This window comes from Stenotrophomonas sp. SBJS02, from assembly GCF_020428325.2.
GTDB classification, from domain to species: domain Bacteria; phylum Pseudomonadota; class Gammaproteobacteria; order Xanthomonadales; family Xanthomonadaceae; genus Stenotrophomonas; species Stenotrophomonas africana.
The window spans coordinates 2,709,770-2,765,398 of record NZ_CP109812.1 but is presented as its reverse complement, the minus strand read 5'-3'; the positions used below and the strand labels follow the sequence as shown (position 1 = coordinate 2,765,398).

56 protein-coding genes (1 of these 56 running past the window's edge) are annotated in these 55,629 nt (G+C 67.2%); 35 read left to right on the top strand and 21 right to left on the bottom strand.

Annotated features, from left to right (window positions below; genetic code table 11):
- The 5 genes from FQS62_RS12895 to FQS62_RS12875 all read left to right on the top strand — a co-directional run.
- On the top strand, positions 1-1,553 hold the 3' portion of the coding sequence (locus FQS62_RS12895; protein WP_208043787.1) for a DUF2341 domain-containing protein. Its footprint begins 232 nt before the window's first position; 1,553 of the gene's 1,785 nt are visible here — the last part of the coding sequence; its start codon lies beyond the left edge, outside the window; the stop codon is at positions 1,551-1,553.
- 10 nt (positions 1,554-1,563) lie between these two features.
- Positions 1,564-1,977 (top strand): ExbD/TolR family protein, encoded by a 414-nt coding sequence (locus FQS62_RS12890; RefSeq protein ID WP_049448026.1) that lies wholly within the window; start codon positions 1,564-1,566, stop codon positions 1,975-1,977.
- 39 nt (positions 1,978-2,016) lie between these two features.
- On the top strand, positions 2,017-2,673 hold the full coding sequence (locus FQS62_RS12885; RefSeq protein ID WP_208043788.1) for a cell envelope integrity protein TolA: 657 nt from the start codon (positions 2,017-2,019) through the stop codon (positions 2,671-2,673).
- Between the two features lie 42 nt (positions 2,674-2,715).
- On the top strand, positions 2,716-4,461 hold the full coding sequence (locus FQS62_RS12880) for a putative porin (protein WP_208043789.1): 1,746 nt from the start codon (positions 2,716-2,718) through the stop codon (positions 4,459-4,461).
- A 97-nt stretch (positions 4,462-4,558) separates the two neighbouring features.
- The gene (locus tag FQS62_RS12875; RefSeq protein WP_208043790.1) at positions 4,559-4,888 is read left to right on the top strand and encodes a hypothetical protein; all 330 of its coding nucleotides are present in this window, start codon (positions 4,559-4,561) and stop codon (positions 4,886-4,888) included.
- 28 nt (positions 4,889-4,916) lie between these two features.
- Here FQS62_RS12875 and FQS62_RS12870 read toward each other — a convergent pair whose 3' ends face one another.
- From FQS62_RS12870 to FQS62_RS12855, 4 genes are all read right to left on the bottom strand, one after another.
- Positions 4,917-5,315 carry an OsmC family protein gene (locus FQS62_RS12870; RefSeq protein ID WP_088480762.1) on the bottom strand — a complete coding sequence of 133 codons (399 nt, stop codon included), beginning with the start codon at positions 5,313-5,315 and terminating at the stop codon, positions 4,917-4,919.
- Positions 5,316-5,432: 117 nt separating this feature from the next.
- The gene (locus FQS62_RS12865) at positions 5,433-6,074 is read right to left on the bottom strand and encodes a hydrolase (protein ID WP_208043791.1); all 642 of its coding nucleotides are present in this window, start codon (positions 6,072-6,074) and stop codon (positions 5,433-5,435) included.
- Between the two features lie 53 nt (positions 6,075-6,127).
- On the bottom strand, positions 6,128-6,808 hold the full coding sequence (locus FQS62_RS12860; protein ID WP_005409868.1) for a hydrolase: 681 nt from the start codon (positions 6,806-6,808) through the stop codon (positions 6,128-6,130).
- A gap of 72 nt (positions 6,809-6,880) precedes the next feature.
- Entirely contained in the window at positions 6,881-7,747 is an 867-nt protein-coding gene (locus FQS62_RS12855; RefSeq protein ID WP_208043792.1) for a pirin family protein, read from the bottom strand.
- Between the two features lie 150 nt (positions 7,748-7,897).
- Here FQS62_RS12855 and FQS62_RS12850 point away from each other — a divergent pair, with 150 nt between their 5' ends.
- From FQS62_RS12850 to FQS62_RS12805, 10 genes are all read left to right on the top strand, one after another.
- On the top strand, positions 7,898-8,824 hold the full coding sequence (locus FQS62_RS12850; protein ID WP_208043793.1) for a LysR family transcriptional regulator: 927 nt from the start codon (positions 7,898-7,900) through the stop codon (positions 8,822-8,824).
- A gap of 128 nt (positions 8,825-8,952) precedes the next feature.
- Entirely contained in the window at positions 8,953-9,453 is a 501-nt protein-coding gene (locus tag FQS62_RS12845) for an RNA polymerase sigma factor (protein WP_099589139.1), read from the top strand.
- A gap of 85 nt (positions 9,454-9,538) precedes the next feature.
- The gene (locus FQS62_RS12840) at positions 9,539-10,495 is read left to right on the top strand and encodes a FecR family protein (protein ID WP_099589138.1); all 957 of its coding nucleotides are present in this window, start codon (positions 9,539-9,541) and stop codon (positions 10,493-10,495) included.
- A 184-nt stretch (positions 10,496-10,679) separates the two neighbouring features.
- Complete coding sequence (locus tag FQS62_RS12835; protein ID WP_208043794.1) at positions 10,680-13,802, top strand: TonB-dependent receptor; 3,123 nt, start codon at positions 10,680-10,682, stop codon at positions 13,800-13,802.
- A gap of 54 nt (positions 13,803-13,856) precedes the next feature.
- Positions 13,857-14,621 carry a Slam-dependent surface lipoprotein gene (locus tag FQS62_RS12830; protein ID WP_208043795.1) on the top strand — a complete coding sequence of 255 codons (765 nt, stop codon included), beginning with the start codon at positions 13,857-13,859 and terminating at the stop codon, positions 14,619-14,621.
- A gap of 90 nt (positions 14,622-14,711) precedes the next feature.
- Entirely contained in the window at positions 14,712-16,166 is a 1,455-nt protein-coding gene (locus FQS62_RS12825; RefSeq protein WP_107379704.1) for a porin family protein, read from the top strand.
- Positions 16,167-16,315: 149 nt separating this feature from the next.
- Positions 16,316-16,720 (top strand): response regulator, encoded by a 405-nt coding sequence (locus FQS62_RS12820; RefSeq protein ID WP_057501565.1) that lies wholly within the window; start codon positions 16,316-16,318, stop codon positions 16,718-16,720.
- A gap of 9 nt (positions 16,721-16,729) precedes the next feature.
- A complete protein-coding gene (locus tag FQS62_RS12815; protein ID WP_021202297.1) occupies positions 16,730-18,316 on the top strand; it encodes a sensor histidine kinase in 1,587 nt (528 codons plus the stop codon).
- Positions 18,317-18,387: 71 nt separating this feature from the next.
- Positions 18,388-18,729: a type II toxin-antitoxin system prevent-host-death family antitoxin gene (locus FQS62_RS12810; RefSeq protein ID WP_049448040.1), complete on the top strand. Its 342-nt coding sequence runs from the start codon at positions 18,388-18,390 to the stop codon at positions 18,727-18,729.
- 3 nt (positions 18,730-18,732) lie between these two features.
- Positions 18,733-19,362 carry an ATPase gene (locus FQS62_RS12805; protein ID WP_049448041.1) on the top strand — a complete coding sequence of 210 codons (630 nt, stop codon included), beginning with the start codon at positions 18,733-18,735 and terminating at the stop codon, positions 19,360-19,362.
- A 93-nt stretch (positions 19,363-19,455) separates the two neighbouring features.
- Here the strand turns inward: FQS62_RS12805 and proP are convergent, their stop codons facing one another.
- The 3 genes from proP to FQS62_RS12790 form a co-directional block, all read right to left on the bottom strand.
- The gene (gene proP / locus FQS62_RS12800) at positions 19,456-20,943 is read right to left on the bottom strand and encodes a glycine betaine/L-proline transporter ProP (RefSeq protein WP_049448042.1); all 1,488 of its coding nucleotides are present in this window, start codon (positions 20,941-20,943) and stop codon (positions 19,456-19,458) included.
- 259 nt (positions 20,944-21,202) lie between these two features.
- Positions 21,203-21,331, bottom strand: coding sequence for a hypothetical protein (locus FQS62_RS12795; protein WP_262222168.1), 129 nt, complete (start codon positions 21,329-21,331; stop codon positions 21,203-21,205).
- Between the two features lie 85 nt (positions 21,332-21,416).
- A complete protein-coding gene (locus tag FQS62_RS12790; RefSeq protein WP_049448043.1) occupies positions 21,417-21,644 on the bottom strand; it encodes a hypothetical protein in 228 nt (75 codons plus the stop codon).
- A 162-nt stretch (positions 21,645-21,806) separates the two neighbouring features.
- Here FQS62_RS12790 and FQS62_RS12785 point away from each other — a divergent pair, with 162 nt between their 5' ends.
- The 3 genes from FQS62_RS12785 to FQS62_RS12775 all read left to right on the top strand — a co-directional run bounded on the left by FQS62_RS12785 (position 21,807) and on the right by FQS62_RS12775 (position 25,000).
- Positions 21,807-22,223 (top strand): baeRF12 domain-containing protein, encoded by a 417-nt coding sequence (locus FQS62_RS12785; RefSeq protein WP_049448044.1) that lies wholly within the window; start codon positions 21,807-21,809, stop codon positions 22,221-22,223.
- 5 nt (positions 22,224-22,228) lie between these two features.
- A complete protein-coding gene (locus tag FQS62_RS12780) occupies positions 22,229-22,552 on the top strand; it encodes a thioredoxin family protein (protein ID WP_049448045.1) in 324 nt (107 codons plus the stop codon).
- Between the two features lie 96 nt (positions 22,553-22,648).
- Positions 22,649-25,000, top strand: a complete 2,352-nt coding sequence (locus tag FQS62_RS12775; RefSeq protein ID WP_208043796.1) for a GH92 family glycosyl hydrolase — start codon at positions 22,649-22,651, stop codon at positions 24,998-25,000.
- Between the two features lie 75 nt (positions 25,001-25,075).
- Here the strand turns inward: FQS62_RS12775 and FQS62_RS12770 are convergent, their stop codons facing one another.
- A complete protein-coding gene (locus FQS62_RS12770) occupies positions 25,076-26,455 on the bottom strand; it encodes a sensor histidine kinase (RefSeq protein WP_208043797.1) in 1,380 nt (459 codons plus the stop codon).
- Positions 26,448-27,122: a response regulator gene (locus FQS62_RS12765; protein ID WP_049448048.1), complete on the bottom strand. Its 675-nt coding sequence runs from the start codon at positions 27,120-27,122 to the stop codon at positions 26,448-26,450. The genes FQS62_RS12770 and FQS62_RS12765 overlap by 8 nt, the downstream gene beginning before the upstream one ends.
- A 62-nt stretch (positions 27,123-27,184) precedes the next feature.
- Between FQS62_RS12765 and FQS62_RS12760 the strand changes: the two genes are divergently transcribed.
- The 3 genes from FQS62_RS12760 to FQS62_RS12750 are packed head-to-tail and all read left to right on the top strand — an operon-like array spanning position 27,185 to position 32,675.
- Positions 27,185-28,432, top strand: coding sequence for a TolC family protein (locus tag FQS62_RS12760; RefSeq protein WP_049448049.1), 1,248 nt, complete (start codon positions 27,185-27,187; stop codon positions 28,430-28,432).
- Positions 28,429-29,601: an efflux RND transporter periplasmic adaptor subunit gene (locus FQS62_RS12755; protein ID WP_049448050.1), complete on the top strand. Its 1,173-nt coding sequence runs from the start codon at positions 28,429-28,431 to the stop codon at positions 29,599-29,601. Before FQS62_RS12760 ends, FQS62_RS12755 begins: the two co-directional genes overlap by 4 nt.
- Positions 29,598-32,675 carry an efflux RND transporter permease subunit gene (locus FQS62_RS12750; RefSeq protein ID WP_208043798.1) on the top strand — a complete coding sequence of 1,026 codons (3,078 nt, stop codon included), beginning with the start codon at positions 29,598-29,600 and terminating at the stop codon, positions 32,673-32,675. The genes FQS62_RS12755 and FQS62_RS12750 overlap by 4 nt, the downstream gene beginning before the upstream one ends.
- Positions 32,676-32,808: 133 nt before the next feature.
- On the opposite strand, the gene FQS62_RS12745 is transcribed toward FQS62_RS12750, so the two are convergent.
- Positions 32,809-33,552, bottom strand: coding sequence for an SDR family oxidoreductase (locus FQS62_RS12745; protein ID WP_049448052.1), 744 nt, complete (start codon positions 33,550-33,552; stop codon positions 32,809-32,811).
- A 106-nt stretch (positions 33,553-33,658) separates the two neighbouring features.
- Between FQS62_RS12745 and FQS62_RS12740 the strand changes: the two genes are divergently transcribed.
- Positions 33,659-34,591: a LysR family transcriptional regulator gene (locus FQS62_RS12740; RefSeq protein ID WP_208043799.1), complete on the top strand. Its 933-nt coding sequence runs from the start codon at positions 33,659-33,661 to the stop codon at positions 34,589-34,591.
- A gap of 51 nt (positions 34,592-34,642) precedes the next feature.
- Here the strand turns inward: FQS62_RS12740 and FQS62_RS12735 are convergent, their stop codons facing one another.
- The 8 genes from FQS62_RS12735 to dkgB form a co-directional block, all read right to left on the bottom strand.
- Positions 34,643-36,010 carry a heavy metal sensor histidine kinase gene (locus tag FQS62_RS12735; protein WP_208043467.1) on the bottom strand — a complete coding sequence of 456 codons (1,368 nt, stop codon included), beginning with the start codon at positions 36,008-36,010 and terminating at the stop codon, positions 34,643-34,645.
- Positions 36,007-36,705, bottom strand: coding sequence for a heavy metal response regulator transcription factor (locus FQS62_RS12730; RefSeq protein ID WP_099589131.1), 699 nt, complete (start codon positions 36,703-36,705; stop codon positions 36,007-36,009). Before FQS62_RS12730 ends, FQS62_RS12735 begins: the two co-directional genes overlap by 4 nt.
- 45 nt (positions 36,706-36,750) lie before the next feature.
- Entirely contained in the window at positions 36,751-37,635 is an 885-nt protein-coding gene (copD, locus tag FQS62_RS12725; RefSeq protein ID WP_154349176.1) for a copper homeostasis membrane protein CopD, read from the bottom strand.
- A 10-nt stretch (positions 37,636-37,645) separates the two neighbouring features.
- Positions 37,646-38,023 carry a copper homeostasis periplasmic binding protein CopC gene (gene copC, locus FQS62_RS12720; protein ID WP_154349175.1) on the bottom strand — a complete coding sequence of 126 codons (378 nt, stop codon included), beginning with the start codon at positions 38,021-38,023 and terminating at the stop codon, positions 37,646-37,648.
- Between the two features lie 127 nt (positions 38,024-38,150).
- Positions 38,151-38,474, bottom strand: a complete 324-nt coding sequence (locus tag FQS62_RS12715; protein WP_164157485.1) for a MoaF-related domain-containing protein — start codon at positions 38,472-38,474, stop codon at positions 38,151-38,153.
- A complete protein-coding gene (locus FQS62_RS12710) occupies positions 38,471-39,409 on the bottom strand; it encodes a cyclase family protein (RefSeq protein WP_099589127.1) in 939 nt (312 codons plus the stop codon). Before FQS62_RS12710 ends, FQS62_RS12715 begins: the two co-directional genes overlap by 4 nt.
- A gap of 19 nt (positions 39,410-39,428) precedes the next feature.
- A complete protein-coding gene (locus FQS62_RS12705) occupies positions 39,429-40,376 on the bottom strand; it encodes a TIGR03571 family LLM class oxidoreductase (protein WP_100442782.1) in 948 nt (315 codons plus the stop codon).
- A gap of 11 nt (positions 40,377-40,387) precedes the next feature.
- On the bottom strand, positions 40,388-41,191 hold the full coding sequence (dkgB, locus tag FQS62_RS12700) for a 2,5-didehydrogluconate reductase DkgB (RefSeq protein WP_057501516.1): 804 nt from the start codon (positions 41,189-41,191) through the stop codon (positions 40,388-40,390).
- Positions 41,192-41,309: 118 nt separating this feature from the next.
- Here dkgB and FQS62_RS12695 point away from each other — a divergent pair, with 118 nt between their 5' ends.
- Positions 41,310-42,212 (top strand): LysR substrate-binding domain-containing protein, encoded by a 903-nt coding sequence (locus tag FQS62_RS12695; RefSeq protein WP_099589124.1) that lies wholly within the window; start codon positions 41,310-41,312, stop codon positions 42,210-42,212.
- A gap of 64 nt (positions 42,213-42,276) precedes the next feature.
- Here FQS62_RS12695 and FQS62_RS12690 read toward each other — a convergent pair whose 3' ends face one another.
- Positions 42,277-42,750, bottom strand: a complete 474-nt coding sequence (locus tag FQS62_RS12690) for a MerC domain-containing protein (RefSeq protein ID WP_088479321.1) — start codon at positions 42,748-42,750, stop codon at positions 42,277-42,279.
- Between the two features lie 32 nt (positions 42,751-42,782).
- Here FQS62_RS12690 and FQS62_RS12685 point away from each other — a divergent pair, with 32 nt between their 5' ends.
- The 8 genes from FQS62_RS12685 to FQS62_RS12650 all read left to right on the top strand — a co-directional run bounded on the left by FQS62_RS12685 (position 42,783) and on the right by FQS62_RS12650 (position 49,445).
- Complete coding sequence (locus tag FQS62_RS12685; RefSeq protein ID WP_208043468.1) at positions 42,783-43,316, top strand: ZrgA family zinc uptake protein; 534 nt, start codon at positions 42,783-42,785, stop codon at positions 43,314-43,316.
- Complete coding sequence (locus FQS62_RS12680) at positions 43,313-44,008, top strand: ATP-binding cassette domain-containing protein (RefSeq protein WP_208043469.1); 696 nt, start codon at positions 43,313-43,315, stop codon at positions 44,006-44,008. The genes FQS62_RS12685 and FQS62_RS12680 overlap by 4 nt, the downstream gene beginning before the upstream one ends.
- On the top strand, positions 44,001-45,254 hold the full coding sequence (locus FQS62_RS12675; protein WP_208043470.1) for an ABC transporter permease: 1,254 nt from the start codon (positions 44,001-44,003) through the stop codon (positions 45,252-45,254). The genes FQS62_RS12680 and FQS62_RS12675 overlap by 8 nt, the downstream gene beginning before the upstream one ends.
- A gap of 2 nt (positions 45,255-45,256) precedes the next feature.
- Positions 45,257-45,808, top strand: coding sequence for a DUF3299 domain-containing protein (locus tag FQS62_RS12670; RefSeq protein ID WP_107379691.1), 552 nt, complete (start codon positions 45,257-45,259; stop codon positions 45,806-45,808).
- On the top strand, positions 45,798-46,418 hold the full coding sequence (locus tag FQS62_RS12665; RefSeq protein WP_208043471.1) for a DUF3299 domain-containing protein: 621 nt from the start codon (positions 45,798-45,800) through the stop codon (positions 46,416-46,418). The genes FQS62_RS12670 and FQS62_RS12665 overlap by 11 nt, the downstream gene beginning before the upstream one ends.
- Complete coding sequence (locus FQS62_RS12660; protein ID WP_057495624.1) at positions 46,418-47,164, top strand: hypothetical protein; 747 nt, start codon at positions 46,418-46,420, stop codon at positions 47,162-47,164. Before FQS62_RS12665 ends, FQS62_RS12660 begins: the two co-directional genes overlap by 1 nt.
- Before the next feature lie 183 nt (positions 47,165-47,347).
- Positions 47,348-48,880 carry an MFS transporter gene (locus tag FQS62_RS12655; protein ID WP_208043472.1) on the top strand — a complete coding sequence of 511 codons (1,533 nt, stop codon included), beginning with the start codon at positions 47,348-47,350 and terminating at the stop codon, positions 48,878-48,880.
- A gap of 4 nt (positions 48,881-48,884) precedes the next feature.
- Entirely contained in the window at positions 48,885-49,445 is a 561-nt protein-coding gene (locus tag FQS62_RS12650; RefSeq protein ID WP_057501526.1) for a TetR/AcrR family transcriptional regulator, read from the top strand.
- An 82-nt stretch (positions 49,446-49,527) separates the two neighbouring features.
- Here the strand turns inward: FQS62_RS12650 and FQS62_RS12645 are convergent, their stop codons facing one another.
- Entirely contained in the window at positions 49,528-50,409 is an 882-nt protein-coding gene (locus FQS62_RS12645) for an AraC family transcriptional regulator (RefSeq protein WP_208043473.1), read from the bottom strand.
- A 106-nt stretch (positions 50,410-50,515) separates the two neighbouring features.
- On the opposite strand from FQS62_RS12645, the gene FQS62_RS12640 reads away from it, so the two are divergent.
- Positions 50,516-51,052, top strand: coding sequence for a carboxymuconolactone decarboxylase family protein (locus FQS62_RS12640; RefSeq protein WP_208043474.1), 537 nt, complete (start codon positions 50,516-50,518; stop codon positions 51,050-51,052).
- Positions 51,053-51,198: 146 nt separating this feature from the next.
- On the opposite strand, the gene fdhD is transcribed toward FQS62_RS12640, so the two are convergent.
- Entirely contained in the window at positions 51,199-52,038 is an 840-nt protein-coding gene (gene fdhD / locus FQS62_RS12635; protein WP_208043475.1) for a formate dehydrogenase accessory sulfurtransferase FdhD, read from the bottom strand.
- A 242-nt stretch (positions 52,039-52,280) separates the two neighbouring features.
- Here fdhD and FQS62_RS12630 point away from each other — a divergent pair, with 242 nt between their 5' ends.
- From FQS62_RS12630 to FQS62_RS12620, 3 genes are all read left to right on the top strand, one after another.
- Positions 52,281-54,566: an FdhF/YdeP family oxidoreductase gene (locus FQS62_RS12630; protein ID WP_208043476.1), complete on the top strand. Its 2,286-nt coding sequence runs from the start codon at positions 52,281-52,283 to the stop codon at positions 54,564-54,566.
- Positions 54,567-54,591: 25 nt separating this feature from the next.
- The gene (locus FQS62_RS12625) at positions 54,592-54,933 is read left to right on the top strand and encodes a hypothetical protein (protein WP_049448075.1); all 342 of its coding nucleotides are present in this window, start codon (positions 54,592-54,594) and stop codon (positions 54,931-54,933) included.
- A 115-nt stretch (positions 54,934-55,048) separates the two neighbouring features.
- Entirely contained in the window at positions 55,049-55,579 is a 531-nt protein-coding gene (locus FQS62_RS12620; protein ID WP_099589115.1) for a DUF411 domain-containing protein, read from the top strand.
- The last annotated feature ends 50 nt before the right edge of the window (positions 55,580-55,629 follow it).

Genomic DNA, 55,629 nt, shown 5'->3' with positions numbered 1-55,629 from the left:
ACCTGCGCTTTGTCTCGGGTGATGGGCGTACCGTGCTGGCCCACCAGATCGAACAGTTCGATCCCAAGCTGGGGCTGGCCCTGGTCTGGGTGGACGTGCCGGCAGTCAGCTCCGCCGCACCGCAGACGATCTGGATGTACTACGGCAACGAGAAGGCCCCGGCCAGCGGCAATGGCCAGCAGGTGTTCGACCCGGACTACACGCTGGTCTACCACTTTGCCGAGGCCAACGCGCCGGCACGCGACACCACCGCCTATGGCAACAACGCCGGTGCCGTGGCGCCGCCGTCCGAAGGATCGGTGATCGGCCGCGGCGTTCAGTTGGGTGCAGGCCCGCTGCCGCTGCCGGCCAGCGCATCGCTTGCACAGGAGGCGGGTGCGCCGCTCACCGTTTCGGCCTGGATCAAGCCGGGCAGCAACAATGCGGCTCAGGCGATCTACGCGCGTCGCGACGGCGCGTCCGAGCTGGTGCTGGGCATCGAGAACCGTGTGCCGTTCGTGCAGCTCAATGGCCAGCGCAGCACGCCGGCGCAGCCGATTCCGGAAGGGCAGTGGGCCCACGTTGCGCTGACTGCGGAGAAGGGCGCTCTGCAGCTGTACCTCAATGGGCGCGTGGTCGCCCAGCTGAGCGGCGAGCTGCCGGCGCTGACCACCGCGCCGGTGGTGGGCGCCGATGCGCCGGGCGCGGTGCAGCCGCTGGCCAATTTCGAGGGCGCACTGGATGAGCTGCGTATCTCGCGCGTGGCACGGCCGGCGGTACTGCTGCTGGCCGATGCCACCGCACAGGGCGCCGATTCGCGCCTGATCAGCTACGGCGCCGACGAGCAGTCGGCCGGCCAGAGCCACTTCGCCTTCATCCTCAAGGCGATGCCGTTCGACGCCTGGGTGGTGGTCGCCATCCTCGGCCTGATGATGCTGCTGTCGTGGGCGATCATGATTGCCAAGGGGCGCCACTTCGGCCGTACCAGCAAGGCCAATGCGGTGTTCACCGAGAGCTTCGGCAAGCTGTCCGGCGTGCCGCTGCGCACCTTGTCCGACATGGATCGCCAGGGCAAGGCACCGACCGCGATGCATGACGGTTCGCTGTGGCGCATCTACCAGGTGGCCATCGATGAAATGCAGCAGCGCCACCAGCGCGACGGCAACAGTGGTTACCTCAGTGGCGCCACCATTGCGGCGATCCGCGCCTCGATGGACGCGGTGATGGTGCGCGAGCAGGAGGCGATGGCGCGGCGCATGAACTGGCTGTCGACCACCATCGAAGGCGCGCCGTACGTGGGCCTGTTCGGTACCGTGATCGGCATCATGCTGGTGTTCGTGGTGGCGGCGATGGCCGGCGCGGTGGACATCAATTCGGTGGCACCGGGCATGGCCGCGGCGCTGCTGTGTACCGCCGCCGGCCTTGGTGTCGCGATCCCGGCGCTGTTCGGCTACAACTACCTGGGCGCACGTGCCGAGGCGATCGGCGCGGACATGGCGGTGTTCATCGACGAGTTCGCCGCACGCCTGGCCGAAGAGCAGGACGGGCGCGGCCCGGCCGCGGTCCAGGGCTGAGGGGCGCGCCATGGGCCAGAAGGCGAAGTTCGGCATCAAGAAGCGCGAGAAGGGCATCAACGTGACGCCTTTCGTCGACGTGCTGCTGGTGGTGCTGGTGATCTTCATCCTGACCAGCAACGCCTCCATTCCCGGCATCGAGGTCAACCTGCCGAAGGCCAGCAACAGCGTCGCGCTGGAGAAGCCGAAGACCAAGGCGATCACCATCGACCCCAGCGGCCAGGTGTTCCTGGATGCCTACCCGGTGACGATGGCTGAACTGGAAGACCGCCTGCGCACCGAGCGCGCGACCACGCCGGATTTCCCGGTGATCGTGCGCGGTGATGCGCAGGTGCAGTACGCCCGCGTGGTCGAGGTGCTGGACCTGCTGCGGCGGCTGGAGCTGGCCCAGGTCGGCCTGGTCACCGGCAAGGTGCAGGGCTGAGGCATGACGGCCCATCAACCCCCTCGGCCGGAGCCCGGCATGCGCGGTCGCCCGTTGCTGGTGACCGTCGCGCTGGTGGTGGCCGCGTTGCTGGTGCTCGGCGTCGCCGTGTGCTGGATGCTGTTCAAGGACACCGCCAGCACCCGCCGGCCGGTGGTGCAGCCGCCGATGCTGGCGCTGCCACCGCCGCCCCCGCCGCCACCGGAAAAGCCACCGGAACCGGAAACGCCGCCGGAAGAGACCATTCCAGAGCCGGAGCCGCTGGATCAGCCGACGCCGGCAGAAGAGCCGACGCCGACCCCGGACAACGCCGACCCGGTAACGATGAACGCCGATGCGCAGGCCGGTGGTGACAACTTCGGCATCCAGTCCGGCAGTGGTGGCGGTTCGTCCGGCGTCGGCCGTGGCGGCGCCGGCAATGCCACCTATGGGCGCTACCTCGGCTATCTGATGCAGCAGGCGATCTCGCGCGACGACAAGGTCAAGCGCCTGGCGTTCCAGCTGCAGGTGAACGTGTGGCTGTCCAACGATGGCCGCCTGGAAAAGGTCGAGCTGGTGCGCGGCAGTGGCAACGAGGAGGCCGACGCGGCCGTGCTCGATGCGCTGCGACGCATCGGCAAGGTCGACCAGGCACCGCCGCCGTCGCTCGATTTCCCCGCCCGCGTGCTGATCCAGGGCCGCCGGCCCGGGGCCTGATTCCCGACCTCCGTGATTTCCCTTCTTTCGATGAGAACCGTGATGAACGACCACGTCCGCGCACGAACCGACTCCCGCCGCCCGCGGCCGGCCCGACGGGCGCTGCTGTGCTGCGCTGTGCTGCTCAGCCTGGCCGCCCCGGCCGGTGTGATGGCCGCAGAAACCACCATGGTCAAGCTGATCAAGGGCCTGATCGCCAGTGGCGCGCTGAAGCCCGAAGACGGCCAGGCATTGCTGGTGCAGGCCGAGGCTGAGGCAGCGGCCGCATCGCGCACCGCGACCACCGCACCTTCGGCCGCCAGTGGTGGCGTGGCCCTGGAAGCCGGCGACGTGCGCGTGCCCTACGTGCCGCAGAGCGTGCGTGATGGCATTCGTGACGAAGTGCGCCAGGATGTGATGGCGCAGGCCAAGTCCGAGGGCTGGGCGGCACCGAACGAAGTGGCTGAGTGGACCAAGCGCATCAAGGTCACCGGTGACATGCGCGTGCGCAGCGAGTCGCGCTTCTTCTCCGAGCGCAACAGCGACATCGTGAGCAACTGGTCGTCGATCAATTCCGGCAACGGCTTCGACACCAACACCAACACCAACCTGCAGCTGCCGCCGCTGCTGAACACCCGCCAGGACCGCCGCAACCTGTGGCGCATCCGCGCGCGCCTGGGTATCGAGGCCACCATCGGCCAGCACACCACGGCCGGCGTGCGCCTGGCCAGCGGCAGCAGCAATGGCCCGGTGTCGACCACCGAGCAGCTGGGTGGCGGCCTGAGCAAGAAGGACGTGTGGCTGGACCAGGCCTGGCTGGCCTACAGCCCGGCCGACTGGGTGACGGTGCGTGGCGGCCGCTTCGGCAATCCGTTCTGGACCAGCGATACGCTGTTCTCCAATGACCTAAACTTCGACGGCCTGGCCGCCAACCTGAAATACGACTTCAACGGGGGAGATCTCGACCTGTTCGGCAACCTTGCGGTGGTGCCGCTGGAGTACACCTCCGACAGCTCGCCGAGCCAGAGCAAGGTCAAGACTCCGAACGAGAACAAGTGGCTGTCCGGTGCCCAGGTGGGCGTGAACTGGCGCTTCAACGAAGACAATGCGCTGCGTGCCGCGTTGGGCTACTACGACTTCAAGAACATCAGCGGCCGCCTGTCCTCGCCGTGCGCGCTATATGCGGGCGCGGTGGGCTGCGACACCGACTGGTCGCGCCCGGCGTTCATGCAGAAGGGCAACACCCTGATGCTGATCCGCGACATCGCGCGCAACCCGCTGGATCCGGCCAATACGCCCACCCCGCAGTACGTCGGCCTGGCCTCGGCCTTCCGCCTGGCCACGCTGAACCTGCGCTGGGATACGCAGCTGGCACAGGGCATCGGCCTGCGCCTGGACGGCGACTACATCCGCAACCTGGCCTACGACAAGCAGGCCATGTTCATCCGCGCCAACAACGGCATCGTCAACAACTACGGCGCCGGCGGCACCGCCAGCATCGATACCTTCCGCAGCGGTGACACGGCGTGGATGGTGCAGGCCACCTTCGGTGCCACCGAGCTGAAGGAGAAGGGCCAGTGGCAGGCGTTGCTGGGCTACAAGCACATCGAGGCCGATGCGCTGCCCGACGCCTACAACGATCCAAACTTCCACCTAGGCGGCACCAACGCCCGCGGCTACTACGTGGGCGGTGCCTACGCGCTGGATGCACGCAGCTGGATCAGTGGCAAGTGGATGGCGGCCAAGGAAGTGTCCGGCGCGCCGCTGTCGATCGACGTGTTCCAGCTGGAGTTCAATACCGGCTTCTGAGTGGCGGCGTGATGCGGATCACGTAGTGCGTGGCGGGGGCGCAGCGATGCGCCCGTCTAAGGAAAGGAGACCACGCGTTGTTCAAAAGGAGGAGTGGATGAGCCGTCGCAAGCTGTTCGAGAGTTCCGAACCGTCCAGCGAGATGCTGGGTGTTGGACCGGCCTATGTTTCCGTCGAGGGCCTGCGCCAGCACCTGGCCGAATTCCTGCTGTATGCGGGCCGGCCGGTGGTGATCATGCGCGGGCGCAGCGAAGTGGGCTATTTCCTGCCGGCGCGCTGCTGGCGCCAGCGTGACGATGATCCGCTGGCAGCGGCTGCCGCAGACCAGCTGTTGGACGCGGCCGGGTTCCAGGCCGAAGACATCCAGCAGGTGGAGCAGGAATTCAACGCGATGCGCCAGCGTACCGTGCTGCATTCACGGCGCTGAAGCAGATCCACGCCACGCGTGGATGGGGTTACGCTGCGCTCCCACGCTCGCTGGTGATGCGTGCGCCTTCGCGCATCACCAGGGTCACCGGGGTCTTTTCCACCACCTCCAGCAACCGCTGCCACTGCGCATCGCTCAGCTCGGCGCTGGCATGCAGTACGCGGTGCACGTGGAAGCGGCCATCCGCGTCACGTTCCGAGCGCAGCTCGGCATGGAACTCGCCCAGGTCCCAGCCCTTGCGCTGCGCATACATGCGCAGGGTGATGGCGGTGCAGGCCGCCAGCGAGGCCAGGTACAGGTCGAACGGTGCGAAGCCCTTGCCCTGACCACCCAACGAGGCGGGCTCGTCCGCGTCCACATCGAAGCTGCCATTGCTGATGTGGTGCAGGTAGTTGTCCGCGCTTGAAACAATGCGTGCGTAAGCCATCACGTTCTCCATCTGTCGGTAGCGTCGAGCCATGCTCGACCAACCCCACTGTAGAGTCGAGCCATGCTCGACTGCTCCAAAAAGGCGGCGCCAGCCAGGACCGGCGCCACCACCCAATCACTCGGTACGATCGTACGAGAACTGGATACCTGCCGTACCACCGGTTTCAATGAAAAGGTTCATGAAATCCGGAACCGTTGCCGAGCGGGCCCAGTCGCGCTGCAGCTCACAGAACAGCTGCGGCACGCTGATCAGCTGGCCACCGGCCTGTTCGATGCGGCGCAGCGCCGCATCGTGCGCGGCCAGCGAGGTGCCGCCGACGGCGTCGACCACCACATACACCTCATGGCCTTCCTTCAACGCATCCAGGGCCGGGAAAGTCAGACACGCCTCGGTCCACAGCGCGGTCATGATCAGCTTGCGGCGGCCGGTGGCTTCCACCGCCCTGCGGAACTCGACGTCCTCCCAGGAGTTGATGGTGGTGCGGTCGTAGGTGGGGTAGTCACCCAGCACCTTGCGCAGCTGCGGGATCGGCGGCTTGTTCAGGCCGGTCTTGACGTTCACCGTCGAATGCACGATCGGCAGGCCGTAGGCGACGGCGGCTTTGGCCGTGCCGACGATGTTGTTGACCAGCAGCTGGCGGTCCATCGAGGCGATGGAGTTCACCTGTACCGGCTGGTAGTCGATGATGATGAAGGCGGAATTCTGCGGGGTCAGCAGATGATCGCTGGCCGGGTCGCGGATCGGTTCACTGGACATGGTGGATCTCCTGTTCGGGGGAGTGCCGAGGATCGGCTGTCAACCGGGGCAGCTCAGCTGCGCTGCGAATCCAGTTGTTCGTGGTTCTTCTGCACGTCCTGCGCCTTCAGGTAGCTTTCGATCAGCAGCTGGTAGTTCGGGAAGATCTTCGTATAGACCTCGGCCCACTGCTGGGCATCGTCGCGGTTCCAGGTGCGCTGGATCTCCGAGGCCACCGCGGCGGTGTCCATCGGCACCACACCGGCCTGCACCACGCGGGCCAGGGTGATCTCTTCGGCCATCTTCGAGTAGGTACCCGACGCGTCGATGACCGCGAACACCTGGTAGCCATCGGCAACGGCGGCGATCGACGGGAAGGCCATGCACACGCTGGTGATGGTGCCGGCAATGATCAGCTGCTTGCGGCCGGTGGCCTTCACCGCGGCAACGAATTCCGGGTTGTCCCAGGCGTTGATCTCACCCTTGCGCGCCACGTACTGGGCATGCGGGGCGGCGTCGTGGATCTCCGGGATCAGGGGGCCATTCGGACCCTGCGGAACAGAGGCGGTGGTGATCACCGGCATCTTTGCCAGCGTGGCCATCTTCGCCAGCGCGGTGGCGTGGGCGCGCACACTGGTGAACGGCATGTCACCGATGGTCTGGAACAGGCCGCTCTGATGGTCGATCAGCAGCATCGCGGCGTTGTCCGGATCGATCACCGGGCGGGCACCGTTGAAGTTGGCGGGGGTACTCATGGTCAGGCTCCTGGAGAAGGTGGGCGATGGCCCGGAAGGTGCGGCGGGCCGGTGCCCGCCGCATTGAAACGATCAGTGCGCGATCTGGCCGAAGCGGCCGCTGTTGAAGTCGTTGACCGCCTGCGCGATCTCGGCCTGGCTGTTCATCACGAACGGGCCATAGCCCACCACCGGCTCGTCGATCGGCTCACCGCTGAGCAGCAGCAGGGTGGCGTCACTGTCGGCGTCGACGAACACGTCCTCGCCGCTGCGATCGAAGGTGACCAGTTGTGCCTCGCCGACCGGCTGGCCACCGTTGATCCGCACCGTGCCCTTCAGCACCACCAGCGCCAGCGTGCGGCCATCGGCCACCGGCAGTTCGGCGTGGTGCCCCTGCCGCAGGCGGATGTCCCAGACATCCATCGGCGTATGGGTGCGGGCCGGACCGGTGTTGCCGTCGAAACGGCCGGCGATGACACGCACGCGCCCAGCGCCATCAGGCAGATCCACCGAGGGAATCTCCGCGTCGAGCAGGGTCTGGTAGCCCGTTGCGCCCATCTTGTCGCGTGCCGGCAGGTTGACCCACAGCTGGACCATGTCCAGGGTGCCGCCGCGCTTGCTGAACTCCGGCGTGTGGAATTCCTCGTGGAGGATGCCGGAGGCAGCGGTCATCCACTGCACGTCACCCGGGCCGATGGTGCCGCCGGCCCCGGTCGAATCGCGGTGGGCGACCTCGCCCTCATAGACGATGGTGACCGTCTCGAAACCGCGGTGCGGATGCTGGCCGACGCCACGCGGCGTATCGCTGGGCGCGAAGCTGTAGGGGCCGGCATAGTCCAGCAGCAGGAACGGGCTGAGGTGCTGGCCGTGGGTGTTGTAGGAAAACATCGAGCGGGCGGGGAATCCATCGCCCACCCAGTGCGGGCGGGGGGCGCTGTAGGTACCGGTGACACGCTTCATGGCGATCTCCTGGCCGGGGCTGCCGGCCGCTGTTCTTCGTTGCGAAGACGATATCGCCGCGACAATGGAGCCGGTAGGCGCCAATATTTGCCGTCATAGTCCTATCTGGTGAACAATGGTCGCAGGCCGTGGGCCGCAGGAGACCGCCCCGTGTTCATTGCAGATATCCGCCGTTGTGACCTCAACGACCTGTTCTACTTCGCCATGGTGGTCGAGCACGGCGGCTTCTCGCAGGCAGGTCGGGCGCTGGCCATGCCGAAGTCGAAACTGAGCCGGCGCATCGCACTGCTGGAGGAACGGTTGGGCGTGCGCCTGATCCAGCGTTCGACGCGGCGCTTTTCGGTCACCGAGGTCGGCCAGGACTATTACCGCCACTGCAAGGCCATGCTGGTCGAGGCCGAAGCGGCCGAAGAAGCGATTGCGATGTCACGCGCCGAGCCGCGCGGCACGATCCGCCTGGCGTGCCCGATCGCGATCCTGCATGCACGCATCGGCACGATGCTGGCCGATTTCCTCGCCCTGCACCCGCAGGTGACGGTGCAGCTGGATGCCACCAACCGGCGCGTCGACGTGGTGGGCGAGGGTGTGGACGTGGCGATCCGCGTGCGACCGCCGCCGCTGGAGGACAGTGACCTGGTGGTACGCGTGCTGGCGCGCCGGGTCTGGTGCACCAGCGCCAGCCCGGCGCTGCTGCAGCGGCTGGGCACGCCGCAGGTGCCGGCCGACCTGGCGATGATGCCGACTATCGATCTGGCATCGCCCAGCCAGCAGCATGTCTGGGAATACACCGGGCCGGACGATGTGCTGGCCAGCGTGCACCATCGCCCGCGGCTGGTCAGCGATGACATGATCGCGCTGCGCACCGCCGCGGTGGCCGGGGTGGGCCTGCTGATGCTGCCGCGGATGATGATCAGCGACGAACTGGCCAGCGGTGCGCTGGTGCCGGTGCTGCCCGAGTGGGTGCCAAAGCATGGCATCGCGCACGCGGTGTTCCCATCGCGACGTGGCCTGTTGCCTGCAGTGCGTGCGCTGATCGATTACCTCGCCGAGCGCTTCGAGGCGCTGGAGGAACCCTAGGTCTTCCATCCACACCATGCTTGGATGCTGTCGGGGCTTCTACTTGCCGCCTGCGGCCGCGCAGCCCACAATCCACGTCCGGACCGTCGCCATCACGCCCATCATTCCCCGGTCCGGCCTTGGCACCTATGTCTCCCAATGCCCTGGCGCTGGTCGAGCTGCTGATCCGCGAGCGCCGTGCGTTGTCTCGCTTCATCGCGCGCTATCTCGACCCGGCCAGTACCGAGGACACCCTGCAGAACCTGTACCTGAAGGCCAGCAGCGTGCCCGGCGATCCGCCCATCCTCGAGCCGCGCGGCTATCTGTACCGGATGGCCTACCACCACGCGCTAAACCGCAGCCAGTCCGACGCCCGCGAGCGGCGTGCGATGGCCGAGTACGCCCTCGACATGGCCGAGGCCAGCCGCGATGGCGAGGCGCAGGCGCTGGACCAGGCGCAGCTGCGCGAGATCACCCAGACCATCCTCGGGCTGCCGACCCAGGTGCGTGAGTGCTTCGTGCTTAACCGCTACCTCGGCCTGAGCGAGCGCGAGATCGCCGCCAGGCTGGGTATTTCCAAGAGCCTGGTCGGCAAGCATGTGCTGCGCGCGGCGCTGTTGATCCAGCAGCATCAGCAGGGAGTGCATTGATGAGCTGCGATTGCTGTGGGCAGATCGCGCCCGCCGTTGTCACAACAGGAAGGCGCACCCGTTCGGGGTGCGGCAGGCCACAACCATGAACACGTCCGAACCCTCGCCGCGTCAGGCCAGGCAGGCGTTGCGCTGGGTGATCCGGTGCAGTGCAGGCCCGCTGCCGGAACGCAAGCAACGAACCCTGCAGCGCTGGCTGCAGGCCGATCCCCGCCATGCGCTGGCATGGCGCCAGCAGCGGGCCTTCTGGCAGGGGCTGGATGCCGCTGGGCCGGAGGTGCTGGCCGCACTGCCCGGGCTGACGGCTGATCGCCAAGGGCTGCGTCCGATCGCACCGCGCCGCCGCCTGCCGTGGCTGTTGGCCAGTGCCGCTGCCGTGGTACTGGTGGTCGCGGCCGCACCGCAGGCGCTGCTGCTGGCACGCAGTGACCTGCGCAGCAGCGATGCACCGCGCGTGGTGCAACTGGAGGACGGCAGCACCGCCGTACTCGATGCGGGCACCGCATTGGCGGTTGAGTTCGATGGCCAGCGGCGGCACCTGCGCCTGCTGCGCGGCCAGGCCTGGTTCCAGGTTGTGCATGAACAGCGACCGTTCCAGGTCGAGGCCGGCGGTGGCCAGATCCGTGACATCGGCACCGCCTTCAGCGTGTCGATGCAGGACACCACGGTCGTGACCCAGGTCAGCGAGGGCGTGGTCGATGTGCGCCCAGGCGATGGCAGCGTGCAGCGCCTGCATGCCGGGCAGGCACGGGTGTTCCGTGACGGTCGCTGGCTGCGGCCGGTGCAGCTGGAAGATCTCGAGACGATGGCGCCGTGGCGGCGTGGCGAGGTAGTGATCGACGATCAGCCGGCCGCGCAGGCCATCGCTGATCTCGCGCGCTACCGTCGTGCACCGGTCTGGGTGCTGGGCGGGCAGGGCGCGGACGTACGGGTCAGTGGTCTGTTCCATCTGCAGCAACCGGAGGCCGCCATCGATGCGGTGGCCGCGCAGGCAGGGCTGCGTGTGCAGCGCTTGCCCGGCGGCGCGCTGGTGGTGTGGTGAGGCTCGCGCAATGCCCGGGTGAACCGGTCGCATGAAAAAAAAACATGAAAAAACCGTGGGCAATTGCCACATCGCGCTGTCTATAGAGGTATAGCCAGAGCGAAACACCGTTTCTCCTCAAGCCAGACATGCCACCGGCACCGGATGTGCCCGTGGTTCCGCCACGCTTGAGGAGTTCCTGTCCATGCCGTCCACGGCATCCGCCTGTCATCGTCGCGTCACCGTTCTGGCCCTGGCCATCTCCACTGCATTGCTGCCGCTGGCCTGGGCGCCGGGCGTGCAGGCGCAACCGGCGGTCGTCGCGCCGTTGCGCCAGTACACGATTCCGGAACAGCCCCTGGCCGACGCTGTGCGTGCCTTTGGCCGCCAGGCCGATGTGCAGGTGGTGTTCCGCAGTGACCTGGTGGAGGGCCGCCGCTCCAGTGCGGTGAAAGGCGAGTACAGCCAGATGCAGGCGCTGCAGCAGCTGTTGCGCGGGAGTGGCGTGCGCGCACAGCGCGGCATGGACGGCACCTGGAGCCTGCGGGCCGCAGCGGAGGCGGGTGAAGGGGAAGGGGTGCGGGTGACCGAAACACTGGACGTGGCCGGTCGCCTGCAGTCGGAAGGGGGCGAGGCGCGTGATCGGCGCGGTTACGATGATGTGTTCGCGCTGGACCTGACCACGGCGTATTCGGGGCGCGACCGGGTGGAGCGTTACCGTGGCTCCAATCCGGCCGACGTGGTCAAGGATCTGGTCGGTGTGTTCAGTGGCGATGCGCGCAACAGCGGCGCGCTGGACATCAACATCCGCGGCATCCAGGGGCCGGGGCGGGTGCCGGTCAGCATCGACGGTGGTGAGCAGGCGCTCACGGTCTGGCGCGGCTACAACGGCGTCAGCAACCGCAATTACATCGATCCCAACCTGATGGGTGGCATCCAGGTCATCAAGGGGCCAGGGCTGGTGCGCGATGTGCACAGCGGGATCGGTGGCGCGCTGGTGATAAAGACCATCGACGTCGATGACATCGTGGAAGCGGGTGAGCGCTTCGGCGGGGAGCTGAAGATCGAAGGCAGCAGCAATGCGGTGGCGCCGCGCCTGCCGCGGCTGCACACCGGCGAGGATTACCGTACCGTGCCGGGGTTCCCGCAGGGCTCGCCGAACTCACCCTACGACGACCGCACCCTGGTGGTGCCGGTGAAATCGCGTAGTGGCAACAACCCCTTCGATGGCGAGGACCAGGCCTGGCGCCTGGCGCTGGGCGTGCGTGGCAACAACGTCGACCTGATGGCCGCCTATGCCTGGCGCAAGCGCGGCAACTACTTCTCCGGGTCCAACAGTAGCGCCTACTACGACCAGGACCGGCGCGAGCAGTTCGAGTACCAGGGCATCGACTACATCACCACACTGGCGCGCTACTTCAAGCCCGGCGATGAAGTGCCCAATACTTCCAGCGAACAGGAATCCTGGCTGGTCAAGGGCAGCTGGCAGATCAACGATGACCAGCAGTTGAAGGCGACCTGGCGGCGCACGCTGTCGCACTACGGCGAGATCATGCCGTCGCGCATCCTGTCCGCGCCGGACTATGGGCGCATCCAGTGGCCGCTCAGCCGGGTTGCGTCCGATGCCTGGAACCTGGAGTACCGCTTCCAGCCGGCCGGCAGCCGTTGGCTGGACCTCTACGCCAACCTGTGGCGCACGGAGACGGACAGCGATACCTACACCGCAGGTGGCTTTCCGAACTTCGCCCCCGGCAATCCGGCATGGAACCCGGACGCCAGCCCGATCCTGCGCAACACCGCGTTGGCCAATGCGCGCAACGACCGCATCGGCCTGACCCTGAGCAACCGCTTCGCGCTGCATTCCACCCTCGACCTGACCGTGGGTGGCAACTGGCAATACGAAAAGCTCGGCTCGCGTGACCCGTACTTCGGCATCACCGATGGCTGGCGCATGTTCCCGCGTGCCGGGCGCCGCCAGGAGGGTGAAGGCTACCTCACCCTGGAGTGGCGGCCGGTCGACTTCCTCACCCTCAATGCAGGGGTGCGCTACAGCCGCTACTGGGCCTTCGACGATTTCCTGCAGGCGCATCCGGAGCTGCTGACCAAGGGCGTGGGCAGCAAGGAGGCGACCTACCGGACGAATGAACTGCCCGAGCGGCCGGCCAGCCTGCAGGCGGAGATCGACGCACTGGAGGCCGAACGCGAGTTCTGGGACAGCATCGGCATGGGTTCGGTGGTTGACGATGCACTGCATGGCCTGCTGGCGTACTACGAGACGCCGCAGGCGGTGGAACATCGGCTTCCGTGGTTGCCCGATGCCAACGGCAACTATGCCCGTGCGACCAACCCCTGTCTCAACGGCCGGGTGGCGGCCATACCCGGTGTGCTGCCGGTCTACCCCGGCAGCGACCGGGTCTGCAACATCGGCAACACCATGCAGTCGCGGCCGGTGGACGGGCGCAATGGCCGCCGCCGCGATCACGCGTGGTTGCCCACTTTCTCGGCCACGGTGAACCTGTCCAAGGCCGCGCGCGTCTACCTGCGCTACAGCGAAGCAGTGCGCTTCCCCAGCATGTTCGAAAGCACCATCGCTTTCTCCAGCAGCCTCAACCCGCTGTACACGCTCAAGCCCGAGCATGCCTACAACTACGAGCTGGGCTACGTGCACAACCTGTCGGGCCTGTTCGGCAACACCGCCGATGCCGACGTCAAGCTGGCCTACTACGTGCACAAGACCCGCAACGTGATCGAGCGCGACGCCTCCTTCCTGTTCGACAATATCGACAAGCAGACCATCCGCGGCATCGAGCTGCAGGCACGCTTCGACAACCGGCGCTTCTTCACCGATCTGGGCATCAGCCGCATCCTCGAAAACGAGGTGTGCGACGAAAGCACGGCCGTGCTGCTGGATGCCAACCGTGGCCTGGTGCCGAACTGCGTGCAGGACGGTTTCGTCAGTGGCTACCTGCTGACCCAGGCGATTCCGAAGTTGTCGGTGAACCTGTCGCTCGGTACGCGCCTGTTCGATGAGCGGTTGGAACTGGGCAGCCGCATCGTGCACTACCAGCGCCACGAAAACCCCGATCTACAGGCCTACCGCGACCGGTTGCTGGCCGGTGGCAGCAGCATGCTGTGGCAGAACGTGCCGTTCACCTGGGGCAACATCATCACCGTCGATGCATACGCGCGCTGGCGCTTCAACGAGCACGCCAGCGTCGAGCTGGTGGGCAGCAACCTCGGCAACCGCTACTACGTCGACCCGGCCACGCGCTCCACGCTGCCGGCGCCGGGCCGCACCCTCAAGCTCGGCATCACCGCGCGCTTCTGACCTTCCGCTTTCAAGCGTTGTACCCGTAGTTCCCACAACCCAAGGAGTAATACCATGAAGATGATCTCCCGTTCGGTGCTCGCCGTTGCTGCCACCTTTGCCCTGGCCGGCGCCGCGCATGCCGCTGACATCGTCGGTGCGGCCAGCCCGGTGACCAATGCCGAGCTGTACGTCGCCGTCGGCGAATCGCAGGTCAACGGTGGCCCGCACCAGGCAGGCAAGGCCGGTATCGGCGTCGGCACCGTCTCCAACGCCAAGCCCGTCGATTTCCAGGGCCTGAGCCTGTACTCGGGCACCACCACCGTCAATGGCACCGCGGTGCGCACGCTCGCCATGCCGATCACCGGCGCACCAGGCAGCCATGCCGGCATGGGCCACTTCAACTTCGTCAAGGTCGGCAGCGGCGATGTGTGGTTCGGTGAGTGGTCCAAGGATGGCGCCGCGGGTGGCTTCAACAACCGCCAGGTCTACTTCGTCGGTGACCGTGCCGGTACCACGCTGCCGGCCGGTGTGGCCACCTACAGCGTTGCGGGCCTGAACAAGTTCAACGGCAGCAACCTGCTGTCGGGCACCTTCCGTGCGGACTTCGGCAGCGGCAAGCTGCTCGGCGGCCTGACCGGTGGTGGCCTGGCGATCAACGTCAACGCCAACATCAACAGCGCCAATGCATCGTTCGCCGGTTCGGCCACCGCCAACGGCAGCGTTGCCGGCACCACCCAGGGGCAGTTCTTCGGCGCCAACGCGGCCGCCCTGGCCGGTATCGCCACCTTCAGCGGCAACAGCCAGTACGACACCGCCTTCGGCGGCAGCAAGAACTGATTGCCACGCCCCTGACGGGGCAGGGCAGGGGCAAGCCGCGATCCGCCAGTCCCTGCTTCGGCCCGCTGCATGCACCACCACGGATCGACCATGCGCCACTCCATCTTCCTTGTCGTTCTGCTGCTGGCGGCCGCCGATGTGCGCGCCCAGCAGGACGATCTTCGCCGCGTGCTCGAGCAGGGCACCGACCTGCGTCACCAGCAGCAGGACCAGCAGCGCCTGCAGCAGGCCGAGTCGGAGCGGCCGACCATCACCATCGACGGCCAGACGCTGCGCGTGGAGCGCACCGTCGATGATCTTGGCCAGGCTCTCTACCTGTCACTGCAGCATCAGCAATGGCAGGCCGCCGCTGCGTTCCTCGATGAGTACATCGAACTGCCCGGCCATGACCCAATGCTGCGCCACTATGCGCAGGGGGCGCTGGCGCGGGTGGCGGGCGACCATCGCCGCGCGGCAAAGGAGTACGAAGCACTGCTGGTGGCGCAGCCGGATTTCCTGCCGGCGCGCCTTGAACTGGCGCGTGTCTACGCAGAAGACCAGCGCGATCGCGATGCGGTCGTGTTGTTCAGGGCCATCGCTGCGGGCATCAATGCCGATGATCCGGCCACGGCCGGCGTCCGCGCTCGCGTGGACGGGTACCTGAGTGCCCTGCAGGCGCGCCAGCGCTGGAAAGGCGCGCTGTCCGCCGGCCCGGCATGGAGTGACAACATCAACCGCAGCTCGGCCAGTCGCACCTGCCTGTTCGGCGTGGGCGACGCCTGCATCATCGAACGGAAACTGCCCGACGCCCAGCGCGCGGCGGGCCTCGACTACGACGCCAGCCTGGAACGGCGCTGGGTGCTCGGCGGGCATCATGGGCTGTACGTGCGCGGTCTCGCCTTCGGTCAGACATGGCGCGGGCAAAGTGCGTACAACGAGCTCAATGCAAACGTGCAGGCGGGTTACAGCTGGCGTAGTGCACGGCAGACCGTGCTGCTTGCCCCCAGCTATGACTACCAGGGCCTGGGCAACCATGCGCTGCAGGGCGGCAGTGGCGTGCACGGGGAATGGCAGTACGCCCTGGATGCACGCAGCCTGCTCAAGCTGGAGGCCGACTGGAAGCGCCAGCGGTATCGACAGCAGGGCCTGGCCAGCAACTACGACGGCGAGCTGGCATCGTTGTATGCCACCTGGTTCCGTGCGCTCAACCCGCGCTGGACGGTTTTCGCCGGGCTGGATCTCACCGACAGCAGCGCAGCCGACCCGGCCAACGGCTACCGCCAGCGCGGCCTGCGGCTGGGCGCGGCACGGCAGTGGATCGGCACCACGGCCACCGTATTCGTGTCGCTGCGCCATCGCGACTACGACACCTGGAGTCCGCTGCTGGAAGCACGGCGTGAGGACAGCGAACAGAACCTGATCGCCATCGTCCGCAGCGAGCGCCTGGCCGTGGCGGGACTGGTACCCAGCCTGAGCCTGCGCTACGCGCGCATCGACAGCAACGTCGGCTGGCTGTACAGCCACGATCGCAGCCTGCTTAGTCTCAAGTGGGAACGCGCGCTCTGACCTGATGGCCAGCTGACGTGGTCGGGCGGCCGGGGTGCGGCCGCCCACCCAAGGCCTTCATCGATCGTCACGCGTTCTTGCAGGCCGGATCGCGCATTCTGACCGCGTTGCGACCGCAGGCAGGTCGCGTGCATCGAGGAGCGTAGGGCGTGCTGGAAGTGGGCAACAAGACGGAGGGCTTGAAGGGGCTGCGCGTACTGGTGGCAGAGGATGAATTCGCCATCGCGATGTTCCTGGTCGATTACCTCGAGCTGAAGGGCGCGCAGGTAGTGGGCCCTGCTGGCGACCTGCAGGCGCTGGGGCGGTTGGTCGATACCCATCCCATCGATGTGGCGTTGCTGGACATCAATCTGGGCGGCGAACAGGTCTATCCATTGGCCGACCGCCTGGCCGAGGCCGGCACCCCGTTCCTGCTGACCTCCGGCTACGACGACAACCTGCCAAGCCGCTTCGCCAGCGCGCCGCGCTGTACCAAGCCGTATCACATTGAAGCCCTGGTGCAGCAGCTGGCCGGGCTGGTGGCGACGCCGCAGGTCTCTGCGGGCATCGCCTGATCGCGCGGCATGTCGCGCCGTCCTGAAGGCATCCGCGCCACCGAGCTTCGTGGCGGCATGCCACCTGCAGCGCACCCGCACGGGCGCCACGATGGCATGGCTGCGCGCATCGCCCGCCATGACTGGTCATCCACGCCGCTGGGAGCGTATGAGCGGTGGCCGCCACACCTGCGCGCCACCGTCGACCTGATGCTGGCCCATGGTTTCCCGATGATCGTGCTGTGGGGCGAGCAGCTGGTGCAGCTCTACAACGATGGCTATGCCGAGATCCTGGCCGACAAGCATCCCGGCGGACTCGGCCAGCCGACCCGTGAATGCTGGCCCGAGGTGTGGCATATCAACGGGCCGATCTACCAGCGCGTCTGGCAGGGCGAAACCATCACTTACGAGGACAAACTCTATCCCCTCGCGCGCCGCGGGCGGTTGGAGGATGTGTGGTTCACCATTACCTACAGCCCCATCCGTGGCGAGGAGGGGCGCGTCAGCGGCGTGCTGGTTACCATGTTCGAGACGACGGCGGCGCATGTGGCCCAGTCGGCCCGCGAACGCGAAGAGCAGAAGCGGCGGGAGGCGGACCGCCGCCTGGCATTGGCCTTCAAGGTACTGCCGGTGGGCGTCTGCATCGTCGATGCCGAGGGGTGCCTGCAGCTCTCCAACGACCAGATGCGCACCTACCTTCCCACCGGCAAGGTGCCCTCCACGGATCTGCCCAACCACCACCGCTGGCAGGGATGGCACCCCGACGGCTCGCGCATCGAACCCAGGGATTTCGCCATAGCCAGGGCCTTGCGCGGTGAGACGGTAGTGCCCGGGCTGGAGTTCCAGTTCAAGCATGACGACGGGCGCGCGCGCTGGACCCGTGTGGCCGCCGCGCCGCTGCGCGATGCAGACGGCGAGGTGACGGGCGTATTCGCCATCGCTGTGGACATCGACGATCTCAAGCGTGCCACCGAGCGCCAATCGGTACTGCTGGCCGAACTGCAGCACCGGGTGCGCAACATCATGTCGACCATCCATGCCATTGCCTGGCGGACCCGTGAGTCGGTCAGCAGTGTGGATGATTACGCTGAACGGTTGTGCGGACGATTGATGTCGCTGGCGCGCACGCAGAGCCTGCTTACCCGTGGCGCCAACGCCGGGGTCTGCCTGCGTGGCATGCTCGATGAGGAGATCGCAGCGCAGACGCCGGTCACCGCCGCCTATCGCCTGCAGGGCGAGGATGTGCTGCTGCCACCGAAGGCGGCCGAAGTGCTGTCCCTGGCAATCCACGAATTGGCGACCAACGCCCTGCGGCATGGTGCGCTGACCCATGAGGATGGCCGGATCGACGTGTCCTGGCACCTGCAGGTGCAGGACGGACAGCCATGGCTGGGCCTGCACTGGTGTGAACGCCATGCCGCCGTGGAAGACTGGGAGCTGCCGCGCCAGCGCGGCCTGGGCCGTGCGCTGATCGAGCAGCGCGTGCCCTATGAGCTGGCCGGCAGTGGTGAACTGCACTTCGATCCGCAGGGGCTGGATGCTTGGATCCGCTTCCCACTGCGCGAGCGTGACAGCCTGCTGCAGACCGATGCGCCACAGACCGGCTCCGGCGCGTGAAACGGCATTTATATCCAATTTGGCCAAATTGGGTATAGTGGCCATTATCCACTTCTGTCTGGAGCCGTGCCATGACCCTGCCGCTGGATCTGCCTGGCCTCGAAAAGGCCCCGGCCTCGTCTGTGAAGACGAGGGGCTGGCCGAGCCTGATGCGTACCGTGCGTGAGAAGCAGGCGCTGGTCATCACCAACCACAACCACCCCGAAGCGGTGATCGTGGATATCCGCACCTACCAGGAGCTGTTGGCCAAGGCCGCCGGCAGCGATGCCGGTGAGCGCAGTGAAGAACTGCTGCGCCTGCGCAGCGAATTCGACCAGACTCTGGCTGGCCTGCAGCGCGGTGAGGGGCTGGGCAAAGTGCTGGGCCAGCCGATTCGGCGCGGCCGCAAGGTCACCCTCGGCCGTCCGCTCTGACCGATGGGGCGGATCCTGGTGCTGGCCGGCGTCAACGGCGCCGGCAAGAGTTCGTTGCTGGGAACCTGGCTGGAAGCCGAAGGCCTGGGCTGGTTCAACCCCGATTCGTTCACCCGCCGCCTGGTGGAGGCCGGTTGGCCGCTGCCCGATGCGAATGCCGAGGCCTGGCAGGAAGGCACTCGCCGTCTGCGCCAGGCAATGGCCGATGGCACGGATTTCGCCTTCGAGACCACGCTGGGCGGCAATACCATCCCGCGCCTGCTGCGCGAGGCCTGCGAACACCATCACGTTGCGATCTGGTTCTGCGGCCTGGCCACGGTGGAGCTGCATATTGCCCGCGTTGCAGGGCGTGTGGCCGCCGGCGGCCATGACATTCCAGTGGAGAAGATCCACGCCCGCTTCGATTCGGCGCGCGAGAACCTGCTGGACCTGCTGCCACACCTGGCCGAGCTGCATGTCTACGACAACAGCGCTCCCGCCGACGCCGACGGCTGCGTCGAGCCGCTGCCGGTGCTGGCGATGGCGCATGGCCAGCTGCAGTACCCGGTCTCGGTGGCCGAGCTGCTGCATACGCCGGACTGGGCCAAACCCATCGTAATGCGTGCGATGGCGTTGGACACCCCGCATGATTGAGGGCGCAGGGGTGTAGAGCCGAGCCCATGCTCGGCTGATCCCCGAAAGGCGCCGAGCCCGGGCTCGGCTCTACAACGCTGGTTCCACCCGGCCTCAGGCCGGCTTCACCTGCTCGGGCTCCGCAACGTCCGGCAGCGGCGGCAAGATCGGGTCCACCGTCACGGGTACATCGCTCTTCAACAGCGCGGCAGCTTCCCTGTCGCTGCCGACCGCCGGCGGTGAACCGCGCAGCGGCAGGCCCGCGGTCTCCTTCACGAACAGCATGGTCACCAGGCCGATCACCGCCGCGCCCATCAGGTAGTAGGCCGGCACCAGCGGATCGCCGGTACGTTCCACCAGCCATGCGGTCAGCAGCGGCGTGGTGCCACCGAACAGCGACACCGACACATTGAAGGCGATCGACAGTGCGCTGTAGCGCACCGGGGTATAGAACAGGGCTGGCAGTGTGGATGGCATCGAACTGGTGAAGCACACCAGTGCCAGGCCCAGCAGCATCAGGCCCAGGAAGATCATCCAGTCGTTGCCGCTGCCGACCAGCAGCAGGCAAGGCACCGCCAGCACCAGCAGCGCGATGCAGGCACCGATGATCATCGGGCGGCGCCCCAGTTTGTCACTGAACAACCCGCCGACGATGTTCAGCGGCATCATCACCAGCATCACGATGATGATCAGCAGCAGGCCCTTGCTTTCGGCGTAGCCCATGGTGACGCTGAGGTAGCTGGGCATGTAGGTCAGCAGCATGTAATCGGTGACGTTGAACACCAGCACCAGGCCCATGCACACCAGCAGCTGGCGGCCGTGTACCTGGAACAGTGCGCCCAGCCCGGGGCGATCATGCTCGCGCTTCTCGGCTTCCTCGGCAAAGGCGCGGAACGCCGGCGTCTCTTCCAGTTTCATGCGCATGTACAGGCCGAGCAGGCCGAGTGGGCCGGCCACCAGGAACGGAATGCGCCAGCCCCAGTCCAGCATCTGCGCGTTGCTCAACAGCATGTGCAGTGCGGTGACCGTGCCCGCGCCGGCGATGTAGCCGCCCAGCGTGCCGAACTCCAGCCAGCTGCCCATCAGGCCGCGGTTGCGGTCGGTGGAATACTCGGCGATAAAGGTTGCCGCGCCGCCGTACTCGCCACCGGTGGAGAAGCCCTGCACCACGCGCGCCAGCAGCAACAGCACCGGTGCCCAGATGCCTATGCGCTCGTAGGAGGGAATCAGGCCGATCGAGAACGTACCCAGTGCCATCAGGATCATGGTGAACGCCAGTACTTTCTGGCGCCCATAGCGGTCGCCGAGTGGGCCGAACACAAGGCCGCCGAGCGGCCGCACCAGGAACGCCACGGTGAAGGTGGCGAAGGCCGCGATTACCTGTGCCGTAGGGTTGCTGGACGGGAAGAACACCTGGCCGATGGTGACGGCGAGATAGCCGTATACACCGAAGTCGAACCACTCCATGGCATTGCCGAGTGCGGCGGCGCCTACGGCGCGCTTCAGCATGGGCTTGTCGACGACGGTGATCTCATCGACCTTCAGGTGGCGGCGGCGTTTGAACCAGCCGAAATGGGCATGTGCCTCGGGCGTGTCCTGCATGGGGGCTCCCTTGTAGGTATGGAATAGGGGAATGGGCGGTGTGGTGTGTCCCGGAAATCGGAAACGGCGATGCGGGCGCAAGTGGCGCAGGGGCATCGATGGGTGGCGTGAGGGCCGGGGAATGTGTGCAGGCGGAGCGCCACGCGCACGGTAATGCACCGCCGCAGGGGCGGAAACGCAGCAACGGGATCACCGCGGCCGCGCAGTCAGCAGCCGGGTATCAGATCAGCGTGGGGGGCAGGCAGAAGGCCCGCGGGCGTCATCCGCCGGGATCCAGCGCAATGCGATGGAAATGCAGGGCGGGAGCATTCGTGGCAAGCGAAGCGCCGGTCGGCAGTGCTTCCCACGTAACAGGTTCGCCCGTCACGTAGTGGGTAGTGTCGATCATTGATTCATCATAACGGCATCGGCGTGAGCGTGCAGCGAAGCGGGCTGATCTGCACGCTGTGTTCCACGCTGCCCGTTCAGATGCCTCAGGCCGATTTCGCCATCAACCCGAATACGGTGCAGGCCATCGCCAGTGCGCCGGGCAGCGCCAGCCGACGCGAGACCAGAGCAGCGCCGATCATCGTCAGTACGGAGAACATGATGGCCAATGCGAACAGCGGTCTGCCCAGCAGGAACTGATGGATGCAGCCTGCGCAGCCGGCGATCGCCAGGCTGGTGGCAAAGCAGACGTGGAACAGTGAGCCAGCGTACACAGAGGTTCCTCGCGATGATGGAGGCCATAGCGGCAGGCATCCGGACAAATTTAGCGCTGATTGCAGATTGCGATGACGGGATCACATCCTGTGCGCGCGCTGGTGACATCGGCGTGCATAAGGTGGAGCGCACACCCACTTTTCGGATTGATGGAGGATGCAATGGCGCGGACGATTCCCGAAGGAACCCTGATCGTGGTAGCCGACGGTGGTTCGGCACGGGTGTTCACCAACGTGGGCAGCAACCACCAGTTGACCTTGAAGCAGGAAGGCGAACTGCGCCTGCAGGACATCAGCGAGCAGGGTGTATCCGGGCAGGGGCCTGCGGGTGCAGTGCCGAAGGATATGTCGGTCTCGCAGCTCAACGAGGCCACGTTCGCCAAGCAGGTGGCAGAACAGCTCAACGAGGACGCGTTGAAGAACCGCTATGCACATCTGGTGTTGATTGCGGATCCGACCACGCTGGGGCGCATCCGGCCGCTGCTGCACAAGGAGGTCCAGGCCCGCCTGCTGGGCGACATCGCCAAGGACCTGACCAACGCACCGCTGGCGGACATCCAGAAGGCGCTGGCGGCGTAGCGCGGATGCCTTTCATGCGCGATTACTTGTCGGCGGAGCCCGACCGCTCGGATGTGGAGGCGCAGGTCGGCTGGCAGCTTCTCGAGTTCGGTGCACCCTGGTGCGGCCATTGCCAGGCCGCGCAGGCTGCATTGCAGGCCTTTGTCGAAGCGAACGATCTGCCGCACTGGAAGATCGAGGATGGCAAGGGAAGGCCGTTGGGGCGAGCATTCAAGGTAAAGCTGTGGCCGACGGTGGTGCTGCTGCACGATGGAGAAGAGGTTGCGCGGGTGGTAAGGCCGCTGGATCCTGCGGACCTGACGTCGTTGCAGAGCGCGCTTCCCGATTGAAGATTGAACCGGGCATGGGAAGCCGGGCAGTCGCACTGCAGCATGCGGCGTGACAGGCCCGGTGCTAGGATCTGACTATCACCTGAATCGATCCAAATGCCGATGCCCACGCTGGACCGTCGTCTCCTGATCGCTGTCGCCGCCACGGCGATGCTCGCTTCCGGCCTGGCGTCGGCCGCGCCTGCCAGAACTGCCGCCGACAGGGCCTATGCCTCGGTCGACCCGTTCATCGGCACCGGTGGGGAAGGCCACACCTATCCGGGTGCAACGGTGCCGTTCGGCATGGTCCAGCTGAGCCCGGATACGCGTATCCAGCCACGCGAGAAAGCCTACGGTTGGGCGGCCGGCTACCGCTACGACGACAGCAGCATCGTCGGCTTCTCGCACACGCATTTTTCCGGCACCGGCCATTCCGATCTGGGCGACATCCTGCTGATGCCGTTCACCGGCAATCCCGGCCTGGAGCGGGGCGATCCGGAGAAGCCGCGCAGCGGTTATGCCTCACGGTTCCGCCACGCTGACGAGAAGGCCGAGCCGGGCTATTACGCGGTCACCCTGGACGACTACAAGGTGCGCGCCGAGCTGACCACCAGTACGCGCGTGGGCGTGCATCGCTACGCCTTCCCGAAGGGCGCCGACGCCAAGGTGCTGCTGGACATGCGCACCAGCATGTACGACTACCCGGGCAAGGTGCTGTGGTCGCGGGTACGGGTGCGTGCCGACGGCACGGTGACCGGCTTCCGCGAGACCCGCGGTTGGGCGCTGGGCCGCCAGCTGTACTTCGCGATGCGTTTCTCGCGCCCGCTGGCCGGGCATGAGCTGCACAACACCGAGCAGGATGTCGTCTACAAGGGTTTCCCGCCCCCGGGCGAGAAGGATCCGTCACAGCGCGCACAGATCGAAGGCCGGCAGCTGGTGGGTACCTTCGCATTCGGCAAGCTGGACGCACCGCTGGTGGTCAAGGTCGCAATCTCACCCGTCAGCGAGGCCGGCGCCATCGCCAACCTCGATGCGGAAGTGGCCGACTTCGATTTCGATCGCGTGCGTGCGCAGGCGAAGCAGGAATGGACGCAGGCGCTGTCGGTGCTCGATATCGATGCACCGGAACACGCGCGGCGCAGTGCCTATACCGCGCTGTACCACACGATGCTGGGACCGACGCTGTTCATGGATGCCGATGGCCAGTACCGCGGCTCGGACAATGCCGTGCACAAGGCTGATGGCTTCACGAACTATTCCACGTTCTCGCTGTGGGACACGTACCGCGCGCTGCATCCGTTGCTGACGCTGGTGCAGCCGGAGAAGCGCAACAGCGACTTCGTCAATTCGATGCTGGCGCACCATGAGCATAGTCCCTACGGCATGCTGCCGGTGTGGTCGTTCCATGGCCTGGAAGACTGGTGCATGATCGGCTACCACGCCGTGCCGGTGATTGCCGACGCCTACGTGAAGGGCATCCGCGGTTTCGACGCCGACAAGGCATTGAAGGCGATGGTCGAGACCGCCAACTACGGCCCCTATGACGGCATCGCGCAGTACCGCGAGCTGGGCTATGTGCCGATCGACGAGGAAGGTGAAGCGGCCAGCAAGACGCTGGAATACGCCTTCGATGATTGGACCATCGCACGCATGGCGCAGGCGATGGGCAAGGGCGATATCGCGGCGACCTTCGACAAGCGCGCGGGTAACTGGCGCAACGCCTTCGAAAAGGACACCGGCTTCATGCGCGCACGCAAGCGCGATGGCAGCTTCCGCACTCCGTTCGACCCCAGCGCCAGCGGCTATGGCACCGACTACACCGAGGGCAACGCCTGGCAGTATTCGTGGTACGTGCCGCAGGACGTCGCCGGCCTGGCGGCAGCACATGGTGGCAGTGACAAGCTGCTCGCGCGCCTGGACGAGGTGTTCAACGCCAAGGTGGATCCGTCCGTCTTCGAGCACATGGAAGACATCACCGGCCTGATCGGCTGGTATGCACATGGCAACGAACCCAGTCACCATGTGGCCTACCTGTACTCGTACGCCGGCCAGCCGTGGCGCACCCAGGCGCGCCTGAAGCAGATCATGGACACCCAGTATGCCGATCGGCCTGATGGCCTGGCCGGCAATGATGACGTTGGCCAGATGTCGGCGTGGTATGTGTTCACCGCGCTGGGCTTCTACCCGGTAGCGCCGGGCTCGGGCGAGTACATCCTCGGCCGCCCGTTCCTGCCGAAGACCGCGATGCGCCTGCCGAACGGCAAGACGTTCACCATCGTGGCCGAGGGCCTGGATGACAAGCACACGTACGTTGGCAGCGTGAGCCTCAACGGCAAGCCGCTGCAGCGCACCTTCCTGCGCCATGACGAGATCCTGGCAGGTGGCGAGCTGCGTTTCACCATGCAGGCCGAGCCGAACAAGGATTGGCCGGGGCAGGGCGCGCAGGCGCCGTACTCGATGAGCCGGTGATGCTGGGCGCCGCCGCCCGGGCGCCGTCATTTCCCCGCACCTGGTAGGTGCCAACCTTGGTTGGCACACAGCACCTCAGCGGGAACGAAACCGCAACCCCACCCGCGCGCCGCCGATCGGGGCGGTATCAATCATCAGGGTCGCGCCATGCCGCTGCGCGATCTCGGCCACGATCGCCAGTCCCAGGCCGCAGCCATCGCCCTCGCTGCTGGCCCGGTAGAAGCGTTCCGTGACGCGCGAGCGCTCGGCTTCGGCAATGCCGGCGCCGTTATCGTCCACCCACACCAATACGTCTTCGACCTCCTGCCGAACGCCGAGGGTGATCACCCCGCGCGAGGCACCGTAGCGCAGCGCGTTGTCCAGCAGATTGCCCAACGCTTCGCGCAGCAGCTGCGGGTCGCCCTGTATCGACACGCCGTCGTCGGGCCCCTCGTAGCCCAGGTCCACGCCCGCCGCCAACGAACGGTCGGCGTAGCGCTCCACCACGTCGCGTGCCAACGCAGCCAGGTCCACCGGTTGCAGTGGCAGTCCACTGCCATGCGGATCTTCCGATCGGCTGAGCATCAGCAGCTGGTTGACCAGGTGCTGCAGCCGCGCCAGCCCGGCCAGCGTGCCGGACAACGCCAGTTGCTGGGCCTGCGGATCGTGCTGGCGCAATGAACTCTCCAGCTCCACCTGCATTGCTGCCAAGGGCGTGCGCAGCTGGTGCGCGGCATTGCTGACAAAGCGGCGTTGCGCGGCCTGCATGGCGTCCAGCCGCTGCAGTAGTGCGTTGTATGCCTCCACTGCCGGCCACAGCTCGCGCGGCGCCTCCTGTGTAGGATCCAGCGGCGCCAGCGGGTCTGGGCGGGGGCTGGCCAAGCGCCGTGCGACCAGGTTGGCATGGCGTGCGGCAGCGCCTGTACCGGACCAGGCCAGCCACGCCGCCAGTGTCAGGATCGCAGCCTGGAACGGAACGCTGGTCAGCAGCAGCTTGCGCTCCAGCCGGTGGCGCTTGCGCAGTGTCTCGGCCACGCGCAGCCGGATGTCATGGCCAGGTCCGGCGCTGACCACCACTTCGACCATGCGCACGGCCTGGCCACGCAGTCGCGCATCGTAGTACACCGCGTCGTCGCTGCTGGCGGGCATCGCCGGGCGCGGCAATGCTTCGGGCAGGTCGCCATACAGGCGCCCGCCTGCAGCGTCGACCACTTCGCCATGCACTTCGTCGGCGGTGTCCCAGGTGAACATGCGCGAAACTGCCGGGGTGATTTCGATTGAGGCGCGACCATCCTGCACCGTCACCAGCTCGGACAACGACATCGCCGAATCCAGCAGCCAGCGGTCGTAGACCTGGCCGGCATAGAAGCGCGCCAAGGCGAATGAACCCACTGCGCTGCACAGCAGCAGTACCAGCAGCGGCAGCCACAGGCGCCGCAGCAGCAGGCCACGCAGGCTGTGCACGCGCTCAGTCACCCACGGCCTCCAACCGGTATCCAAGCCCACGCAGCATGCGGATGCCGACGCCGGCGCGCGCCTGTTCCAGTTTGCGGCGCAGGCGGCTGACATGCACTTCGATCACCGACAGGTTGGCCTCGTGGTCCCAACTGTACAGCGCGTCGAACAGACGCTGTTTGGTAACCGTTCGGCCGGGATGCTGCATCAGTGCATCGACCAGCGACAACTCGCGCGCGGTCAGTTCGATGCGCTGCCCGTCCACCTGCACTTCATTGCGGATGCTGTCGAAGCACAACCGGCCCATGCGTTTCTGCGCGGGTGCATCACTGCGACGCCGGGACAGCGCCCGCAGACGCGCTTCCAGCTCGCCGAGTGCGAATGGCTTGGCCAGGTAGTCGTCGCCACCGCGGTCGAGACCGAGGATGCGGTCTTCCACGCCATCGCGTGCGGTCAGGATCAGCACCGGCAGGGTGGTGCCGTCGTTGCGCAGGCGGGACAGCAGGTCCAGGCCATCCACGTCGGGCAATGAAAGGTCGAGCACCATCACGTCATACGGTGCGCTGGCCAGTGCAGCGGGTGCGTGCAGCCCGCGCGAAAGGTGGTCGCACAGATGTCCGGCACCCTGTAGGGCGCGGATCAGTCCATCGGCCAGAGCGGCGTCGTCTTCGATCAGCAGGATTCGCATTGCAAGCTTCGTGCAAGGTTGGGGCAAGTTTGGCGCAAGTGCGTCACCTTACCGTGACGTGCATGAATTTCTCCCCTCGTCTTGCGGCCGTGCTGGCCGCCCTCCTGTGGGCACCCGTGGCTTCAGCGTTGTCGCTGGCGGAAGCGCAGCGCGCAATGGAAGCACGCAACCCGGACCTGCGTGCGGCGGCACTGGCGCTGCGCGGTGTGCAGGGTGATGCGCAGACGGCGGCGCTGCGCCCGGCCACCGAGCTGTCGATCGGCACCAGCAAGATCAGCCCCAAACACGGCATCGGTCCTGGGCGCTGGCAGGACAAGCGGGTGGACAGCACCGTGGGCCTGGGCTGGACCTGGGAGCGCGGTGGCAAGCGCGCGTTGCGTATCCGCCAGGCCGATGCGCTGCTGGAGGTGGCCGGGCTGGAGATGCTCGATGCGCGGCGCCGCCAGCAGGTAGCACTGCATGAAACCTATTTCGGCCTGAAGGGTGCACAGGAGCGGGCGCAGATTGCCGATGCCAACCGCCTGAGTTCGGCCGAACAGATGGCGGCGGCGGACAAGCAGGTTGCCACCGGGGCGATGGCGCCGGTCGACCGCGCGCGGCTGGCGGTGGACGACCTGGCGGTAGCCGACGCGGCGCGCGAGGCGGCGCTGGATCTGCGCGATGCGCAGCATGCGCTGGGCCTGCTGCTCGGCCGCGACGACAGTCATGACCTCAGCGCCGATGATCCGTGGCCAGACCCCGCGGGCAGGGCCGATGCGCGCGCGTTCGATCCGCAGCAGCGTGCCGATCTGCGCGCGGCCCGTTCGCGCCTGGCTGCCGCCGACGCCGGTGTGGCATTGGCGCGCAGCGAGCGCCACCGCGACATCCAGTTGGGCGTGGAGGCAGAACGCGAGCCCACCGACATCAGCGGTGTCACCTGGGGCGTGTCGCTGACCGTTCCGCTGGGGGGGCCGTCGCGTGCACGCGGCGCGATCCAGCGTGCCGAGGCCGACCGCGACAATGCCGCGCTGGAGCTGCAGGTGCTACAGCGTGAAGCGCGTGCCGAACTGGACCGGTTGCAAGCCAGCGCGCAGTCCGCCGCGCAGCGTCGAAGTGACTACGAAGGACTGCAGTCCGACGCCGCACGCAAGGCGGTGCGGGGCATCGAACTGGCGTACCGGCGCGGCGCCGCCAGCCTGACCGATCTGCTGGATGCGCGCCGCAGCTGGCGCGAGTTCGAGGCTGCGTTGATTGAAGCGCGAGCCGAACATGCCATTGCCCTGGCGCGCTGGGAAGCGGCCACATCCGTTGCTGAAGGAGAGTCTCGATGAAGTTCACCGTCGCTTGTCGCCCGCAGGCGCGACACGCCGTGCTGCCGGCCTTGCTGGCGCTGGCCCTGCTGGGCGGCTGCGGCCGCGAACCGGCGTCGTATACCGGGGACGCGCCGAAGGTCAGTGCTGGCCAGATCCAGTTTCCGGCCGGTAGCCGCCAGCTGGACGTGCTGCGCAGCGAGGCGGTGACCGCCGGCGCCAGCGCCAGCCTGCAGCTGCCGGGCCGGGTGGTCTGGGACGAGACGCGCTCCAGCGCGCTGCGCACGCCGCTGGCGGGGCAGGTGGCGCGCATCGAGGCACAACCGGGGCAGAAAGTGAAGGCGGGCCAGGTGATCGCCTGGATCACCTCGCCCGAATTCGGCCAGGCCCAGGCCGACGGCGTGCGCGGCCGTGCCGAGCTGCAGCAGGCGCGAAAGGAGCTGGAGCGCACCCGCGAGTTGCATGCGGCGGGTGTGGCGTCGGGCCGCGAACTGGACGAGGCCGAGGCCAATTTCGCCGGCAGCCAGGCCGATCATGCGCGTGCAACCGCCTTCGCCAGGGCGTATGGCAATGGCCAGCACGTCGACCAGCGCCTGCCGCTGCGCGCGCCGATCGATGGCGTGCTGGTGGAGCGGCGGATGAGCCCGGGCATGGCAGTCAGCCCCGACAGCGAGCAGCCGTTGGCGGTGATTGGCGATCCGGACCGCTTGTGGCTGCTGCTGGATGTTCCCGAGAGCCTGGCTGGACGCTTGCAGGCGGGCATGCAGGTGACCATGCCCGGCGCCGATGGACAGCCGCTGCAGGCGACCCTGCAGCACGTGGATGATTTCGTCGACAGCGAACGCCGCGTGGTGCAGGCGCGCGCCGAGCTGGACAACCGCGCACGCGGCTTCAAGGCAGGGCAGTACGTGCGCGCCCAGGTGGCGTTGCCGGGCGAGGGCGGTGTCTCGCTGCCGGATGCGGCCGTGTTGTTGATCGACGGCAAGCAGGTGGTGTTCGTGGAGGAGGGCAAGGGCCGCTTCGTGCGTCACGCCGTGCATGCCGAGGAACTGGGCGACGGCCGCCTGTGGGTGCGTGAGGGTCTGGCCGCAGGCGCCAGGGTGGTGGTCGAGGGCGGCCTGCTGCTGCAGCAGCTGGCGGACAGCGCGCCCGCCACCGCCAGCATCGGCACGGGGCACGCCGCCCCATGATCGATCGCCTGATTGCCTACTGCCTGCGCCAGCCGCTGATGGTGATGCTCGCACTGTTGCTGTTCATCGGCGCTGGCATTGCCGCGTTCCGCGTGCTGCCGGTTGAAGCCTTCCCGGATGTGTCCGACACCCAGGTTACAGTGGTGTCGCTGCACCCGGGCCGTGCCGCCGAAGAGGTCGAGCGCGAGGTGACGATGCCACTGGAAGTGGCGTTGTCCGGCATCCCGCATTCGGTGCGGGTGTTCTCGCATACGCAGTTCGGCCTGTCGATGATCATCCTGACCTTCGACGACAAGGCCGATGACTACTTCGCACGGCAGCAGGTGCTGGAACGCCTGCAGGGCGTGGAGCTGCCGGAAGGGGTATCGCCGGAACTGGAGGCGATGAGTTCGGCGGTAGGTGAGATCTACCGTTATGTGCTGAAAGGCCCGCACATGACGCCGACCCAGCTGCGCACCGTGCAGGAATGGACGATGGAGCGCAGCCTGCGCACCGTGCCGGGCGTGGCCGATGTGATCAGCTTCGGCGGCTTCGCGCGCACCTTCCAGGTCAAGCCGGACCTGGACAAGCTCCGCGACCGCGGCATCAGCCTGGGTGAGTTCGCCGAGGCGTTGGAGAAGGGCAGCTCGAATGCGGGTGGCGGTTATGTCGAACGCGGCCAGCAGCAGTTCCTGATCCGTGGCGTAGGTCTGATGCGTTCGCCGGCCGACATCGGCAACGTGGTGGTGGCGCAGCGCGGGGGCACGCCGATTCTGGTGCGCGACCTGGCCGGCATTGCCGACACCGGCCTGCCCCGCCAGGGCCTGGTCGGCCAGGACGACAACGACGATGCAGTGTTCGGCATGGTGCTGATGCGCAAGGGCGAGAACCCATCCGACGTGCTCGACGCCCTGCATGCGCGCATCGCCGAGATCGAGGCCAACCAGTTGCCGGCCGGCGTCAGCATCGAACCGTTCTACGACCGCTCGTGGCTGGTCACGACCACGCTGAAGACGGTCTTCCGCAACCTGCTGGAAGGCGCAGTGCTCGTGTTCCTGGTGCTGTGGCTGTTCCTGTACAACGCCCGGGCCGCGCTGATCGTGGCGGCGATGATGCCTCTGGCCCTGCTGTCGACCTTCCTTGGCCTGCATCTGTGGGGCGTGCCGGCCAACCTGCTGTCGCTGGGTGCGATGGACTTCGGCATCATCATCGATGGCGCGGTGATCGTGACCGAGCACATCGTCTCGCGGTTGTCGAAGCTGCCCCCCACCGCCGATCGGAAGACGCGGTTCTCGACCATTCTTTCAGCCGCATCGGAAGTGGGTCGACCGACGTTCTTCTCGATGCTGATCATCATCGCCGCGCATATCCCGATCTTCACCCTGCAGCGCCAGGAAGGCCGCATGTTCGCGCCGATGGCGTACTCGGTGACCTCGGCATTGATCGGCGCGCTGATCCTGGCGCTGACCGTGGTACCGTTGTTCTGCTACTGGTGGCTGCGGCGCGACCGCATGCGCGACGGCAATCCCCTGATGGACCGCCTGACCGGCTGGTATCGGCCGATCCTGGAGCGCGCACTGGCTCGCCCGCGTGCGGTAGTGCTGACCGCGGTTGCGCTGCTGGTCGGCACGCTGGCACTGGGCACCCGCCTGGGGTCGGAGTTCCTGCCCGAGCTGGACGAAGGCTCGATCTGGTTGACCGCCACGTTGGATCCCAGCACCAGCCTGGCTGAGGCGCAACAGCAGTCGCGGCGCATCCGTGAGCTGGTCGGCACTTTCCCGCAGGTATCGACCGTGGTGGCCAAGCTGGGGCGCCCGGAAGACGGCTCCGATGCCAAGGGCGCCAACCAGATCGAGGCGCTGGTGGCGTTGAAGCCGGAGAAGGAGTGGCCGAAGGGTGTGGACAAGCGGCAGCTGGTGAGCGACCTGCAGCGCACGCTGGAGCAGCGCATTCCGGGGCCGGAGTTCTCGATCTCGCAGCCGGTGCGCGACAACATCCTGGAGAGCATCTCGCAGATCAAGGGCCAGGTGGTGATCAAGGTCAGTGGCTCGGATCTGGACGTATTGAACCAGCAGGCACAGGCGATTCTGGGCCAGGTACGTGGCGTGGAGGGCGTGGAGAGCGCCTTCATCGACCGCGACGGGTCGTTGCCGCAGCTGCAGATCGAGATCGACCGTGACCGTGCCGCACGCTATGGCCTGAACGTGCGCGACATCGACGAGGTGATCGAGACTGCGCTGGGCGGGCGCCAGGTCGGCGAGCTGTGGGAGGGCGACCGCAAGTTCCCGATCACGCTGCGCCTGGACGACGCCGACCGCGACCTGCAACGGCTGCGCACGGTGCCGGTCGGCATCGGCGACGGCCACACGGTGACATTGTCCGACGTGGCTGATTTCCGCATGGCCAGCGGCGCGATCAACATCTCGCGCGAGAACGCGCAGCGGGTGAAGGCGGTGAGCATCTTCATCGCCGGCCGCGACATGGGCAGCGTGGTGGCCGACATGCGCACGCGCGTGGATGCCAGCGTGCAGCTGCCGGAAGGCTACCGGCTGGAATGGTCCGGCGAGTTCGAGAACCAGCAACGTGCAATGAAGCGGCTGGGCTGGGTGATCCCGCTGTCGGTGCTGATCATCTTCGTACTGCTGTTCGATGCCTTCAAGGACATCAGCAGTGCCGCGCTGATCCTGGCCAACGTACCGCTGGCGATGATCGGCGGCATCCTCGCCCTGTGGTTGACCGGCATCCCGCTGTCGGTGTCGGCGGCGATCGGTTTCATTGCATTGTTCGGGCAAGCGGTGCTGAACGGGGTGATCATGCTCAGTCGCTTCGCGCAGCTGCGAGAGCAGGGCATGGACCTGCTGCAGTCGGTGGTACAGGGCTCGCTGCAGCGCCTGCGCACGGTGCTGATGACCGCGCTGCTGGCGATGTTCGGCCTGCTGCCGATGGCCACCTCGCATGCGATCGGTGCCGAGACCCAGAAGCCGCTGGCGGTGGTGGTGATCGGTGGCCTGCTGTCGGCGATGCTGCTGACCCTGCTGGTATTGCCCACGCTGTATTACTGGGTACACCGGCGCCGCGAGGCCCGCGCGGGCTGACGATAATGTAGAGCCGAGCCATGCTCGGCTGCTTCTGGCCTTTGCGCGGAGAGCAGCCGAGCATGGGCTCGGCTCTACCCCCGCGACATGCGCAGATGCGATCCACGCCATGCGTGGAAGCCGGCCGCGCGATCTACACCATCCCGCCGTTGGCGCGCAGCACCTGGCCATTGATCCACCCGCCATCGGTGCCTGCCAGGAACGCAACCGCACCGGCGATGTCCTCCGGCGTACCCAGCCGCTCCAGGGGGTTCATCTTCGCCAGCCGCTCGATCAGTTCGGGTGATTTGCCGTCCAGGAACAGATCGGTGGCGGTCGGGCCGGGAGCCACTGCATTCACGGTGATGTTGCGCCCTCGCAGCTCCTTGCTGAGGATCGCGCCCATCGTCTCCACCGCTGCCTTGCTGGCCGCGTACACGCTGTAGTGCTCCAGCTTGATACCGACCACGCTGGTGGACAGGGTGATCAGCCGGCCACCGTCGCGCACCCGTCGCGCGCTTTCGCGCAGCACGTTGAAGGCTCCCTTGAGGTTGATGCCGATCACCCGCCCGAACAATGCGTCGTCGCTGTCGGCCAGCGGCGCCAGCTGCAATACGCCGGCGCTGTTGACCACCACGTCGATGCCGCCGAAACGGGCCTCGATGGCGTCGAACAGCTGGCTGACCGCCTGTGAATCGGCCACATCGGCCTGCAGCGCGATGGCCTGCACACCGGCCGCGTTGAGTTCGGCCGCCAAGGCTTCGGCGTCGTCGCGGCGCCCCGCATAGTTGATGGCGACCGCGTGGCCATCGGCGGCCAGGCGGCGGGAGATGGCCGCGCCGATGCCACGGGAACCGCCGGTGACCAGGGCGACAGAGCGGGCGGGGGAGAGGGTCATGGTGGGTTCCTGCAGGGCACGCCGGAGTGGCGCAGGGCCATCTTCGCGACATTGTCTTTTCGGATAATCCTGCATAATCCGTCAACATCATCCGGACAACCGAATAATGGACCGCTTCACGGCCATGCGCGCCTTCGTCCGTATCGTCGAGCGCCGCAGCTTCACCCGGGCCTCCGAGGACCTGGGCCTGCCGCGGGCCACGGTGACCGACGCGATCAAGGCGCTCGAACAGCGGCTGGGCGTGCGCCTGCTGCACCGGACCACGCGGCTGGTGGTGCCGACGCTGGAAGGCGAGGCCTTCTATGGCCGTTGCCTGCGCCTGATCGCCGACATGGACGATGCCGAGGCCGCGTTCCGTGACGCGCCGCCACGCGGCCCGTTGCGTATCGAAGTGCATGGCACGCTGGGCCGGCACCTGCTGTTCCCGCACCTTCCGGTGTTCCTGCAGCGCTACCCGGAAATCGAACTGGAGATCAGCGAAGGCGACCGCTATGTCGACCTGCTGCGCGAAGGCGTGGATGCGGCGTTGCGGGTGGGGACGCTGGCCGACAGCGATCTGGCGGCGCGCCGGTTGGCGATGCTGCGCGAGGTGACGGTGGCCGCGCCGGGTTACCTGCAGGGCAAGGGCGTGCCAGGCAGCATCGAGACCCTGCTGGACGGCCACGAAATGGTTGGCTATCGCTCCAGCGCCACCGGCCAGCTGATTCCGCTGGAGTTCCAGCAGGGCGGGCAGGTGCGCTACGTGCCGCTGCCGGCGCGGGTGCGAGTGTCCGGTGCGGACGCGTTCCTTGGTGCCGCGCTGGCGGGCCTCGGTATCATCCAGGCGCCGCGTTACCGGATGGACCCGTACATCGCGCGTGGGCAGTTGGTGGAGCTGTTGCCCGAGATGCCGCCGACGCCGAGCCCGTTGAGCCTGGTCTACCCGCGCAACCGCACGCCGTCGCCACGCTTGCGGGTGTTCATCGACTGGGTGGCTTGGGTGTTCGAGGAGACCGGGGTTGCCGGCCAGCGGCCGGCATTACCAAAGCGGCGCTCCTGAAACGCCACGACGGAATGGCTGTGTGGGGGTAGTGCCGGCCGCTGGCCGGCACTACCGGGCTGCGGTGTTCGGCAGCACCAGCTCGAACACGGTGCCGGTGTCATCCGACACAACACTCACGCTGCCGCCGTGCGCCTGTGCAATCGCGCGGGTGATCGCCAGGCCCAGTCCGGCACCTTCGTGGCGGCCACGCTCGCCGCGGTAGAAACGATCGAACAGGCGCGGCAGCGCTTCGGCGGAAATCGGCGTGCCGACGTTGTGCACGCTGACCCTGCACACGCCATCGGCCTCGACCAGCCGCACCCGCACTTCGCTGCCCACGGCTGCGTGCTTCAACGCGTTGGACAGCAGGTTGGCAATCGCCCGGTGCAGCATCAAGCGGTTGCCTTCCACGCTCGCCACACCTTCGCGGCGCAGGGTCAACTGCCGGTCCTCGGCCAGCAGGTCGTAGAACTCCAGCAGTGAATCCACCACCTCATCCAGCGCCACCGGCTCGCGCGAGGGAAGCGCGCCCGGCGCTTCGGCCTGCGCCAGGTACAGCAGGTCGCCCACGGTCTGCGCCAGCTGCTGCAGCTCCTCGGCACACGACGCCAGCGTCTCGCGGTAGGCCTCGTTGCTGCGCGGATGCGCCAGCACCACCTGCACCTGGGTCAGCATGTTGGTGATCGGCGTGCGCAGCTCGTGGGCGAGATCACCGGAAAACTCTGTCAGCCGCGCGAAGTCCTGCTGCAGCCGTGCCAGCATGCCGTTCAGGGTCTGCGCCAGCTGTTCCAGCTCGGCCGGGGCGCTGCGTGCGCTCAAGCGCCGCTGCAGGCGGCCGGCGGTGATCTGCCGGGCTTCATCGGCCAGCGTGCGCAGCGGTCGCAGCGTACGCCGCACCACATAACCGCCGAGCAGGCTGCTGGCCACGGCGGCGCCAATGATCGCGATCGCCAGCAGGTGGCGGAAGCGCTGCAGGAAATCGGCATGGCGGTTGTCATCGATGGCCAGCAGGATGACCAGCTGGCTGCCGTCGGCCAGCGCCTGGCGCAGGTGCAGGGCATGCATGCAGCGGCCATCGGCGAGGATCCAGTCGTGCCGCCGTGGCGCGGCGTCGATCGGTTGGCTGCGTGCATGCTCGCGTAGCAGTGCCGGCGCAGTGGAGAACAGTACCGCGCCGCTCCCGTCAACAATGTGGAAGGCGATATCCGGATGATGCCCGAGCGCCTCTGCCAACCGCGGTCCGCGTGCGGCGGCTGGCCCATTGTCAGCAAGGTCGCGGATCAACGCGGCCTTGTTTTCCAGTTCGGTGAAGTCCTGGGCAACAAGATCATGGCGGGCGCTGACATAGATCGCCACGCCCAATGCGGCCAGCACCAGCGTGGCCACGATGGCGAACAGCAGCGTCAGCCGTACCGCGATGGAACGGCGCAGGTTCATCCGCTGTGCACTGCACCGTCGTCCGGTGCCTCCAGCACATAGCCCATGCCGCGCACGGTGACGATCAGCTTGGCATCGAAGTCATCGTCGATCTTCGCGCGCAGGCGGCGGATCGCCACGTCGATCACGTTGGTGTCGCTGTCAAAGTTCATGTCCCACACCTGCGAGGCGATCAGCGAGCGTGGCAGCACTTCGCCCTGGCGACGCGCCAGCAGCTCCAGCAGGGTGTACTCCTTCTGGCTGAGGGGGATGCGCTGGCCACCGCGTTCGACCCGGCGGCGCAGGGTGTCCACCACCAGGTCGGCGATGACGATGCGCTCGGCCTGCGGCAGTGCCTGGCCGCGACGCAGCAGGGTGCGCACGCGCGCCAGCAGCTCGGCGAAGGCGAATGGTTTGGCCAGGTAGTCATCCGCGCCCAGCTCCAGGCCCTGCACGCGGTCGGCGATGCTGCTGCGTGCGGTCAGGAACAGCACCGGCACCTGCCATCCGGCCTCGCGCAGCCGTGACAGCACGCTCCAGCCATCCAGGCCGGGCAGCATCACGTCGAGGATGACCAGCTGGTACTCGCCGCTGCCGGCCAGGTGCAGCCCGTCGACGCCGTTGCAGGCGAGATCGACCACGTAGCCGGCCTCGATCAGGCCCTGGCGCAGGTAGTTGCCGGTCTTGGGTTCGTCTTCGACGATCAGCAGTTTCATGATGCGCCCATCATCGCAGCTTGCACGTGGGCTGGCTGCGCAGGCTCACGCCAACGGATCCAGCGTACCAAGCACCGCCACGCAGGCCAGCACCAGCAGCGCCAAGGCCGACTCGCAGGCCAGGCTGTGGCGCAGGGAGCGCAGTGGCCGCGGTTGCCAGCCTCCGCGGATGGAGGTGGCCAAGGCCGGTACCAAGCGCCAGCGATGCAGCGCTGCGAGCCCCAGCATGCCGCCCACCAGGGCCAGCTTGAGCAGCAGCCAGCGCCCGTGTGCGGTACCGATCAGGGTCTGCACGGAACCTCCGAGATCGACATAGGTATAGGTGCCGGTCATCGCCAGGGTGGCGACGATGACCGTGCCGGGCAGGGCGAAGCTGTGGGCGGCCTGCCACAGTGCATGGGTGCGTTCGCGCAGGTGCAGGCCTTGTTGACGCAGCGCCAGCTGCACAATGGCGGCGATCGCACCGACCCAGGCGCCGGCGGCCAGCAGGTGCACGATGCCGGCCAGCAGCCGCAGCGTGCCACCGAACCCATCGCCCGCAGCGGCGTGGCCGTTCCAGGACAGGCTGGCCAACGCCGTGGCAGACAATGCGAGCAGGGCCACGCGGCGCAGGCCCTGCAGCGGCGTGGCGAATGCCAGCAGGGGCAGCATCGCCAGCACCGCCACGGTACGCAGCAGGCCGGCTTTACCCACCGGCGTACCGGTGAGGAACCAGTGCGCCGTTGCAGGGTCGATGTCGGCCGGCGCGATGCCGAGGACACCGGACAACCGGGTGATGGCATCGGTGACCACCAAAGCCAACGCGATCAGGGCGAGCCCCAGCGAGACGCCACGCGGCAGCCTCGGACGGACGAACAGCAGCCGCCCGAACAGCAGCATCAGCACCAGGTACAGCGCCAGCCGCAGCGCATACGGCGAGAGCTCGGCCACGACGGCAGTCTTACTTCACGGTGAAACGGTACGTGCCAGTGATCGGGTGGCTGTCCTGGCCGACCGCGCGCCACTGCAGTGCGTAGCTGCCTGCCGGCAGCGGCGTGGCGAAGCGCGCACGCAGGGTGTGGCCATCTTCGGAGAGCTCCTGCGCGGTGGTGGGCATGGCCATCTTCATGCGGCCATGGTCCATGCTCAGCTCGATGCGGGTGGCACGCGGCATCACCTTCTCGCTGAACTGCAGCTCGATCTGGCTGGCCGGGGGCACGGTCGCGTCGGCGGCCGGCGTCGAGCGCACCAGGCTGGGATGGGCCAGCGCCAGCGGCGCAGCCGCGAGGCCGGACAGGAGAAGAACGAGGGTGGTGGAGCGGAGCAGGGGGCGGGTCATGCGCGGGACACCTGTGGAAGACGTGGCCCACAGGGTGGAGGGCAGCGCCTTTCGCTGCCCTGACCCGCACATTACCGATCTGTAATGTTCGGCCCACCAACAAGGTAGTGCCGGCCGCTGGCCGGCATCACAGCACTGCCAGCGGCCCTTGCATGCGATGGAAACTGCCATCGGTGGCGGTGAACCAGGCCAGCGAACGCCCACCCACGAAATCGTCGACATGCACGACCGTAGCGCCATCGGCTTCCTGCCACGAAATGGCATAGACCCCTTCGCTGATCCGCTGCCACTCACAGGCGGCTTCGCCCTGCGCACCGGCGTAGGCGCCGGAGACGATGGCGTACTGCACGTGGCGGCCATCGGCGCTGTAGACATTGTCGGCGGCCAGGCCGTCATAGCTGACGCGGAAGCGGCGGCCGGCGAACACGGGAAGATCAGCGGCGGTGTTCATCGGATCGCCACCGGGTTGATGTTGACCTGGGTCGAGCCGACGTACAGCGGCTGGCCAAGTACGAACAGGAATTCCCAGGCCTTGTCGCGCACCAGCGCGCGGCTGTCGATCAGCTCCAGGTTGTAGATGCCGCGCTTGGCCAGCATGTACTGGTTGATCGGGAACTCTTCGGCACCGTTCGGGTTCGGGTAGACCTCCGAGGCCCAGGTGTCGCCACCGAAGGCGACGATGCCCTGGTCGGCCAGCCACTTCGCGGCGTCCATGCCGATACCCGGTTCCACTTCCAGGAACTGTTTGTCGTCCTTTCCGATCAGTTCCAGCCAGCCGGTGTTGAACAGCACCACGTCGCCCTTGCGCAGGCTCAGGCCCTGCTTCTTCAGCACGGCCTGGATGTCGGCCACGGTGAACTCGGTGCCGCCGGGCACGATCGCCTTGCCGTAGTACGCGGTCATGTCCAGCACGACGCCGCGGGTGACCATTGGCGGCACCTTCTCGACGCCGAGCTTGCGTACGCCGTCCACGGTGACGAAGTCGGCGGCCTTGTTGCCGTTGTAGTAGACGTTGTCGATGCCGATATGGCCGATGCCGTTGAGCTGGGTGCCAACGCCGGTCCAGGCGTTCACCAGTTCATCGTTGAAGGTGAACTTGTTGGGGCCCAGCGACTTGCCGGCCTGCTGGCCGACCTGCACGTTGTACAGGCGGAAGCTGCGGTGGCGGAACGCGGGCAGGTTCTTGTCCACCGGCACCGCCAGCGGATAGGTCTTGCCGGTCCTGACCAGCGATACCGCGTGCTTGACCACGTCCGCGGTCAGCAGGTTGGCCGCGCCGATCTCGTCGTTGGCGCCGTAGGCAGAGGGGTACCAGTCCTCGGCGGTGGCCTGGAAGGACAGCGGCAGGGTGGCCAGCGCAAGCGCGGCCAGGGTCTTCATCTTCATGGCAAAGCTCCGGTAACTGTCAGGCCGTCGCGGCGGCGCCGGCATGGGCCGGGACGTGCGGCAGCACGTACTCGGCGATTTCGTGGAAGGTTTCGGCCAGCGGCCGTTCGTTGCGGCGGAACTGCAGGCCGATGTGGTCGACACCGGCCGCCTGCAGGGCGTGCAGCTCGGCCAGCAGGGCGTTGCGGCCGCCGCGCAGGCCGAAGCGCCAGCGCTGCAGGGGGGCATCGGCATCGGCCACCAGGTCCAGGTGGATGAAGCTGGCATAGGGCTTGTTGCCGGCCACGGCGCGCCAGGCCGCCACGCGTTGCGCATGGTCCTGTGGCGTGCCCGGGTAAGCCAGGCAACCATCCATGTGCTGGCCGACCCACGCCGGCTGCTGCTGGGCCAGCCCGGCCACGAACAGCGGCAGGGCCGGGCCATCCGCGGGCAGCACGTCCAGGCCCTGCGGCAGATGCGAAGCGGCGCCTTCGCGCAGCAGTGCGATCTGCTCGCGGAAGCGGCTGCCACGCGTGTCGAAGTCGCGGCCGAACAGCGGGTACTCCACCGGGCGGTCGCCACTGGCCACGCCCAGCAGCAGGCGGTCACCGCTGAGCCGCTGCACGCTGCGCGCCGACTTCAGGGTCAGCAGCGGCTCGCGGATCGGCAGCACCACCGCACCGGTGCCCAGCAGGATGTCCTCGGTGATGCCGGCCAGGTAGCCGAGGTAACTGAATACCTCGAACACCTGCGCCGCATCGCCGAAGGCCGGGTCGTACACCGGTACGTCGCGTACCCACAGCGCACGGAAGCCGAGGCGGTCGGCCAACCGTGCCAGTTCTGCATGGCGCTGCAGGTCCGGTTCGCCGGGCAGGCGTCGCGCGGCGCGTCGTGCCTGTTCGCCCAGCGGCGTCCAGTCATTGTCCAGCGGTGCTTCGATGCCGATGCTGAAACCACCGGCCTGCAGCCGCGCCAACGCACTGCGCATGGCGAGGCTCCTCAGTCCCAGGCCGGGGCCAGGCCCGGCGGATCGACTTCGCGGCCGTTGCGGTCAAGCGCGGCGATTGCGGCCATGTCATCGGCATCCAGGTGCAGGTCCTGGGCGAGCAGGTTGCTGGCCAGGTTCTCGCGCTTGGTCGAGGACGGGATGACCGAGTAACCCCGCTGCAGTGCCCACGCCAGCGCAACCTGGGCCACAGTGGCCTGGTGCTTGTCGGCGATGGCGGCCAGCACCGGATCCTTCAGCACCTTGCCGTAGGCCAGGGTCATGTAGGAGGTCACGGTGATGCCCTGGTCCTGCAGGAAGGCAGTCAGTGCCGGGTTCTGCAGGTAGGGGCTCAGTTCGATCTGATTGGTGGCGATCTCGCTGGCGCCGACCACCTCGATGGCCTGCCGGGTCAGCTCGATGTTGAAGTTGGACACACCGATCTGTCGGGTCAGGCCCTGCGCCTTGGCGTCGGCCAGCGCGGTCATGTACTCGCGCAGTTCAACGCCATTGCCCGGCGCCGGCCAGTGGATCAGCAGCAGGTCCACGTAGTCGGTGCGCAGCTTGGCCAGGCTGTCGCGCAGGCTCGGGATCAGCTTGTCAGCGGCGTAGTTGTCCACCCAGATCTTGGTGGTCAGGAACAGCTGGTCGCGTGCTACGCCGGATTCGGCGATGGCCTGGCCGACTTCGGCTTCATTGCCGTAGATCTGCGCGGTATCGACCGCACGGTAGCCGACCTCGAGGGCGTTGCGCACCGAATCGATGACGGTCTGGCCGGTCAGGCGGAAGGTGCCGACGCCAAAGGAAGGAACGCTCATGATGGACTCCAGGGACTTCGTTGAGAGCCGGTGGGCTCGGGACAGGGCGAAGTGTGGGCGCTTTACATTTGTTGATTAAGCCGTGTATACGGGAAACGCTTTTGCGCCGAGGTAAAAAATGAAAACCACTCTGGATGAGCTGAAGGCCTTCGTGGCCGTGGTCGACAGTGGTTCCATCACGGCGGCGGCCGAGGCGCTGGAACTGACCATCTCGGCTACCAGCCGCACTCTGGCGCGGCTGGAGGACAAGCTGCAGACCACACTGCTGCGGCGGACCACGCGGCGGCTGGAACTGACCGAGGAAGGCGCGGCGTTCCTGGAGTACGCGCGCACGATCCTGGCCACGGTGGACGAGGCCGAAGAACAGATGGCCGCGCGGCGGCTGCAGCCGGTCGGGCGCCTGCGCGTGGATGCGGCCACACCCTTCATGCTGCACGTGATCGTGCCGCTGCTTGAAGGGTTCCGTGAGCGCTACCCGCAGGTGGAGCTGGAGCTGAATTCCAATGAAGGCATCACCGACCTGATCGAGAAGCGCACCGACGTAGCGTTCCGCATCGGCGCGCTGCGCGATTCCACCCTGCATGCGCGACCGATCGGCCATAGCCGCATCCGCGTGGTGGCAAGCCCCGAGTACCTGCGCCGGCACGGCACGCCCACGCGGGTGGAGCAGCTGCGCGAGCACGACCTGCTGGGCTTCACCCAGCCCAGTTCATTGAACGAATGGCCGCTGCAGGATGCCGATGGTGGGCCTTTCGTGATCGAGCCGGCGATCGCTTCGTCCAGTGGCGAGACGCTGCGGCAGATGGCGGTGGCCGGGCTGGGCATCGCCTGCCTGTCCGACTTCCTGACCCGCCAGGACCGGCGTGATGGCCGCCTGGTACAGCTGTTCGCCAAGCAGACGCAGGAAGTGCGGCAGCCGATCAACGCGGTCTACTACCGCAACACCGCGCTGGCCGCGCGCATCACCTGTTTCGTCGACCATGTGACGCAGACGCTGGGGCAGCGTCCGTTCGACGAATAGGGAGGGGTAGGGCCGGCCGCTGGCCGGCTGCCTGATCCTCGCGGTTGCCGGCCAGCGCCCGGCGCTACCGGGTGCGCAACGCCCGCCGATTGCCGATGTGCGCCGCCGCCAGCAACACGCCGCCGCACGCGGTGGCCACACCATGCCAGAGCAGCGATTCCTTCAGCGGTAGATACAGAGAGGCTGACAGCAGCAGGATGGCGCCAACGCAGGCCAATCTCGCAGGCCGCCAGCGCCCATGCCGGTGTACGCCGGCCGAGGTACTCGCCAAGGCCAACGAGGAGGCCAGCAGCGCGAACAGCCATTCCCAGCGCGACATCATCAGCAGCAATGTCATCGCGCCATGGCCGGGATGCTGGAACGAGCGCAGCGCCATCATCGCTGCCGGCACGAAGGCCAGCAGCAGGGGCAGGGCGATGCAGTGGGCGGCGCAGGCCAGGGACAGCCAGGCACCGGCAAGATCGAAGCGGGGGTGCCAGCGTGCCGATGTTGGCGGCTGGGCCAGGGCCCTTGCGGGGGTCGTGGGAATGTGGTCCATAATGTTACATAGTAACAATTGGAGTCTTTCCCATGAAGCTTCCCGCCGCTCTTTTCCTGCTGCTGGCTGCCAGCGCTGCGCAGGCCCATGACGTGCGTCAGCTGGGCGCACATGTGCACGGCCAGGCCACCGTCGATGTTGCGCTTGACCAGCAGACCCTGGAATTCGCACTTCAGGCCCCCGGCATAGGGATCCTCGATTACGAGCGACCGCCGGCCAATGCAGCCGAGCAGACTGCGCTGGCACGTGCCACCGCCGTGCTGAAGAGCGGCAGCTGGGTCACCTTGCCCACGGCGGCCCATTGTCGTCTGGTCAGTGGTGATGCCAAGGCCGAAGGCTTCGATGCGACGGCTACCGCACCCATGGCCGGGCAGCATCGTCATGCCGGCTTCAGTGCGAACCTGCAATACCGCTGTGCGAATACGGCGGCGCTTCGCGCCCTGGTGATTCGCCTGCCCGTGCTGTTCCCGGGTCTGCACGAAGTCATCGTCAACAGCGCAACCACCAATGGCCAGGATCGCAGCGTGCTGACGCCCGATAATCTGCGCGTGGTGCTGGTACCGTGAGCACGTCACCGGTGATCGCGCTGGAGAATGTGCAGTTCGGTTACGCAACACGCCTGGTGCTGGATATCCCACATCTTCTGATAGAGCAGGGCAGCAGCGTGCTGCTGCGCGGAATCAGCGGTGGCGGTAAAAGCACCCTGCTGGGGCTGCTGGCAGGTGTGCTGCTGCCCGGCAAGGGCCGTGTCGAGGTGGCCCGCCAGGCACTGCAGGACATGGGAGGTGCGGCGCGGGACCGTTTCCGTGCCGATCAGCTGGGCGTGATCTTCCAGCAGTTCAATCTGCTGCCGTTCCTCACCGTGCGCGACAACATCGCGCTGGGCCTGCGCTTCTCGCGCCTGCGCAGTGCGCGCATCAGTGGGCCACTGAATGCCGAGATAGCCCGTCTGCTGCAGGCCCTGCAGCTGGACCCGGCGCTGATGCAGCGACGCGCGGGTACGCTGAGTGTTGGCCAGCAACAGCGCGTGGCGGCGGCACGCGCCCTGATCGGTCGCCCGGCGTTGCTGCTCGCCGATGAGCCCACCTCAGCGCTCGATCGGGATGCGGCGACCGCCTTCCTGCAGCTGATGTCCGCGCAGTGCCAGGCGGCCGGCACCACGGTACTGGTGGTCAGCCATGACGACGGCCTGCAGCCGTTGTTCGACCGCACCATTTCAGTGTCCGAGATCAACCAGGCAGGTGCCGGCCATGCTTGAGCTAGCCTGGGCCAGCCTGCGCAGCCGCGCGTTGAGTGTCGGCCTGGCCGTGCTGGTCATCACCCTCAGCGTGGTGCTGCTGCTGGGCGTCGAGCGTGTGCGCACGCAGGCGCACGAGGGGTTCGCCAGCACCGTATCGGGCACCGACCTGATCGTCGGTGCGCGTTCGGGACCGGTGAACCTGCTGCTGTACTCGGTGTTCCATATCGGCGACCCGACCAACAACGTGTCCTGGCAGTCCTACCAGGAGCTGTCCGCGTTGCCACAGGTGAAGTGGGCGGTGCCGCTTTCGCTGGGCGATTCCTGGCGCGGCTACCGCGTGGTCGGCACCAGCGGTGGCTATTTCGAGCATTACCGCTACGGCGCCGGGCACGCGCTTGCGTTCGCGGACGGACGGCCGTTCGATGACCTGTATGACGTGGTGATCGGTGCCGAGGTGGCACAGGCACAGAGGGTAGGTCTCGGCGATGAGATCGTGCTGGCGCACGGCACCGGCGCGGTCACCCTGGCCACGCATGCCGACAAGCCGTTCCGTGTTGCCGGCATCCTGCAGCGCACCGGCACGCCGGTGGACTCGTCGCTGCTGGTCTCGCTGCCGGCCATCGAGGCGATCCATGTGGACTGGCGTTCGGGCGTTCAGCTACGCAGCCAGCGCGTCAGCGCCGAGCAGGCGCGTCATCTGGATCTGACCCCGACCAGCATCACTGCCTTCATGCTCGGCCTGAACTCGCGCATTGCCACGTTTTCGGTGCAGCGCAGGATCAACGAGTATCCAGACGAGGCGATGCTGGCGATCCTGCCCGGTGTGACGCTGCAGCAGATGTGGCAGTCGCTGGGCACCGCCGAGCGCGCCCTGCAGCTGATCAGTGCAATGGTGGTGCTGCTGGGCATGGTCTCGCTGGTGGCGCTGCTGGTCTCGACCCTGCAGGAGCGGCGGCGTGAGATGGCCATCCTGCGTGCCACCGGCGCGCGGCCGGGTTACATCGCCGGCCTGCTCGTGGTGGAAGCGATGGCGACCAGTGCGGTGGCCTGCGTACTGGCCCTGTCGCTGCTGGTGGTCGCAAGCATGGCCGGGCGCGGCTGGGTACTGGCCACCTTCGGTCTGTCGATCACCCATGTCTGGCCGGATGGTCGTGAACTGGCATGGGTTGCGGGCGTGTTGGCGGTCAGCGCGGTGGCCGGGCTGGTGCCGGCGTTGCTCGCTTACCGGCGCACCTTGGCCGATGGCCTTTCAGCGGGAGGCTGAGCATGCGCTGGATGCTGTCACTGCTGATCGTGCTGTCATTGGCCGCCTGTGAGCGTCCCGTGGATATCGGCGTACAGGCCCTGCCGCCCTCGCCGGTTGTTGACCGCGATGACCCTGCAGACGCTGCGGAACAGGAACTGGACTGGCTGCAGATGATGCCCAAGGACGAGCTGGCCGCACTGGAGCGGGGCGAGGGCCCGGAGGTCGAGCACAACGGCAACCGGCGCATGCCGCAGTTCGGCACCTTCCGCACGGTGGACACGGTACTGCAGCGGCCGGTGCGCCTGCCGGGCTACGTGGTGCCGCTGGCCAACGCGCAGGACGGCCGGCTGAGCGAATTCCTGTTCGTGCCGTACTACGGCGCCTGCATCCACGTGCCACCACCACCACCGAACCAGATCGTACACGTGGTGCTGCCACGCCCGATCGAGATGCCGGACATGTACTCGCCGTTCTTCCTGGCGGGCACCCTGAGCGCCGAACGGTTGGATGACGATCTGGCCGGTTCGGCCTACACCATGCGTGACGCACAGCTGAGGCCCTATGAACCGTAGTCACCTGTTGCTGGCGTTGGGCTGCCTGTGGTTGGCGGGCTGCACCGGGTCAGGCGGCGATGCCGTGGTGGCCACGCCGGAGGGCAAACCGGTGCCCTCCGCCACGGCCGATGCCCGCATTGACCGTTGGGACGCGTTGCGACCCGACGAAGTGACCTACCAGCGCCCACCCCCGCAGATCGGCCTGTCACGCAATGGGATGGAGGGCGTGGGCGGCCTGATCGACGACACCGGCTCGGGCACGCCACCGGGGCTGGAGATCGACCATTCCAGCCCGGACCGCGCCAAGCAGTTCGGCTCTTCGCGCGTGGTCGATGCTGTCGATGGTCGCGCGGTGGATCTGGATGGCTACGTGGTGCCGCTCGGCACCAACGATGCAGGATTGGTGGATGAACTGCTGTTCGTGCCGTTCTACGGTGCCTGCATCCACGTGCCGCCGCCGCCACCCAATCAGATCATCCACGTGACCCTGGCGACACCGATCGCGCTGGGCGATCTGTGGGATCCGTACCGGCTTGCCGGCCGCCTGCAGGTGAAGCGTTTTGACGCGGACATCGCCAGCGCGTCCTACGATGCCGCGGCGGCGTCGCTGACGGCGATCCGCAACTGATGCGCAGGCGATGGATCATGGCTGCCGGGGTACTGCTGGGCGCGTTGGTGCTGCTGGTGTGGTGGCAGCGGCAGCGCGCACCCACCGCGCCGCCGGCGGTCGCGTTTCCGGCACCGGCGCCCGACGCCAGGCAGCGCATCGAACAGCGCCTGGGTGACGACCACGCGTTTCGCAACGACGTGCTGTTCCTGCTCGCGGCGACATTGCGCGACCGCTGCCAGCCGGCGCAGGCGGGGCTGCTGGCGCGCATGGCCAATCGTGCATCGCTGCCGGTGCTGGCCGCAGTCAGCGCGGTGACCCAGCAGGACCCATCGCTGGACCGGCCGATCTACCAGTACATCCAGCACCGCGCCGATGCGACGCAGTGCGGGCAGCCGCTGAAGATGCCGCTGGCCGGTGGGCGCAGCATGGCCGTGGACATCGAACAGTACGCGCGCACGTTCCCGGACAGCTACTTCGACCCGCAACGCAGCAGTGAACCGCGGGATTTCGGTGGGCTGTCGCTGCAGCAGCGCGCCGGCAACGCCTGCAACAGCGTGGTGTATTCGGTGCTGCCGCTGGGTGGCACCGACTGGCGGTGCAGCAGCCTGCGCGCGAATGCGCGGGCGCGCGTGCGCGGGCTGTGCGAGGACGAATTGCGGCGCCAGCATGGGAGTACAGGTGGGGAGCTGGACACGGCCGTCGGGCAAGGCATGCAGGCGGCGGTGGTATCGGCGATCGCCGCGCTGCCGGAAGACTGCCGATAGAGGTGCGCCAGTAGCGCCAGGCCATGCCAGTCCCGTTTCAGTAGAGCCAGGCCATGCCTGGCTGACCGTTCAGTCGAGCAAGCTCGCCTCTACAAAAGCTGAATCGGCTGATCCAGAAGGCCATAACTGTACAGGACATCCTGTATAGTTATGTCCGTACTCTACCCCCCATCAGGTTCTCCCATGGCTTTGTCCCAGCCCTTGGCCGGTGCTCCGGCCCTGTCGCGCGCCCGTGGCTGGGCACTGTTGTTCACCGTCGCCGCTGGCCTGCTGCTGGTCACGCTCGACAACTCCGTGCTCTACACCGCGCTGCCCACCCTTACCGAAGAACTCTCGGCCAGTGCTGGCCAGGCGCTGTGGATCATCAACGCCTATCCGCTGGTGATGGCGGGCCTGCTGCTGGGCGCGGGCACGCTGGGCGACCGCATCGGTCACCGGCGCATGTTCCTGATCGGCCTGGTGGTGTTCGGCGTCGCCTCGCTGGCAGCGGCGTTCGCCGACACCGCAACGCAGCTGATTGCCGCGCGTGCATTCCTGGCGATCGGTGCGGCGGCGATGATGCCGGCCACGTTGGCGTTGATCGGACTGAGCTTCCACGAAGACCGCGAACGCAACATCGCCATCGCGATCTGGGGTTCGGTGGCCATCGTCGGTGCGGCGCTCGGCCCAATCATTGGCGGCTGGCTGCTGCAGCACTTCTGGTGGGGCTCGGTGTTCCTGATCAACGTGCCGGTGGTGGTGGTCGCGTTCGTGGCCACGCTGCTGCTGGCACCGGAGGGCCAGCGCGACACCTCGCGGCCATGGGACCTGGTGTCCTCAGTTCTGGCATTGGCTGCACTGTCCGGCCTGGTGCTGGCGATCAAGTCGCTGATCGCAACGCCGCCGTCGTATGCGCTGGGCGCAGGCGCGCTGCTGTTGGCCGTCATCAGCGGTGCGGCGTTCGCGCGCCGCCAGCAGCAGTTGCCGTACCCGCTGCTGGATTTTGCGATCTTCCGCAACCCGGCGTTCCTGGCCGGCACGCTGTCGGCGGTGTTCACCTTGTTCGCGATGGCCGGCCTGCAACTGGTCACCACGCAGCGCTTCCAGCTGGTGGCAGGCTTTACGCCGCTGCAGGCGGGCCTGCTGGTATCGGTGGCGGCGCTGGGCAGCCTGCCCAGTGCGCTGCTGGGTGGCAGCATCCTGCACCGGGTGGGCCTGCGCCCGCTGATCTGTGGCGGCCTGGCGGCAGGGGCGGTGGGTGTCGGCGTGGTGGCGTTCGGTTTTCCGCATGGCCTCGGTTGGGTGCTGGCTGGCATGGCCATCACCGGCTTCGGCATGGGTTCGGCCATCTCGGTGGCGTCCACTGCCATCCTCAATAACGTGCCGGCGCACCGTGCGGGCATGGCGTCTTCGGTGGAAGAAGTGTCCTACGAGTTCGGCGGCCTGCTGGCGGTGGCGTTGCTGGGCAGCCTGAGCGCAGCAACGTACAGCGCGTTCCTGCCGGTCTCGGCAGACATGCCCGCGCTTGCCCGTGAGGGTTTCACCCAGGCGCTGCATGCCGCGCGCGAGAGCGGGCAGGGCGAGTGGTTCGCACTGGCTGCGGCCGCGTATGACCGTGGCTACCAGATCGTGCTGCTGGTGATCACGGCGGTGCTGGCGATGGGCGCGACGATCCTGGCGCGCCTGCTGCGGGGCCGCGTTGGCAGCCGCGAGGGCGCGGCCGATCGCGTAAAATGAGGCAATGAGAACCAGCAAGCGCGACCGCATCCTCGACGCCGCCGTCAACGTGATCAATCGTGACGGCGTGCGTGCGGTGACCTTCGAGTCGGTGGCGGCCGAGGCCCAGCTGACCCGCGGCGGCCTGCTGTACCACTTCCCTTCGCGCGAGGCGCTGCTGCGCGGCATCGACGAGCACCTGGTGCAGGCCTGGGAAACGTCGATGGAAACGCTGCTCGGCAAGCGCGCGGATGAAGCGACGGCACTGGAGCGCTACCAGACCTTCGTGCGCGTATCGGCACAGAGTGCCACCCGTGCCGAACTGATGTTCATGCTCGAATCGGCCGACCCGGACGCCGAGCGTCCCTGGGGGCCGGCGGTACGTCGCTGGGCTCCGCTGCCGCCGGAGGCAGGTGCAGCGGAAGATAGCGCCGCGCTCGACAATTTCGTGGCGCGGCTGGCCGCCGATGGCCTGTGGATCTACGAGGCAATGTACGAAGGCCAGCTGGACGACGGCGTACGTGCCCTGGTAGCCGAGCGCATCGCCGGGCTGCTGGCGAAGTCTGATGGGTCACCGCACTTGTAGAGTCGACTGTTAGTCGACTGCTCTTCGCTCAGACAACGAAACCCCGCGCTTCGCGCGATAGTCGACTCTACTCCTCAGCCGTTCACCCAACCTGCGCGGCGCTCGCGGCCAGCCACGCCCGCGGCGATGCCCCCAGCCGCTTGCGGAACGCCTTCGACAGCGAGGCGGTATCGGCGAACCCCACCTCGATCGCCACCTGCTTGACCGCCACGCCGGCCCGCAGCTGCGCGCAGGCCAGGCTCAGCCGCCAGTCCAGCAGGTAGCTGGCTGGCGTCGCCTGCATCACGTCCTTGAACACGGCCGCGAACGCGCTCCGCGACATGCCGGCAGTCGCGGCCATGCGCGGCAGCGTCCATTCGTCCTGCGGCGCCTGGTGCATCGCCACCAGCGTGCGGGCCAGCCGCGCATCGGACAGGCCCCGCATGAGCCCATGACTGACGCCCGCTGCATCCGGGTGATCGACCACCCAGCGCAGGATCTGGATCAGCGCCACCTCGAACAGGCGGTTGGTCAGCAGCCGTGACCCGCAGCGCTGGCGATCGGCCTCGGCGAACAGCAGGTGCAGGGTGTCATCCAGTTCGCCGATCGCGGCCAGCGGCACCACCATCACCGGTGGCAGCGACTGCACGATCGGATTGCGCGCGCCGCCATCGAAATCCAGCGTGGCGCAGGTGAAATCCGGACCATCCAGCGGTGCATTGAAGAACACATGGTGCACCGGCTGCGGATACAGCAGCAGGCTGGGTGTGTCGATCTTCAACCGGGGCAGCGCGATATCGCCGTCGGGATGACGGACCTCCATTTCACCCTGGCGCAGGATGTGCAGGAAGGCACGACCGGGCTGCGGCTCGAAGACATGGTGGCCGCACAGCGGACCGCTGTGAAACAGCGCGGCCTGCACCCGGAAGCGTTCCAACAGGGAGGAGAGACGGTCGGGTGCGGAAGTGTCGGTGGGTAGGCGCATGGATGAATGGACAACATGTGTGGCGAATTACGCCTGACGCGTCCACGGAGTCTACCTACGATGAGCGGGTCGTCCAATCCCGGGCGCTTTCCCAAGGAGATCCACCATGTCCCGTGTCCCCCTGATCGATGTCGCCAGCACCACCGCCGACCGCCAGGCCCTGCTGGGTCAGGTCCACGCTGCCTTCGGCGCCACCCCGGCCATGTTCCGCGCCGTGGCCAACTCGCCAGCCGCCCTGCAGAGCATGTGGGGTTCGTTCGGCGCGCTGGGCGGCGGTCGCCTGTCGCCGCTGCTGGGTGAGCAGATCGCCGTCGCCATCGCCAACCGCAACGCCTGCGAATACTGCCTGGCCGCCCACACCGCGCTGGGCCGCAAGGCCGGTGCCAGCAGCGAGCAGATGGCCGCCGCGCAGATCGGCCAGTCCAGCGATCCGGCCACCTCGGCGGCATTGGACTTCGCGCTGAAGGTGGTCGAGCAGCGTGCGCAGATCGCCGACGGTGATGTGCAGGCGCTGCGTGCGGCTGGCTTCGATGACGAGCAGGTCGTTGAGATCCTCGCCCACGTGGCGCTCAACCTGTTCACCAACTACGTCAACGTAGCGTTCGACGTACCGGTGGACTTCCCGAAGGTCGCGCTGCGCTGAGATGCGGTTCGGCCCGGGTGGCAGCGGGCCGCCCGGGCCGGTCTGAATGGAGCCGACCGGGTAGACTCGACTGTCAGTCGTCCATCGCGCGCAGCGTGGGGTTTTCGGGGGGGGCTGAACGAAGAGCAGTCGACTGACAGTCGACTCTACTTGTCGTCCGCCTGCAGCCGCTCGGGATGGGTATACACATTGAACCCGCTCTCCCGTGCGAACCCGACCAGGCACAGGCCTGCACCGCGGGCCAGGTCGATCGCCAGCGCGGTCGGTGCCGAGACTGCGGCCAGCACGCTGGCACCGGCGCGCACCGCCTTGCTGACCATTTCGTAGCTGGCCCGGCTGGAAATCACCAGCAGGCCGCCTTCAATGGCGTGTTCGTTGTGGCGCAGCGCGCCGATCAGCTTGTCCAGCGCATTGTGGCGACCGACGTCCTCGCGCACCCAGCCGATCCGCCCGCTGGCATCGGCCCAGGCCGCGGCGTGGGTGGAGCCGCTTACCGCATTCATCGGCTGGTGCTGCGCCAAGGTGGCCAACGCCCGTTGCAGGGCAGCGGCGGAATAGCTGCGGCGCTCGCGGATCTGTGGCAGTGGGCGCAGCACTTCTTCCAGCTGGCGCGTGCCACACAGGCCGCAGCCGCCACGGCCGGGCAGCAGGCGTCCATTGGCCGGGTCCAGGTTTGCGCCGGGCGCATCCTGGGCCACCGTCATCTGAAGCTCGATGCCTTCCAGCTGCGGGTGGACATTGATCGACAGCAGCTGCGCGGGCGCGTTGATCAGGCCTTCGCTGAGCGAAAAGCCGAGCGCGAAGTCCTCCAGGTCGCACGGCGTGGCCATCATCACTGCAAAGGCAGCATCGTTGTAGCGCAGCGCCACCGGCACTTCTTCGGCCACCACGTCGACCTGCTGCTGTTGCGTGCCGCCGCGCCAGCGCTGCAACGGACGCTGGGCCGTGCCGGCAGGCGGGGTGTGCGGTGGGGGCGAATCAGGCATGCAGCGCGTCCGGGCTAGGGAGATACGCAGGTGGTGGACCACCCACGGCATCGAGAATAGCGCAGTGGCCATGCGCTGACGCAGGTGTAACCGTTGTCATGGCAGGCTGCGCTGAAAACAGGGTGCAGACTGGCGAAGCCGTGCAGGCCGTGTTTGACTGTGGGGCTGGCCGTGCGATTGAAGGCGCCGCCGGATTGCGATGTGCCCATTGTTGCCGCGTTCCTCCCGTAAGGTTCCCGAACATGTCCGAGCAGAAGCCGCCGCGTTACAAGCCCTACAACCAGCCTGCCGGTGGCTGGGGTGCCGCCGGCGCCACGGCCAAGGTACTGCTGCAGCAGAGCGTGATCGGCAAGGGGTCGAAGGCGTTGCTGGCGATGAACCAGCCCGGCGGCTTCAAGTGCCCCAGTTGCGCGTTCCCTGACGCTGACGAACGCAAGAAGCTGGAGTTCTGCGAGAACGGCGCGAAGGCACTGGCCTGGGAAGCCACCCAGTTCCGCGCCGGCCGCGAACTGTTCGCCCGGTACACCGTGGCCGAACTGATGGCGCAGACCGACTACTGGCTGGAGATGCAGGGCCGGCTGACCGAGCCGATGCGCTACGACGCAGCCACCGACCACTACGTGCCGTGCAGCTGGGACGATGCCTTCGCGCTGATCGGCCGCCACCTGCAGGCGCTGGACAGCCCGCACCAGGCCGAGTTCTACACGTCCGGCCGCACGCCCAACGAAGCCGCGTTCCTGTATTCGATCTTCGTGCGCGAGTTCGGCACCAATAATTTCCCGGACTGCTCGAACATGTGCCACGAGCCGACCAGCCGTGGCCTGCCGCCAGCCATCGGGGTGGGCAAGGGCACCATCGTGCTGCAGGATTTCGAGCATGCCGAGGCGATCTTCGTGATCGGGCAGAACACCGGCACCAATTCACCGCGGATGATGAGCAACCTGGTCGACGCGCGCAAACGCGGCATTCCGATCGTGGCGGTCAACCCGATGCCCGAGCGCGCGCTGATCCGCTTCGCCGAACCGCAGGACATGGTGCAGATGGCCACGTTCGGTTCGACCGAAATCACCAGCGAGTTCGTGCACATCCGCATCGGCGGCGACCTGGCCCTGATCAAGGGCATGATGAAGGTGATGTTCGAGCGCGAGGCGCAGGGCGAGCGCGTGCTCGACCATGATTTCCTGTCAGAACACACGGTGGGCCTGGAGGCGCTGCGCGAAGACGTGATGACGCAGGACTGGGATGAGATCGTGCAGGTGTCCGGCATTTCGCAGGCGCAGATCCGTCGCTGTGCGGAGATCTACATCCGCTCCAATGCCACCGTGATCTGCTACGGCATGGGGCTGACCCAGCACCAGTACGGCTCGCGCCTGCTGCAGCAGGTCGCCAACCTGCTGTTGCTGCGTGGCAATTTCGGCAAGCCCGGTGCTGGCATCGGGCCGATCCGGGGCCATTCCAATGTGCAGGGCGACCGCACCGTCGGCATCGACGAGAAGCCCAAACCGGCCTATCTGGACCGCGTGCAGCAGGTGTTCGGCTTCGACCCGCCGCGCGAGCATGGCCATCATGTGGTCGAATCCATCGAGGCGATGCTGGATGGCAGCGCCAAGGTGTTCATCGGTCTGGGTGGCAACTTCATCCATGCGGTGCCCGATACGCCGCGCGCGTACGAGGCAATGCGTGGGCTGGACCTGACCGTGGGCATCGCCACCAAGCTCAATCGCGGTCATCTTGTTCATGGCCGCGATGCGCTGATCCTGCCGGTGGTGGCGCGCTCGGAGCGCATCGTCACGCCGGCCGGCGAGCAGTTCGTCACCATTGAAGACGCGATGTCCAATGTGACCGCCTCGCGCGGTGTGCTCGAGCCGGTCAGTGCCGATGTGTTGCCCGAGGTCGAGATCGTCTGCCGCATGGCGATGGCCGCGCTGCCACGCAGCAAGGTTGACTGGGCAGGTTGCATGCATGACTACGCACCCATCCGTGAGCTGATCGCGGCCGTGTACCCGGAGATCTACACTGGCTTCAACGAGCGCATCCAGCAGCCGCATGGCTTCCATCTGGACATCCCGCCGCGCCGCCGCGTCTGGCCCACGCCCAATGGCAAGGCCAACATCCTGGTGATGTCTGGCCTGCACGTGGACGATCCCGTACACGATCCGGACATGCTGCGGCTGGCCACCGTGCGCTCGCATGACCAGTACAACACCACCATCTACAGCTACAACGACCGCTATCGCGGCGTGTACAACGATCGCATGGTGCTGTTCATGAACATCGAAGACCGGCTGGCGCGCGGGCTGGACAAGGAAGCGCTGGTCAGCCTCGAGACGATCAGCGGCGATGGCGTGCAGCGGCGCATCGAGGGCCTGACGGTGCTGGACTACCCGATGCCGCGCGGCGCGCTGGCCGGCTACTACCCGGAACTGAACCCGTTGCTGCCGCTGGACTACTACGACCGTATCAGCGGCACGCCCGCCGCCAAGTCGATTCCGGTGCGGGTGCAGGCGATGGCGGCGGCGATTGCGTAGTGCGTGCATCGGCTATCATCGGCGTGTGAACCTGACTGATCTGCTGCTGCGTTGGATGTTGCTTGTCGCCCTGGTGCTGAATGCACCGGCACTGGCGCTCGCCGCGTCTTCGTACAGCGGCCCGGCCAGCCTGGAGCATTGCGCTGTACCGCATTCGGCCGCGATGGCGGCGGCGGGCTGTTGCGATGATGCGGCCCCGGCTGCCTGCCAGAGCGGTGAGTGCGAATGCCCGCCGGCCTGCCTCGGCATGCTGGCGACGTTGAACGGAACACCGGCCTCGCCCTGGCGCGAAGCGCCTGCTCCGGCCAGTACCCAGCAACGCGCATCGCCTCCGACGCCGGATCCGTTGCGTCCCCCCATCGCGTGACTCCCCGCAGGCCTCAAGCGCCTGCCTTGACTGCTCGACTTTCTCTCGACTCTGCCCGCGCCTTCGATGCGCGGGCGACGGGCCGCGTTGCCCGTCTTTGCAAAGGAATCACTCAATGAACCGTACGCTCTCCCTCGGCCTGCTGCTGGGCACCGTCTTGGCCACGACCGCCTGCGCTCGTGCCGCCGAAGAATCCTCCGTGGCACCGGTCGCCAGCGATGCGCCGGCCCAGGCAAGCCCGGCCAAGGTCGATCCGGCCTTGCCGGTGGCCGTCGTGCACAAGACCGCCAGCTGCGGTTGCTGCGGCATATGGGTCGACCACCTGAAGGCCGCCGGCTTCCAGGTCGATGTGCGCGACACCGATGACATGAATCCGATCAAGGTCCGGTTGGGTGTGCCGGTCGGCAAGGCGTCGTGCCATACCGCCGAGATTGGCGGGTATATGGTCGAGGGCCACATCCCGGCTGAGGACATCAAGCGCCTGCTGGCCGAACGCCCGGCGGCGCGTGGGCTGGTGCTGCCCGGCATGCCGGCCGGTTCGCCGGGCATGGAAATGCCGGACGGCTACGTGCAGCCGTACACCGTCGAACTGGTGCGCACCGACGGCAGCACCGAGCCGTTTGCCCAGCACGGGCAGGGCGGCTGATAGACGGTGGGTGCCGGTCAGGCTGACCGGCACCCTTCGATGCGCCTTGT

Bases quoted from the DNA above. Each gene is read 5' to 3' on its own strand.
- FQS62_RS12890 (WP_049448026.1), top strand. From the start codon at position 1,564: ATGGGCCAGAAGGCGAAGTTCGGCATCAAGAAGCGCGAGAAGGGCATC.
- FQS62_RS12885 (WP_208043788.1), top strand. From the start codon at position 2,017: ATGCGCGGTCGCCCGTTGCTGGTGACCGTCGCGCTGGTGGTGGCCGCG.
- FQS62_RS12880 (WP_208043789.1), top strand. From the start codon at position 2,716: ATGAACGACCACGTCCGCGCACGAACCGACTCCCGCCGCCCGCGGCCG.
- FQS62_RS12875 (WP_208043790.1), top strand. From the start codon at position 4,559: ATGAGCCGTCGCAAGCTGTTCGAGAGTTCCGAACCGTCCAGCGAGATG.
- FQS62_RS12870 (WP_088480762.1), bottom strand. From the start codon at position 5,315: ATGGCTTACGCACGCATTGTTTCAAGCGCGGACAACTACCTGCACCAC.
- FQS62_RS12865 (WP_208043791.1), bottom strand. From the start codon at position 6,074: ATGTCCAGTGAACCGATCCGCGACCCGGCCAGCGATCATCTGCTGACC.
- FQS62_RS12860 (WP_005409868.1), bottom strand. From the start codon at position 6,808: ATGAGTACCCCCGCCAACTTCAACGGTGCCCGCCCGGTGATCGATCCG.
- FQS62_RS12855 (WP_208043792.1), bottom strand. From the start codon at position 7,747: ATGAAGCGTGTCACCGGTACCTACAGCGCCCCCCGCCCGCACTGGGTG.
- FQS62_RS12845 (WP_099589139.1), top strand. From the start codon at position 8,953: ATGTCTCCCAATGCCCTGGCGCTGGTCGAGCTGCTGATCCGCGAGCGC.
- FQS62_RS12840 (WP_099589138.1), top strand. From the start codon at position 9,539: ATGAACACGTCCGAACCCTCGCCGCGTCAGGCCAGGCAGGCGTTGCGC.
- FQS62_RS12835 (WP_208043794.1), top strand. From the start codon at position 10,680: ATGCCGTCCACGGCATCCGCCTGTCATCGTCGCGTCACCGTTCTGGCC.
- FQS62_RS12830 (WP_208043795.1), top strand. From the start codon at position 13,857: ATGAAGATGATCTCCCGTTCGGTGCTCGCCGTTGCTGCCACCTTTGCC.
- FQS62_RS12825 (WP_107379704.1), top strand. From the start codon at position 14,712: ATGCGCCACTCCATCTTCCTTGTCGTTCTGCTGCTGGCGGCCGCCGAT.
- FQS62_RS12815 (WP_021202297.1), top strand. From the start codon at position 16,730: ATGTCGCGCCGTCCTGAAGGCATCCGCGCCACCGAGCTTCGTGGCGGC.
- FQS62_RS12810 (WP_049448040.1), top strand. From the start codon at position 18,388: ATGACCCTGCCGCTGGATCTGCCTGGCCTCGAAAAGGCCCCGGCCTCG.
- FQS62_RS12805 (WP_049448041.1), top strand. From the start codon at position 18,733: ATGGGGCGGATCCTGGTGCTGGCCGGCGTCAACGGCGCCGGCAAGAGT.
- proP (WP_049448042.1), bottom strand. From the start codon at position 20,943: ATGCAGGACACGCCCGAGGCACATGCCCATTTCGGCTGGTTCAAACGC.
- FQS62_RS12795 (WP_262222168.1), bottom strand. From the start codon at position 21,331: ATGATCGACACTACCCACTACGTGACGGGCGAACCTGTTACGTGGGAA.
- FQS62_RS12785 (WP_049448044.1), top strand. From the start codon at position 21,807: ATGGCGCGGACGATTCCCGAAGGAACCCTGATCGTGGTAGCCGACGGT.
- FQS62_RS12780 (WP_049448045.1), top strand. From the start codon at position 22,229: ATGCCTTTCATGCGCGATTACTTGTCGGCGGAGCCCGACCGCTCGGAT.
- FQS62_RS12775 (WP_208043796.1), top strand. From the start codon at position 22,649: ATGCCGATGCCCACGCTGGACCGTCGTCTCCTGATCGCTGTCGCCGCC.
- FQS62_RS12765 (WP_049448048.1), bottom strand. From the start codon at position 27,122: ATGCGAATCCTGCTGATCGAAGACGACGCCGCTCTGGCCGATGGACTG.
- FQS62_RS12760 (WP_049448049.1), top strand. From the start codon at position 27,185: ATGAATTTCTCCCCTCGTCTTGCGGCCGTGCTGGCCGCCCTCCTGTGG.
- FQS62_RS12755 (WP_049448050.1), top strand. From the start codon at position 28,429: ATGAAGTTCACCGTCGCTTGTCGCCCGCAGGCGCGACACGCCGTGCTG.
- FQS62_RS12750 (WP_208043798.1), top strand. From the start codon at position 29,598: ATGATCGATCGCCTGATTGCCTACTGCCTGCGCCAGCCGCTGATGGTG.
- FQS62_RS12745 (WP_049448052.1), bottom strand. From the start codon at position 33,552: ATGACCCTCTCCCCCGCCCGCTCTGTCGCCCTGGTCACCGGCGGTTCC.
- FQS62_RS12740 (WP_208043799.1), top strand. From the start codon at position 33,659: ATGGACCGCTTCACGGCCATGCGCGCCTTCGTCCGTATCGTCGAGCGC.
- FQS62_RS12735 (WP_208043467.1), bottom strand. From the start codon at position 36,010: ATGAACCTGCGCCGTTCCATCGCGGTACGGCTGACGCTGCTGTTCGCC.
- FQS62_RS12730 (WP_099589131.1), bottom strand. From the start codon at position 36,705: ATGAAACTGCTGATCGTCGAAGACGAACCCAAGACCGGCAACTACCTG.
- copC (WP_154349175.1), bottom strand. From the start codon at position 38,023: ATGACCCGCCCCCTGCTCCGCTCCACCACCCTCGTTCTTCTCCTGTCC.
- FQS62_RS12715 (WP_164157485.1), bottom strand. From the start codon at position 38,474: ATGAACACCGCCGCTGATCTTCCCGTGTTCGCCGGCCGCCGCTTCCGC.
- FQS62_RS12710 (WP_099589127.1), bottom strand. From the start codon at position 39,409: ATGAAGATGAAGACCCTGGCCGCGCTTGCGCTGGCCACCCTGCCGCTG.
- FQS62_RS12705 (WP_100442782.1), bottom strand. From the start codon at position 40,376: ATGCGCAGTGCGTTGGCGCGGCTGCAGGCCGGTGGTTTCAGCATCGGC.
- dkgB (WP_057501516.1), bottom strand. From the start codon at position 41,191: ATGAGCGTTCCTTCCTTTGGCGTCGGCACCTTCCGCCTGACCGGCCAG.
- FQS62_RS12695 (WP_099589124.1), top strand. From the start codon at position 41,310: ATGAAAACCACTCTGGATGAGCTGAAGGCCTTCGTGGCCGTGGTCGAC.
- FQS62_RS12690 (WP_088479321.1), bottom strand. From the start codon at position 42,750: ATGGACCACATTCCCACGACCCCCGCAAGGGCCCTGGCCCAGCCGCCA.
- FQS62_RS12685 (WP_208043468.1), top strand. From the start codon at position 42,783: ATGAAGCTTCCCGCCGCTCTTTTCCTGCTGCTGGCTGCCAGCGCTGCG.
- FQS62_RS12675 (WP_208043470.1), top strand. From the start codon at position 44,001: ATGCTTGAGCTAGCCTGGGCCAGCCTGCGCAGCCGCGCGTTGAGTGTC.
- FQS62_RS12670 (WP_107379691.1), top strand. From the start codon at position 45,257: ATGCGCTGGATGCTGTCACTGCTGATCGTGCTGTCATTGGCCGCCTGT.
- FQS62_RS12665 (WP_208043471.1), top strand. From the start codon at position 45,798: ATGAACCGTAGTCACCTGTTGCTGGCGTTGGGCTGCCTGTGGTTGGCG.
- FQS62_RS12660 (WP_057495624.1), top strand. From the start codon at position 46,418: ATGCGCAGGCGATGGATCATGGCTGCCGGGGTACTGCTGGGCGCGTTG.
- FQS62_RS12655 (WP_208043472.1), top strand. From the start codon at position 47,348: ATGGCTTTGTCCCAGCCCTTGGCCGGTGCTCCGGCCCTGTCGCGCGCC.
- FQS62_RS12650 (WP_057501526.1), top strand. From the start codon at position 48,885: ATGAGAACCAGCAAGCGCGACCGCATCCTCGACGCCGCCGTCAACGTG.
- FQS62_RS12645 (WP_208043473.1), bottom strand. From the start codon at position 50,409: ATGCGCCTACCCACCGACACTTCCGCACCCGACCGTCTCTCCTCCCTG.
- FQS62_RS12640 (WP_208043474.1), top strand. From the start codon at position 50,516: ATGTCCCGTGTCCCCCTGATCGATGTCGCCAGCACCACCGCCGACCGC.
- fdhD (WP_208043475.1), bottom strand. From the start codon at position 52,038: ATGCCTGATTCGCCCCCACCGCACACCCCGCCTGCCGGCACGGCCCAG.
- FQS62_RS12630 (WP_208043476.1), top strand. From the start codon at position 52,281: ATGTCCGAGCAGAAGCCGCCGCGTTACAAGCCCTACAACCAGCCTGCC.
- FQS62_RS12620 (WP_099589115.1), top strand. From the start codon at position 55,049: ATGAACCGTACGCTCTCCCTCGGCCTGCTGCTGGGCACCGTCTTGGCC.